The 56,189-nt window shown below is 72.2% G+C and carries 49 protein-coding genes and 5 pseudogenes (1 of these 54 running past the window's edge); 29 read left to right on the top strand and 25 right to left on the bottom strand.

The window, feature by feature from the left end:
- Window positions 1-2,692, bottom strand: partial view of a DEAD/DEAH box helicase gene (locus tag A8W25_RS00255; RefSeq protein WP_107470576.1) — the 5' portion only. Its footprint begins 197 nt before the window's first position; 2,692 of the gene's 2,889 nt are visible here — the first part of the coding sequence; the start codon lies at window positions 2,690-2,692; its stop codon lies off the left edge, out of view.
- Between the two features lie 296 nt (window positions 2,693-2,988).
- Between A8W25_RS00255 and A8W25_RS00250 the strand changes: the two genes are divergently transcribed.
- Both A8W25_RS00250 and A8W25_RS00245 read left to right on the top strand, forming a co-directional pair.
- Window positions 2,989-4,053, top strand: a complete 1,065-nt coding sequence (locus A8W25_RS00250) for a fatty acid desaturase family protein (RefSeq protein ID WP_067153836.1) — start codon at window positions 2,989-2,991, stop codon at window positions 4,051-4,053.
- Between the two features lie 142 nt (window positions 4,054-4,195).
- A complete protein-coding gene (locus A8W25_RS00245; protein ID WP_067153833.1) occupies window positions 4,196-4,375 on the top strand; it encodes a hypothetical protein in 180 nt (59 codons plus the stop codon).
- A gap of 25 nt (window positions 4,376-4,400) precedes the next feature.
- Here the strand turns inward: A8W25_RS00245 and A8W25_RS00240 are convergent, their stop codons facing one another.
- Window positions 4,401-4,928 (bottom strand): SAM-dependent methyltransferase, encoded by a 528-nt coding sequence (locus tag A8W25_RS00240; RefSeq protein WP_067153830.1) that lies wholly within the window; start codon window positions 4,926-4,928, stop codon window positions 4,401-4,403.
- A gap of 247 nt (window positions 4,929-5,175) precedes the next feature.
- Here A8W25_RS00240 and A8W25_RS00235 point away from each other — a divergent pair, with 247 nt between their 5' ends.
- Window positions 5,176-6,465, top strand: a complete 1,290-nt coding sequence (locus A8W25_RS00235; RefSeq protein ID WP_067153827.1) for a hypothetical protein — start codon at window positions 5,176-5,178, stop codon at window positions 6,463-6,465.
- A 1,355-nt stretch (window positions 6,466-7,820) separates the two neighbouring features.
- On the opposite strand, the gene A8W25_RS00230 is transcribed toward A8W25_RS00235, so the two are convergent.
- The gene (locus A8W25_RS00230; RefSeq protein ID WP_067153821.1) at window positions 7,821-8,036 is read right to left on the bottom strand and encodes an I78 family peptidase inhibitor; all 216 of its coding nucleotides are present in this window, start codon (window positions 8,034-8,036) and stop codon (window positions 7,821-7,823) included.
- Window positions 8,037-8,499: 463 nt separating this feature from the next.
- Here A8W25_RS00230 and ctaD point away from each other — a divergent pair, with 463 nt between their 5' ends.
- Window positions 8,500-10,206: a cytochrome c oxidase subunit I gene (gene ctaD / locus A8W25_RS00225; protein ID WP_067153818.1), complete on the top strand. Its 1,707-nt coding sequence runs from the start codon at window positions 8,500-8,502 to the stop codon at window positions 10,204-10,206.
- Here ctaD and A8W25_RS00220 read toward each other — a convergent pair.
- Window positions 10,194-11,465, bottom strand: coding sequence for an ABC transporter substrate-binding protein (locus tag A8W25_RS00220; RefSeq protein ID WP_067153815.1), 1,272 nt, complete (start codon window positions 11,463-11,465; stop codon window positions 10,194-10,196). The two genes, ctaD and A8W25_RS00220, sit on opposite strands and share 13 nt — an antisense overlap.
- On the bottom strand, window positions 11,443-11,961 hold the full coding sequence (locus tag A8W25_RS00215) for a hypothetical protein (protein ID WP_067156469.1): 519 nt from the start codon (window positions 11,959-11,961) through the stop codon (window positions 11,443-11,445). Before A8W25_RS00215 ends, A8W25_RS00220 begins: the two co-directional genes overlap by 23 nt.
- Window positions 11,962-12,068: 107 nt before the next feature.
- Between A8W25_RS00215 and A8W25_RS34600 the strand changes: the two are divergent.
- Window positions 12,069-12,252 (top strand): annotated as a pseudogene (locus tag A8W25_RS34600) (hypothetical protein); the annotation flags it as partial.
- Here the strand turns inward: A8W25_RS34600 and A8W25_RS00210 are convergent.
- On the bottom strand, window positions 12,185-13,180 hold the full coding sequence (locus tag A8W25_RS00210; protein WP_067153813.1) for a serine/threonine-protein kinase: 996 nt from the start codon (window positions 13,178-13,180) through the stop codon (window positions 12,185-12,187). The pseudogene A8W25_RS34600 and the gene A8W25_RS00210 overlap by 68 nt on opposite strands.
- 85 nt (window positions 13,181-13,265) lie before the next feature.
- On the bottom strand, window positions 13,266-13,565 hold the full coding sequence (locus A8W25_RS00205; protein WP_067153806.1) for a hypothetical protein: 300 nt from the start codon (window positions 13,563-13,565) through the stop codon (window positions 13,266-13,268).
- A gap of 289 nt (window positions 13,566-13,854) precedes the next feature.
- On the opposite strand from A8W25_RS00205, the gene A8W25_RS00200 reads away from it, so the two are divergent.
- The 3 genes from A8W25_RS00200 to A8W25_RS00190 are packed head-to-tail and all read left to right on the top strand — an operon-like array spanning window position 13,855 to window position 16,706.
- Window positions 13,855-15,795 carry an InlB B-repeat-containing protein gene (locus tag A8W25_RS00200; RefSeq protein WP_067153804.1) on the top strand — a complete coding sequence of 647 codons (1,941 nt, stop codon included), beginning with the start codon at window positions 13,855-13,857 and terminating at the stop codon, window positions 15,793-15,795.
- A 12-nt stretch (window positions 15,796-15,807) separates the two neighbouring features.
- On the top strand, window positions 15,808-16,440 hold the full coding sequence (locus A8W25_RS00195; RefSeq protein WP_067153802.1) for a hypothetical protein: 633 nt from the start codon (window positions 15,808-15,810) through the stop codon (window positions 16,438-16,440).
- Window positions 16,437-16,706 (top strand): DUF6225 family protein, encoded by a 270-nt coding sequence (locus A8W25_RS00190; protein WP_067153800.1) that lies wholly within the window; start codon window positions 16,437-16,439, stop codon window positions 16,704-16,706. The genes A8W25_RS00195 and A8W25_RS00190 overlap by 4 nt, the downstream gene beginning before the upstream one ends.
- 25 nt (window positions 16,707-16,731) lie before the next feature.
- Here A8W25_RS00190 and A8W25_RS00185 read toward each other — a convergent pair whose 3' ends face one another.
- Window positions 16,732-17,352: an L-threonylcarbamoyladenylate synthase gene (locus A8W25_RS00185; protein ID WP_067153797.1), complete on the bottom strand. Its 621-nt coding sequence runs from the start codon at window positions 17,350-17,352 to the stop codon at window positions 16,732-16,734.
- A 92-nt stretch (window positions 17,353-17,444) separates the two neighbouring features.
- Between A8W25_RS00185 and A8W25_RS00180 the strand changes: the two genes are divergently transcribed.
- On the top strand, window positions 17,445-18,101 hold the full coding sequence (locus A8W25_RS00180) for an HAD-IA family hydrolase (protein WP_067153794.1): 657 nt from the start codon (window positions 17,445-17,447) through the stop codon (window positions 18,099-18,101).
- 83 nt (window positions 18,102-18,184) lie between these two features.
- Here A8W25_RS00180 and A8W25_RS35655 read toward each other — a convergent pair whose 3' ends face one another.
- From A8W25_RS35655 to A8W25_RS00155, 6 genes and pseudogenes are all read right to left on the bottom strand, one after another.
- Window positions 18,185-18,307: a hypothetical protein gene (locus tag A8W25_RS35655; RefSeq protein WP_420708389.1), complete on the bottom strand. Its 123-nt coding sequence runs from the start codon at window positions 18,305-18,307 to the stop codon at window positions 18,185-18,187.
- A 97-nt stretch (window positions 18,308-18,404) separates the two neighbouring features.
- Window positions 18,405-19,259: pseudogene (locus tag A8W25_RS31755) on the bottom strand (ABC transporter ATP-binding protein); the annotation flags it as partial.
- On the bottom strand, window positions 19,256-20,314 hold the full coding sequence (locus A8W25_RS00170; protein ID WP_079125702.1) for an ABC transporter ATP-binding protein: 1,059 nt from the start codon (window positions 20,312-20,314) through the stop codon (window positions 19,256-19,258). The gene A8W25_RS00170 and the pseudogene A8W25_RS31755, both read right to left, overlap by 4 nt.
- Window positions 20,314-21,300, bottom strand: coding sequence for an ABC transporter permease (locus A8W25_RS00165; protein WP_067153789.1), 987 nt, complete (start codon window positions 21,298-21,300; stop codon window positions 20,314-20,316). Before A8W25_RS00165 ends, A8W25_RS00170 begins: the two co-directional genes overlap by 1 nt.
- Window positions 21,297-22,229 (bottom strand): ABC transporter permease, encoded by a 933-nt coding sequence (locus tag A8W25_RS00160; protein WP_067153787.1) that lies wholly within the window; start codon window positions 22,227-22,229, stop codon window positions 21,297-21,299. The genes A8W25_RS00165 and A8W25_RS00160 overlap by 4 nt, the downstream gene beginning before the upstream one ends.
- Before the next feature lie 14 nt (window positions 22,230-22,243).
- Window positions 22,244-23,989 (bottom strand): ABC transporter substrate-binding protein, encoded by a 1,746-nt coding sequence (locus A8W25_RS00155; protein ID WP_067153785.1) that lies wholly within the window; start codon window positions 23,987-23,989, stop codon window positions 22,244-22,246.
- Between the two features lie 182 nt (window positions 23,990-24,171).
- Between A8W25_RS00155 and A8W25_RS00150 the strand changes: the two genes are divergently transcribed.
- From A8W25_RS00150 to A8W25_RS00135, 4 genes are all read left to right on the top strand, one after another.
- Window positions 24,172-25,329: an NAD(P)/FAD-dependent oxidoreductase gene (locus tag A8W25_RS00150; protein ID WP_067153781.1), complete on the top strand. Its 1,158-nt coding sequence runs from the start codon at window positions 24,172-24,174 to the stop codon at window positions 25,327-25,329.
- A gap of 74 nt (window positions 25,330-25,403) precedes the next feature.
- The gene (locus A8W25_RS00145) at window positions 25,404-26,087 is read left to right on the top strand and encodes a GNAT family N-acetyltransferase (RefSeq protein ID WP_067153778.1); all 684 of its coding nucleotides are present in this window, start codon (window positions 25,404-25,406) and stop codon (window positions 26,085-26,087) included.
- A gap of 60 nt (window positions 26,088-26,147) precedes the next feature.
- Window positions 26,148-27,071, top strand: a complete 924-nt coding sequence (locus A8W25_RS00140; protein ID WP_107470574.1) for an aminoglycoside phosphotransferase family protein — start codon at window positions 26,148-26,150, stop codon at window positions 27,069-27,071.
- Window positions 27,072-27,174: 103 nt separating this feature from the next.
- The gene (locus A8W25_RS00135) at window positions 27,175-27,621 is read left to right on the top strand and encodes an NUDIX hydrolase (protein ID WP_067153775.1); all 447 of its coding nucleotides are present in this window, start codon (window positions 27,175-27,177) and stop codon (window positions 27,619-27,621) included.
- Window positions 27,622-27,676: 55 nt separating this feature from the next.
- Here the strand turns inward: A8W25_RS00135 and A8W25_RS33170 are convergent, their stop codons facing one another.
- The 4 genes from A8W25_RS33170 to A8W25_RS00115 all read right to left on the bottom strand — a co-directional run bounded on the left by A8W25_RS33170 (window position 27,677) and on the right by A8W25_RS00115 (window position 32,003).
- On the bottom strand, window positions 27,677-28,141 hold the full coding sequence (locus tag A8W25_RS33170; RefSeq protein ID WP_067153771.1) for a hypothetical protein: 465 nt from the start codon (window positions 28,139-28,141) through the stop codon (window positions 27,677-27,679).
- A gap of 53 nt (window positions 28,142-28,194) precedes the next feature.
- Window positions 28,195-29,445, bottom strand: a complete 1,251-nt coding sequence (locus A8W25_RS00125) for a hypothetical protein (RefSeq protein ID WP_234386029.1) — start codon at window positions 29,443-29,445, stop codon at window positions 28,195-28,197.
- Window positions 29,446-29,625: 180 nt separating this feature from the next.
- The gene (locus A8W25_RS00120) at window positions 29,626-31,449 is read right to left on the bottom strand and encodes a choice-of-anchor A family protein (protein WP_067153765.1); all 1,824 of its coding nucleotides are present in this window, start codon (window positions 31,447-31,449) and stop codon (window positions 29,626-29,628) included.
- A 149-nt stretch (window positions 31,450-31,598) separates the two neighbouring features.
- The gene (locus A8W25_RS00115) at window positions 31,599-32,003 is read right to left on the bottom strand and encodes a DUF4440 domain-containing protein (RefSeq protein WP_107470572.1); all 405 of its coding nucleotides are present in this window, start codon (window positions 32,001-32,003) and stop codon (window positions 31,599-31,601) included.
- A 221-nt stretch (window positions 32,004-32,224) separates the two neighbouring features.
- Between A8W25_RS00115 and A8W25_RS00110 the strand changes: the two genes are divergently transcribed.
- Window positions 32,225-33,502 (top strand): serine hydrolase domain-containing protein, encoded by a 1,278-nt coding sequence (locus A8W25_RS00110; protein WP_067153762.1) that lies wholly within the window; start codon window positions 32,225-32,227, stop codon window positions 33,500-33,502.
- 181 nt (window positions 33,503-33,683) lie between these two features.
- Here A8W25_RS00110 and A8W25_RS00105 read toward each other — a convergent pair whose 3' ends face one another.
- On the bottom strand, window positions 33,684-34,892 hold the full coding sequence (locus A8W25_RS00105) for a GDSL-type esterase/lipase family protein (protein ID WP_067153759.1): 1,209 nt from the start codon (window positions 34,890-34,892) through the stop codon (window positions 33,684-33,686).
- Window positions 34,893-34,948: 56 nt separating this feature from the next.
- Window positions 34,949-35,518: a TetR/AcrR family transcriptional regulator gene (locus tag A8W25_RS00100; RefSeq protein ID WP_067153755.1), complete on the bottom strand. Its 570-nt coding sequence runs from the start codon at window positions 35,516-35,518 to the stop codon at window positions 34,949-34,951.
- Window positions 35,519-35,589: 71 nt separating this feature from the next.
- Between A8W25_RS00100 and A8W25_RS00095 the strand changes: the two genes are divergently transcribed.
- Window positions 35,590-36,084 (top strand): FBP domain-containing protein, encoded by a 495-nt coding sequence (locus A8W25_RS00095; protein ID WP_067153752.1) that lies wholly within the window; start codon window positions 35,590-35,592, stop codon window positions 36,082-36,084.
- Window positions 36,085-36,098: 14 nt separating this feature from the next.
- Here the strand turns inward: A8W25_RS00095 and A8W25_RS31745 are convergent.
- Window positions 36,099-37,065: pseudogene (locus A8W25_RS31745) on the bottom strand (GlxA family transcriptional regulator).
- A 121-nt stretch (window positions 37,066-37,186) separates the two neighbouring features.
- On the opposite strand from A8W25_RS31745, the gene A8W25_RS00090 reads away from it, so the two are divergent.
- The 7 genes from A8W25_RS00090 (at window position 37,187) to A8W25_RS00060 (ending at window position 42,964) form a co-directional block, all read left to right on the top strand.
- Window positions 37,187-38,215 (top strand): NADP-dependent oxidoreductase, encoded by a 1,029-nt coding sequence (locus A8W25_RS00090; RefSeq protein WP_067153749.1) that lies wholly within the window; start codon window positions 37,187-37,189, stop codon window positions 38,213-38,215.
- Window positions 38,216-38,742: 527 nt separating this feature from the next.
- On the top strand, window positions 38,743-39,171 hold the full coding sequence (locus tag A8W25_RS00085) for a bacilysin biosynthesis protein BacA (protein WP_234386027.1): 429 nt from the start codon (window positions 38,743-38,745) through the stop codon (window positions 39,169-39,171).
- Window positions 39,168-40,436 (top strand): DUF6421 family protein, encoded by a 1,269-nt coding sequence (locus A8W25_RS00080; RefSeq protein WP_067153746.1) that lies wholly within the window; start codon window positions 39,168-39,170, stop codon window positions 40,434-40,436. Before A8W25_RS00085 ends, A8W25_RS00080 begins: the two co-directional genes overlap by 4 nt.
- Before the next feature lie 68 nt (window positions 40,437-40,504).
- The gene (locus A8W25_RS00075) at window positions 40,505-40,966 is read left to right on the top strand and encodes a nuclear transport factor 2 family protein (protein ID WP_079125699.1); all 462 of its coding nucleotides are present in this window, start codon (window positions 40,505-40,507) and stop codon (window positions 40,964-40,966) included.
- 23 nt (window positions 40,967-40,989) lie between these two features.
- The gene (locus A8W25_RS00070; RefSeq protein ID WP_067153743.1) at window positions 40,990-41,925 is read left to right on the top strand and encodes a branched-chain amino acid transaminase; all 936 of its coding nucleotides are present in this window, start codon (window positions 40,990-40,992) and stop codon (window positions 41,923-41,925) included.
- Window positions 41,922-42,650, top strand: coding sequence for an AzlC family ABC transporter permease (locus tag A8W25_RS00065; protein ID WP_067153740.1), 729 nt, complete (start codon window positions 41,922-41,924; stop codon window positions 42,648-42,650). Before A8W25_RS00070 ends, A8W25_RS00065 begins: the two co-directional genes overlap by 4 nt.
- Entirely contained in the window at window positions 42,647-42,964 is a 318-nt protein-coding gene (locus A8W25_RS00060; protein ID WP_067153737.1) for an AzlD domain-containing protein, read from the top strand. Before A8W25_RS00065 ends, A8W25_RS00060 begins: the two co-directional genes overlap by 4 nt.
- Here A8W25_RS00060 and A8W25_RS00055 read toward each other — a convergent pair.
- The gene (locus A8W25_RS00055; RefSeq protein ID WP_158942319.1) at window positions 42,936-45,359 is read right to left on the bottom strand and encodes an ATP-binding protein; all 2,424 of its coding nucleotides are present in this window, start codon (window positions 45,357-45,359) and stop codon (window positions 42,936-42,938) included. The two genes, A8W25_RS00060 and A8W25_RS00055, sit on opposite strands and share 29 nt — an antisense overlap.
- On the opposite strand from A8W25_RS00055, the pseudogene A8W25_RS00050 reads away from it, so the two are divergent.
- The 4 genes and pseudogenes from A8W25_RS00050 to A8W25_RS00035 all read left to right on the top strand — a co-directional run.
- Window positions 45,360-45,878: pseudogene (locus A8W25_RS00050) on the top strand (sensor histidine kinase); the annotation flags it as partial. It lies immediately after the preceding gene.
- Window positions 45,875-46,378 (top strand): GerMN domain-containing protein, encoded by a 504-nt coding sequence (locus tag A8W25_RS00045; protein ID WP_067153732.1) that lies wholly within the window; start codon window positions 45,875-45,877, stop codon window positions 46,376-46,378. The pseudogene A8W25_RS00050 and the gene A8W25_RS00045, both read left to right, overlap by 4 nt.
- Before the next feature lie 130 nt (window positions 46,379-46,508).
- Window positions 46,509-47,756 carry a serine hydrolase domain-containing protein gene (locus A8W25_RS00040; protein WP_067153729.1) on the top strand — a complete coding sequence of 416 codons (1,248 nt, stop codon included), beginning with the start codon at window positions 46,509-46,511 and terminating at the stop codon, window positions 47,754-47,756.
- Window positions 47,757-47,907: 151 nt separating this feature from the next.
- On the top strand, window positions 47,908-48,378 hold the full coding sequence (locus A8W25_RS00035) for a DUF3592 domain-containing protein (RefSeq protein ID WP_067153728.1): 471 nt from the start codon (window positions 47,908-47,910) through the stop codon (window positions 48,376-48,378).
- A 90-nt stretch (window positions 48,379-48,468) separates the two neighbouring features.
- Here the strand turns inward: A8W25_RS00035 and A8W25_RS00030 are convergent, their stop codons facing one another.
- Window positions 48,469-52,194, bottom strand: a complete 3,726-nt coding sequence (locus A8W25_RS00030) for a WD40 repeat domain-containing protein (protein ID WP_158942317.1) — start codon at window positions 52,192-52,194, stop codon at window positions 48,469-48,471.
- 299 nt (window positions 52,195-52,493) lie between these two features.
- Between A8W25_RS00030 and A8W25_RS00025 the strand changes: the two genes are divergently transcribed.
- On the top strand, window positions 52,494-53,123 hold the full coding sequence (locus A8W25_RS00025) for a GNAT family N-acetyltransferase (protein WP_067153722.1): 630 nt from the start codon (window positions 52,494-52,496) through the stop codon (window positions 53,121-53,123).
- Window positions 53,124-53,353: 230 nt separating this feature from the next.
- Here the strand turns inward: A8W25_RS00025 and A8W25_RS00020 are convergent, their stop codons facing one another.
- The gene (locus A8W25_RS00020) at window positions 53,354-53,941 is read right to left on the bottom strand and encodes a TetR/AcrR family transcriptional regulator (RefSeq protein ID WP_079125813.1); all 588 of its coding nucleotides are present in this window, start codon (window positions 53,939-53,941) and stop codon (window positions 53,354-53,356) included.
- A 48-nt stretch (window positions 53,942-53,989) separates the two neighbouring features.
- Between A8W25_RS00020 and A8W25_RS00015 the strand changes: the two genes are divergently transcribed.
- A complete protein-coding gene (locus A8W25_RS00015; RefSeq protein WP_067153716.1) occupies window positions 53,990-54,541 on the top strand; it encodes a GNAT family N-acetyltransferase in 552 nt (183 codons plus the stop codon).
- Between the two features lie 7 nt (window positions 54,542-54,548).
- On the opposite strand, the gene A8W25_RS00010 is transcribed toward A8W25_RS00015, so the two are convergent.
- The gene (locus A8W25_RS00010) at window positions 54,549-55,727 is read right to left on the bottom strand and encodes a low temperature requirement protein A (protein WP_067153713.1); all 1,179 of its coding nucleotides are present in this window, start codon (window positions 55,725-55,727) and stop codon (window positions 54,549-54,551) included.
- Window positions 55,728-55,984: 257 nt separating this feature from the next.
- Between A8W25_RS00010 and A8W25_RS00005 the strand changes: the two are divergent.
- Window positions 55,985-56,189: pseudogene (locus A8W25_RS00005) on the top strand (hypothetical protein); the annotation flags it as partial.

Here is a 56,189-nt window from a genome sequence, read left to right as displayed (position 1 = left end):
CGATGCGGTACGCACGGTCGGTGGCCTGCGCCTCGACGGCCGGGTTCCACCAGCGGTCGTAGTGCACGACATGGCCCGCCCGGGTGAGGTTGAGACCGGTGCCCGCCGCCTTCAACGACAGCAGGAACACCGGGACCTCACCGTCCTGGAAGCGCCGCACCATCTGCTCGCGCCGCTCCACGGGCGTACCGCCGTGCAGGAACTGCGTGGCGACCCCGCGCGCGGCCAGATGCCGCTCGATGAGCCGCGCCATCTGCACGTACTGGGTGAAGACCAGCACCGAACCCTCCTCGGAGAGGATGGTGTCGAGGAGTTCGTCCAGCAGTTCCAGCTTCCCGGAGCGGTCCGCGACACGCGGCTCCTCCTCCTTGAGGTACTGGGCCGGGTGGTTGCAGATCTGCTTCAGCGAGGTGAGCAGCTTCACCACGAGCCCGCGCCGCTCGAAGCCGTCGGCGCCGGAGATCTCCGCGAGGGTCTCGCGCACCACCGCCTCGTACAGCCCCGTCTGCTCCTTGGTGAGCGAGACGGCCCGGTCGGTCTCCGTCTTCGGCGGCAGCTCGGGGGCGATGCCCGGGTCGGACTTGCGGCGCCGCAGCAGGAACGGGCGGACCAGACGGGACAGCCGCTCGGCCGCCGCCGGGTCCTTGCCGCCCTCGACGGCCTGCGCGTACCTGGTACGGAACGTGCCGAGGCGGCCGAGCAGCCCCGGCGTCGTCCAGTCGAGGATCGCCCACAACTCGGAGAGGTTGTTCTCGACGGGTGTGCCGGTGAGCGCCACGCGCGCGCGGGCGTCGATGGTGCGCAGCTGCCGGGCGGTCGCCGAGTACGGGTTCTTGATGTGCTGGGCCTCGTCCGTGACGACCATGCCCCACGCCACCTCGCCGAGCCTGGCGGCGTCGAGCCGCATCGTCCCGTACGTGGTGAGGACGAACTCGCCGTCCGCGAGGTCCTCCAGACGCCGTGCGGAGCCGTGGAAGCGGCGCACGGGCGTGCCCGGCGCGAACTTCTCGATCTCCCGCTGCCAGTTGCCCATCAGGGACGTCGGGCAGACCACGAGCGTGGGGCCGGCGGTCGCCGGGGCGCTCTGGCGGTGCAGATGCAGGGCGATGAGGGTGATCGTCTTGCCGAGGCCCATGTCGTCGGCGAGACAGCCGCCCAGGCCCAGCGACGTCATGTCGGCCAGCCAGTTGAGGCCGCGCAGCTGGTAGTCGCGCAGCCGCGCGGTGAGCGCGGCGGGCTGGTCCACGGGCTGCTGACGCGCGCCCTCGGGGTCGGCGAGACGGTCGCGCAGCCCCGCGAGCCAGCCCGAGGCCTCGACGTCGACCCGGCGTCCGTCGACCTCCGTCGAGCCGGTCAGGACGGCGCCGAGCGCGTCGACGGGGGTCACCTTGCGGTCCTGCGCCGCGCGGGCGCGGCGGACCTCCTCGGGGTCGATCAGGACCCACTGGTCGCGCAGCCGCACCACCGGGCGGCTGGCCTCGGCCAGTTGGTCCAGCTCCGCGCGCGTGAGCCGGGTGTCGCCGAGCGCGAACCACCACTCGAAGGCGAGCAGGGCGTCCGCGGAGAGCGTGGAGGGCGCGGCGGACTCCGTGCTGTCCGGCAGCTTCTGCGGGCCGTGCTGTGCCGCGTCCTGTACGGGATCGTCCTGTACGGGTCCGATCACCGCGCGCGTGGTGAACTTCCGCGCGAGGTCCTTGGGCCAGTGCACCTGGACGCCGATCGCGGACAGCGTGCGCGCGGCCCCGCCGAGCAGCTCGCCCACCTCCTCGTCGGCCAGCTCGATCGTGTCCGGCACGGCCGCCGACAGCAGCGGCGCGAGCGGCGCCCACGCGCGCGTGGCGCGACGCAGCGCAAGGAGCGCGTCCATCCGCGCGTGCGCACCGAAGGCCTTGGCGGTGGGCCCGGCCTCGCCCCACACCTCGGCCGCGTCCGCCACCAGGGCGGGATCGCTCACGCTGTGCAGCTGGAGCACGGCCCGGAAGGCCGGTGCCGCCGCGTCCGGTCCCGCCGACTCCAGGCCGGGCAGTTCGACGCGGAGCGAGATGCGCACGCCCGCGTCGTGCCCGGCCGCCACCTCGGTGGCCCAGGGACGCTGTGCGGGCAGCCGCTGCGGCGGGTCGGCCGCGAAGGCGGGGGAGCCGGTCGCCAGGGCGGCGGCGGGCGTGCGCGGCAGGCCGTCCGCGACCGCGTCGAGGAACTGCCGTACCAGCACCTCGGGTTCGGGCAGCAGCAACGGTTCGCCACCGGCGTCCAGCGGCACCGCATGCGCCTCGGGCGGCATCGAGGCCGCCAGCTCACGGACGCTCCCCAGCTCCTCGGCGCCCAGCGGCCCGATCCGCCACGCGTCGTGGTCGGTGGCGGTGAGCCCGGGCAACAGCAGCCCGCGCGCGGCGAGTTGCAGCGCGCGCAGCGCGGCCGTACCCCAGAAGGCGGCGGCCCGCGAGGCGTCGGCGCGCGGCCGCGCCCTGGTCAGCACGGGCAGCGCCGCGCGTACGGGCAGGAGAACCGCACGCACCGCGTACGGCTCGACGTCCGCCCCCACCACGGTCAGCTCCTCGGCGTGGCCCGAGAAGGCGTGCGGGGCGGAGCCGTCGGTGTGCCAGAAGGCGATACGGCCGAGTCGGGCGGGGTCGGCGGGCAGGAAGGTCACGTGGCAGCGGGCGAGTTCGTCGATCTCGGAGGGTGTGGGCACGGGAAGCCTGTGTACGGCGATGACACATTCCTCAAACTTGACTACTGAGGTTCCGGAATCGCCGAGGGTACACCGGCCGGGCTCTCGACGGACGGATACGCGCCGTGATCTGGATCACTCCTATGCGGGTGCTGATGCCACCCCGCCGACCGGGGTGGCATCAGCACCACCATGGCCCCGGGACAGGCCCCCGCCCGGTCCGGGTGGTGGCGCCATGGTGGCGAAGGCCCCCGAATTCCTACGTTCTATGAGGTCAGCGCAGGTGACTGCGGGGAACCAGCGACCGGAGACCGACCATGTCCCAGGCCATTGCGAACGCCGAGACCACCAGCGTGCTCGCGCCACCGCGCCCCACCGGACGGGGCAGCGAATTCGCGCCCCTCCTCAAGGCGGTGAAGGGGCAGGGCCTGCTGGAGCGGCGCACCGGCTGGTACGCGAGGGGCATCGCCGTCAACCTGCTCGCGCTCACCGCGACCCTGACCGCGATGGTCCTCACCGGCGACACCTGGTGGACCCTCCTGTACGCCGTGCCGCTCGGGGTGTTCTGGGCCCGGACCGCGTTCTTCGGCCACGACGCGGGCCATGCCCAGATAACCCGCGGCCGCCGCGCGGGCCGGACCATCGGCCTGCTCCACAGCAATCTGCTGCTCGGCATGAGCTACGCCTGGTGGAACGACAAGCACAACCGCCACCACGCCAACCCCAACCACGTCGACAAGGACCCGGACGTCGGCGTCGGCGCGCTCGTGTGGACCGAGAAGCAGGCCGAGCGGCGCGAGGGCTTCGCGCGCTGGCTCACCCGCAACCAGGCCCGGCTGTTCTTCCCGATGCTGCTCCTCGAAGGCATCGCCCTGAAGGTGTACGGATTCCAGGACCTGCGCAGGCAGCCCCGGCGGGAACGGGCCGTGGAGGGCACGCTTCTCCTGGTGCACCTCGCCGCCTACACGGGGCTCCTGCTGAGCGTGCTCTCGCCGGGCAGGGCACTGGTCTTCGCGCTGCTGCACCACGCCCTCTTCGGGCTCCACCTGGGCATGACCTTCGCCCCCAACCACAAGGGCATGGAGATGCCCGACGCCGACGACGACTGGGGCCATCTGCGCCGCCAGGTCCTGACCTCGCGCAACGTACGCGGCGGACCGCTCACCGACTGGTTCCTGGGCGGACTGAACTACCAGATCGAGCACCATCTCTTCCCGAACCTGCCCCGGCCCCATCTGCGGCTCGTCCAGCCGCTGGTCCGCGCCCACTGCCGGACCGTCGGCATCCCGTACGCCGAGACCTCCCTGATCGACTCCTACCGGCAGGCTCTGGGGCACATGCACGCGGTCGGAGCGCCGCTGCGGCGGGGCGCCGCCGCATAGGAGCCGCTCGGTTGCCGCATAGTGGAAGCAGACGGTCGGGTGCCGCGCGGAATCGGACACCGGGCCGGGAACCGGAGGGCGCGGCCACGCGTTCCCTGGACAGAGAGCGGCGGCAGCAGCGGCCGCGAAGGAGGCGACGGACATGTCGAAGCGCGCGATGATCGCCGCCGGTGGAGTGGTGGTGGGACTCATCCTGATCCCGCTGATCGGATTCCTGCCGGCGCTGCTGGTGCTGATAGGGCTGCCCGTCGTCGCCTATCTGATGCTGGACCGCAGCCAGCGCCGCCGGCTGCGCCACATCACCCGCAAGGAACTGCGCTGACCGCGGCCCCCGGCCCGGCCGCCCCTCAGCCGTCGAGGCCGCGCCCGGGCCCCGGCTCGCCCGCGTAGTAGTCCCGCATCAGCTCCGTGGACCACTCCGGCTGAACCGTCTCGCCCCGTGGGCCGAACTCCGCCATGTACGGCTTGATGTCCAGCACCGGAGTGCCGTCCACCGCGTCCAGGCCGGTGACGTGCACATCCAGCCCGTCCACCCTCACCACACGGCAGCGCGAGACACCGAGCCGGTTCGGGCGGTTCTTGCCGCGCTGGGCGAAGATCCCGACCAGCGGCCAGTCGGGGTTTCCGCGCGGACGGCGTGCGCCCGACTCGATCTTCTCGGGCGCCACCCGGTCGAAGTGGTACACGACCTCCAGATGAGAGAAGTCCGTCAGACCGAACAGCGCCTCGGGGCCGAACTGTTCGGCGTCGAGCCGGATCACCGCCGACTCACCGCCCCAGTGGTCGTCGGCCACCTCGGCCCGCCCGCCGACCACACGCCCCACCGCCCGGCACACCACATCCGCGCCGCGCCTGTCGGCTCCACCGTCCGCCATGTGCGTTCCTCCCGTACCTGAGTCTTGTTGATCCGCTAATTCCGGTAGTTCCGGTAGTTCCGCTTGATCGGCTTGATCCGCGTCCGTAGCGACGCCGTGCTCGCGGAAGCCCGGAACGGTGGCGTCGCCGCCGCACCCGGGCTCTCGGCCCGCCGCCCGAAACCGCATTGCCCAGGGAGCGAAAGGCTGCCAGGATCGTACGCATGATGATCCGAAAGGAGGCCTCACGATCCCACGGTGATCGCTGATGGCCCATTCCACTCCGCCCCAGCCGCTGACCCCCGAGTGGATCAGCACCCACTTCGACTCCCTGCCGTTCCCGGCCCGGATGCCCGCCCTCGCGCGATACGCGCGCACGCTCGCCCCGGACGCATACGCCACCCTGCACCGCGCACTCGACGCCGGTGACCAGGACGAACGGCACACCGGACTCTTCCTCGCCGTCGCCCGACGCGACCTCGGCGCGGTGGCCGCAGCGCTCGAAGACCCCGCGCTGCGCCGCCGGGCGCTCGCCGCGGCCATCCGGCTGCCGGTACCGGAAGAACCCCTCGCCGCCCTCGTGTTGAGCGACATCCGTGCGGTGCGCCACTCCGCGTACCGCGTACTGCGGCTCAGTCGCCGCCACAGCCTCGCCGACCGGCTCCTCCCCGAGGTGTACGAACACCATGGCGCCCAGGATGCGGCCCGGCTGCTCATCGCCTGCTCACCCGGGACGGTCGACCACTGGCTGCCTCGGACCGAAGTCCCGCCAGGGGTGCTGTCCGCCCTCGCCCGCACCGCGCCCGCCGCCGTCGCGGCCCTGCTGACAAGGGAGTACGGCGAACGGGCCGACGGCCCCTACGCGCATCGCTATGCGCAGGGCAGGAGGTTCCTCGCCACCGTCGTCGCGGAACGCGACCCGGCGGCGGGCCTGTCGCTGCTGCGCGACGCGCCCCGGATCATCGGGGAACGCGCGGCCGTCGCTCTCCTGCGACGCCCCGCCGAACTCCTCGACGTCCTGCGAGACCTCCGCCCCATCCCGCCCTTCCTGAGAGGGGAGGAGGCCGAACCCTTCGAACTGACCGTACCGGCAGGCCCCTTGGGCCCGGCGACCGTCGCCGCGCTCCGTGCCCTGCCCGAGCCCGAGCTCGTCGAACTGGCCACCCGTTGCCGCGCCGTGGACGGCCATCTGCGGGCGCCGGGACGACAGAAGGTGGCGGCCGACCCCCTGCTCGCACTGCTGCCTCCGGCAGAACGGCGGCGGCTCGTCGTCGAACGGGCAGGCGGCGACAAGGGACGCCGAGTCCCCCTCGCCGCCCTCGCGCGCTCGAACCCGCCGACCGTGCCGAGTTCAGCGACGCACGGCTGGAGCGCTGGAAACGACGCCCGGTACATCTCATCGCCGTGGCCGTCGGTCTGCCTCTCACCGACGCCGAACCGATCCTGCGAGAACAGGCCTCCCAGCACCGGATCCACCACCGGATGTTCGCCTGGCCCGCGTTGCTGGCCTGCGCCGAACTTGAGGGAGACCCCGACGAGTTCGCCCGTATCGCGCTGAGCTGCGAACGCGCCTGGCACGACCAGGAAGAGGTGCGGCGCTACGCACTGCAGCAACTGGCGGGAACCGCGGTACCACTGCTGGCCGCCCTACCCGAACAGGTCCTCCGGGACGCCACACTCACGACCGTCCAGTCCCGGGACTCCACGGCGGAGACGCTCGCCGCGGCCGCGCTGCTGCTGCGCCGCACGGCGGAGAGCGCCGGCGCGCGCGGGAATCGGGGGCGCGCGGCGACCGCCGCCCAGCTCCTCTGCCAGGTCGTGACCGATCCACGTCACCGTGGCCCGTACCGTCCACTGCGGGTCGATCTGGCGACGGCGCGGTGCATTTGGGCGGCGGGGTGGGTGTCGTCCGGCACGGCTGATCGGGCTGATCGGTTTGGTCGGGCTGATCGGTCTGGTCGGTCTGATCGATCCGGATCGTCTGATCTGTCCGGCTGGGGTGAGCGGTTGGACTCGGCCGGTCGGGCGCTCGAAGACCCCGCTCTGCGGATCGCTCTGGCCGAGCTGCTCGCGTCGCATCTCACCGAACTGCCCGACGCCGACGCCCTGATGCGCCGGACCGCGCTCACTGACGACGACCCCCGGGCCGCCGCCCGCGCCGCCGCCGTGTGGGTCACTCCGGCCGAGGCCAGGGAGGAACGCTGTGCCCAACTGATCGCGGCGGACCCGTCGTTCGCCGCCGTCCCCGAGGTGCTGACGACGACTACCGAACGCCGTACCGATCTGCTCGCACCCGTCCTCGCGGCTGCGGGCGAGGGTGCGGATGAGGGGCGGGGGCTGCGCGGCAGGGTTCGACCCCGGGCCGGGGCATGGGTGCTCCGGCCGAGAGCCGGAGCCACCGGACGCTGGCGGCCGAAGGAGCGCGAGGAGTGGTACGAGGCGCTGGCGGCGGCCGCCACCGACGCACGGGCGCCGATGCGCGTCCGCGCCGACGCGGCGGCCCACCTCCGCTCGCCCGCCCACCTCCACCCCCTAGCCGAACACGCACCTCAACCGGTCGCGGCCGCCGCCCTCACCGCCCTCGGCGAGACCGGCCCGGCCACACCGGAGCTCCTGGCCACGTTGCTGCGGCACGCCGGAACGGGCGGCGTGCGCGGCCGCGCGGCCGTCGCCTCCCTGCGCCGCCTCCTGGCCGAGGAGCCGGACGGTGACGTGGTCGCGCTGCTCACTCCCCTTCTCAACTCCCCGACATCACCCATTGGTTCCCGCAAGGAGGCGGCCCGCACACTGGGGGTTCTGGGTGGGGAGGGCTCGAACAGCGGGGAACAGTACGCACCACCACCCCCGCAGGGCGAAGGCCCCGGCGCTCCGCTCGGAGCACCGGGGCCTTCGTCATCCGTAAGGAAGCGCGAGTCAGCCGCGCCAGCAGCGGATGACCGTGCCGTCGGCCACCTCGAAGTTCAGCCGCCCTTCCAGGTACTCCATGGTGATGATCGAGCCGGGGGCGAGCGATCTGACGGTGGTCCAGCCATGCGCGCGGGCCAGCCGCTCGGCGGCCTCGCCGGCCAGGCCCACATAGGCCTCGGGGGAGTCGTCGGGCTGTACGGAGGGGGTCGGTATGGGTGCCATACCAGCCACCGTAGGCGGCCAGGGACGGGGGCGGAAGCCGGGGCCCCTGCCCTGCCGCTGTCCGCATCACGTCCCCCGCCGGTCACACTTGTGTCACAGGATCATGGGTGGGGTTTACCTCGAACTTGGTCACTCGTACGGGGAGTTCCGGTCGGGCCGCCCGGAAATCACACAGCCCCCGACGGGCCGTTCGGACCCATTACGGAATTCCCTCGGGAGCACTCCGGAAACACCCGCACTAATTTCCGTCCCCGCCCTCCGCGTGGGAAATTGACGAGCCATAGGGAATTCACGGCATCCTTACACGATCCGCACCGAACGGGGATCCCCTTCGCCGTCGGCTGCGTCCGGCGCGTTGGCTCGTATGCGCCTATCCCGGTCAGGTACGCACCCTGTCGGACCGGGTACCAGCGCGAGCATCATGGCTACCGGCCTGATGCCTGACACCTGAGTGGGGGCGGCGATGGGTACGGAGACGGCGACCGCGGAGGCGGGACCACACGAGGCCCGGCCGTCGGGCCGGGTGATCGTGGACTGGCTGACCACCACGGACCACAAGAAGATCGGGCACCTCTACCTGGTCACGTCGTTCGGCTTCTTCCTGATCGCCGGGCTGATGGCCATGTTCATGCGGGCCGAGCTGGCCCGCCCGGGCCTGCAGATCATGTCGAACAACGACTTCAACCAGATGTTCACCATGCACGGCACGATCATGCTGCTGCTCTTCGCCACCCCCACCTTCGCGGGCTTCGCCAACGAGATCATGCCGCTCCAGATCGGCGCCCCCGACGTGGCGTTCCCCCGGCTCAACATGCTGGCGTACTGGCTGTTCCTGTTCGGCGGGCTCATCGTCCTCGGCTCGTTCCTGGTGCCCGGGGGCCCCGCCGCCTTCGGCTGGTTCGCCTACGCGCCGCTCAACTCCGCGACCCGCTCCCCCGGCATCGGCGCCGACCTGTGGATCATGGGGCTCGCGCTCTCCGGGTTCGGGACGATCCTGGGCGCGGTGAACTTCCTGACCACCATCATCGGGATGCGCGCGCCGGGGATGACGATGTTCCGGATGCCCATCTTCACCTGGAACGTCCTGTTCACCTCGATCCTGGTGCTGCTCGCCTTCCCGGTGCTCGCGGCGGCGCTGCTGGTCCTGGAGGCGGACCGCAGGTTCGGATCGGTGGTCTTCGAACCACAGTGGGGAGGCGCGCTGCTGTGGCAGCACCTCTTCTGGTTCTTCGGCCATCCCGAGGTCTACATCATCGCGCTGCCGTTCTTCGGGATCATCACCGAGATCATCCCGGTCTTCGCACGCAAGCCGATCTTCGGCTACACCACGCTGGTCGGCGCCACCATGTGCATCACCGGACTGTCGATCGTGGTGTGGGCGCACCACATGTTCGCCACCGGCGCGGTGCTGCTGCCGTTCTTCTCCTTCATGTCGTTCCTGATCGCGGTGCCGACCGGGGTGAAGTTCTTCAACTGGACGGGCACGATGCTGCGCGGCTCGCTCAGCTTCGAGACACCGATGCTCTGGGCCGTGGGCTTCCTCATCAGCTTTCTGTTCGGCGGACTCACCGGGGTCATCCTGGCCTCGCCGCCGCTCGACTTCCACGTCACCGACTCGTACTTCGTGGTGGCCCACTTCCACTACGTCGTCTTCGGCACGGTCGTCTTCGCCACGTTCGGCGGCTTCTACTTCTGGTGGCCCAAGTTCACCGGAAAGATGCTCGACGAACGGCTGGGGAAGATCCACTTCTGGACGCTCTTCGTCGGCTTCCACACCACCTTCCTGGTCCAGCACTGGCTGGGCGCCGAGGGCATGCCCCGCCGCTACGCCGACTATCTGGCCGCCGACGGCTTCACCGCGCTCAACACGGTGTCCTCCATCGGCGCCTTCCTCCTCGGCATGTCGACGCTCCCGTTCCTCTACAACGTCTGGAAGACGGCGAAGTACGGGACGAAGGTGGACGTCGACGACCCCTGGGGGTTCGGGCGCTCCCTCGAATGGGCGACCTCCTGCCCGCCGCCGCGCCACAACTTCGTGACCATCCCCCGCATCCGCACCGAGTCGCCCGCCTTCGACCTGCACCACCCCGAGTTCGCGCCGTTCCGCGACGACCTGGTGCCGGACCGGCCCAAGGAGACGGAGCAGGCGCAGGACGCTCAGGGCCGGTAGGCGAGCTGGGGCACGGTGAAGCAGGTGGCGTTCATGTCGCCCTGGGTCACCCACCCCCTGCCGTCCTGCCAGCGCGCCACCGACAGACAGGTGCGGCGCTCCTTCGGCGGCCGGGCCGACTGCTCGTACGAGACCGGGAGCAGCAGCCCGTGCGCGGTGTACGGCTCGGTCCGGTTCACGAAGCCCTCCACGCACGCGCGCGTGAGCTTCGCCGCCGGGCAGGAGCGGGCGGCGTCGGTGAACCACATCGCCGCCGCCCACCCCTCCAGCTGCCACTGCGAGAGCGGCTCGCCCTTCATCGCCGCCCGGAACGCCCGTACCTCCGGCCGGTCCTTCTCCTCGTAGTTGCGCGAAGAGCCGGTCACCCACAGGGCGTTGCGGCAGCGCGGGGCGTCCCGGTAGTCCTCGGGCACCGCCGAGTTCCAGTTCTGCACATTGGTGACCTTGGCGGTGACCTTCGCCCCGAGCGCGTCCATCGCCTCGCACAGCTGCACATTGCCGTGGGTGTCCAGCGCGTCGAAGACGAGGTCGGCGCCCCGGGCCTTCAGATCGGCGGCGACCGCGCGGAAGTTCGGCAGCACGAAGTCGACCTGCTCGCCGACCACGTCGTACCCCTCGGCCTTGAGGCCTGCGGTCACCAGGCGGGCGTACGCGGCGGACGCGGCCTGGTTGTAGGAGACGACGGCGGCCGTGCGGGCGCCCTGTTCGCGCTTGAAGTAGCGGTAGACCTCGGTGCCTCCGTAGAGGCTGCCGTCCCAGCCGGGGGTGCCCCGGCGCGGGGCGGCGCTGCCGTAGATCCCGTACAGGTGCGGATAGGTGTCGTAGGCCGCGCCGATGGGCTGGCCGCCGATGTCGGGGACGCCCGCGGCGGAGACCTCGGGGGCGCCCGCGTAGTCGAGCGCGGTGGTCGCGACCAGCGCGAACACCTTCTTCTCCGCCACCAGGCGGTGGACGCACTCGGTGTTGCCCACCCCGCTGCCCCCGTCGTCGCAGGTGAGCACCTCCACCTTGCGCCCGTCGAGTCCGCCGCGGGCGTTGAGCGCGTCGAAGTAGGCGCGGGCGCCGTCGCGCGGCCCGGTGAACGCGGCGCCGCCGACCGGGCTGGTCTCGCTGGTGATGACGCCGACCCGGACCGGCTCGGCCGCCTCAGCGGTCGGCCCGCCCTCGAAGTCCCGCTCGGGCAGCCGGCTGCCGCAGCCGGCGCCCAGCAGGAGCAGCGCCGTCAGCAGCAGGCCTTCAGCAGCCCGGCGCGGCCGCATCGCCGCTCAGCCGGACGAGGGCGCAGAGGGTCTTCACCGAGACCTTCCACGTCTGGTCCTGGAGCACCGCGGTGCCCTTGGCGCCGGGCAGCGCCGGGTTGCCGCCGACCAGCAGGTCATAGGTGACGGCGGCCTGGGTGGGCGAGTTGAAGGTGACGTCGGTGACCTTGGCGGAGGACTGCGCGGCGTTCTTGTCGCCGCCGAACGCGGCGAGCAGCGGCCGCAGCGCCTCGCCGTTCTCCAGCACCTTCACCTTGGCGTCGGTGGACGCCTTGGGGTCGAAGAACGTCGTCCAGCTCTTCTCGATCCGCGCCCTGGCCGCGGCCGGATCGGCCGGCTGGTCGGCCGCCGGGGAGTTGGCCGGCGCGGTCGCGGTGGGCGAGGGGGACTTCTCCGGGCCGCCGTCGCTGTCCGAGCACGCCGTGGCGGCCGGGAACAGCACGAGCACCGCTGCGGCCGCCCAGGCCGCGGGCCGAACACGTGTGCCGGAACTCATCTGGCTCACCACCAAGACTGGATGCTTCCAGGGTCTGCCGCTTCAGGGCATAGTGCAAGGAATCGCCTTCCACCACCAGACGGGCGGACACCGGACATGGGCACCTGATGCGGACTTCCCGGCTGCTGTGGGCGGGTCTGGCTGCCGCCGTCTGCGGCGCGGTCCTCTGTGTCGCGGGCTGGTACGGCGTCTCCGGCGAGCGCTTCACCGCCCGTCAGATCCCCTATCTCGCCTCCTGTACGGTCCCGGGCGCGGCCCTGATCGTGGCGGGCGCGGTGCTGCTCGCACGGACCGCCGGGGATACGGCCGTACGGGTGAACGCGCCCGGCCGCGAGGCCCCCTCCCCCGACGAGCCCGGACCACCCTCCTCCTCCTCGCCCTGCCAGGGCTCCGGCAGCCAGCCCGGGGCGAGCAGCTCCACCGGCGACCGCCCGCCGGTCAGGGCGTGCATCAGCGCGGGCAGCTCCGGGCGGTCGGCGGCCTTCTTCGCCAGACACCAGCCGATCAGATCGCGCAGCCCCGTGGGCACCGCCTGGAGATCGGGCTGCTCGTTCACCACCCGGTACAGCAGCGCCGGCACCGACGCCTCCCCGAACGGGCTGGTCCCCGTCGCCGCGTAGGCCAGCACCGAGCCGAGCGAGAACACATCGGACGACGGTTCGATCCGCAGCCCCTGGATCTGCTCGGGCGACATATAGCCAGGAGAGCCGATGGTCGTGCCGGTCAGGGTGAGCCCGCTGTGCTCGGAGAGCCGGGAGATCCCGAAGTCGATCACGCGCGGCCCGTCCTGGGCGAGCAGCACATTGGCGGGCTTGAGGTCCCGGTGGATGAGGTTCGCGGCGTGGATCGCGGTGAGCGCCTCCACCAGCGCCGCCCCGAGCGCCCGCACCGACCGCTCGGGGAACGGGCCGCTCTTCTGCACCGCCCGCTGGAGGGAGGGGCCCGGGATGTACGCCGTCGCCAGCCACGGCCGGAGCCCCTCGGGGTCGGCGTCGACCACCCCGGCCGTGAAGAAGCCGCTCACGGCGCGGGAGGCGATGACCTCGCGGGCGAACCGCTGCCGAAAGGCCGGGTCCTGGACGTACTCCGGCCGGATCACCTTGATCGCGACCTTGCGGCCGCTGGGGGAGTACCCGAGGTAGACCCGGCCCATGCCGCCGCTGCCCAGCTGGGCGACCAGCCGGTACGGCCCCACGGTGGCCGGGTCGTCAGGCTCCAACGGCTCCAAGGCGCCCCCCGGGTCGCTTCCTGGACGTCACCACGTCACCACGTCGCACGCCGCTCGCCGGAAAGCGTAGCGCCGGTCAGGCCGCGCCGCTCACCCCCGGCGACACGAACCGCCGGTGCAGCGGCAGCAGTTGGGTGTCCGGCTGGCCGACGATGCCGGCCTTCTCGACGGCGGGCGCCAGCCGTTCGCCGAAGAACCGCTCGAAGTCCTCCTGGGACTCCCAGACATCGGTGACGTGCAGCGCGCCGGAGTCGAACCACGCCACGTGCAGACAGCCCCCGTCGGGCGCCTGCTCCTCCCAGCCCACGGCGTCACGCACCGCGTCGTACTGCTCGGGGGTGACCCCGGACCAGCTCAGCGACAGGACAACAGCCATCGACTACCCCTCTCCCGGTCTCGCCCGCCCCCATATGGCGAGCGGGGCAATTCTCGCCTCGGGGGTCCGGTTCGAGCCATGGCGCCGGAGGGCGTGCGGCAGCGTACGGGAGCACGAGCGGCGATCGTCACGCCCCCGGGGGCCGACGGCCCGGCCATCACCCGGACGGCCGCATCGGGCGCGCGCCCCGGCGCGGCCGCCACCCGTCCAGCGGCTGTCGGCGCGCCAGGGCGTCGGCCGGGCGCGAGCCTGGGGCTGTTGCCCGTCGACGCCATCCCAGGAGAACGCCTTGCCTCGTCCCCGACGCCTGTTCCACGGTGCACTCGCAGCCGCCGCCCTGGCCCCGGCCCTGCCCGCCGCGACGGCCGCCGCCGAGGGGACCGAGCCCCCGGCGGCGCGGACGAGCCGGGTGGAGTGGGCCGAGGGAGCCTTCCGTTCGGTGTGCGGCACCCGCCAGGGCGCCGCCCCGGACCGCCGCACCTTCACGTTCTTCGACCACGCGCGGATGGAGGCGGTGGCCTCGCACATCGCACGGGACCGCCAGGGGACGGTGCTGTGGACCGGGCACCTGGTGGGCCGCCCCGACCGGCCCGTCACCTTCGCCGTCGACGGGGCGTGCGGGCAGGGCGCGCCGAGGGTGGCCGGGGAGGTGCACCTGGGCAGCAAGCGGTATGTGATCGACGCCGACCAGCGGGGCGCCTCCACCGTGCGCGAACTGTCGTACGCCCGGCCCGCCTCCGCGCACAGCGACGTCGTACGCGTCGAACCCCCTCAGGGCCCGAGGCCCGCCCGGTTGCCGAAACCACCGGCGACCCGGCCGACCGCGCTCCAACTGTCCGGCCCCGAGCCGCGCGCCGCCATCACCGCCCCGGTGATCGACCTGCTCATCGGGTACACGCCCGCCACCGTCCGCAACACCAAGGGCGGGGTGGAGGCACTGGACCTGAAGGTGAAGGCCGCGGTCGCCGGAACGAACGCCGCCTACGCGGACAGCACCGTCACCGCCCGGCTGAACCTCCTGGGCACGTTCACCACCAAGGAGTGGACCGGGGACGACGGGGACACCGAAGGCATCACCGAGGCCCTGTCGGATCCCGACCGTGTGAAGTACACCGGCGCCTTCGCCGTCGACGCCCGCAAACACCGCGACGACAAGGGCGCGGACCTGCTGCACGTCCTCACCCAGTTCACCCCCGAACCCGGCACCGTCTACACCGCCGGTACGGCCAACACCCCCTCGCTGCCCCGGATCGTCCCCGGCGCGGCAGCGGCGGTGAGCAGCGACGGCGCGGCCTTCGGCGCCCAGCAGTCCGACACCCTCGGCACCTACCACCTGGCGCACGAGATCGGGCACAACTTCGGCCTCAACCACGACTACCTCACCGACCCGATCGACCCGGCCGAGGCGGACTACCAGCGCGGCAACCTCAACCCGTACTACCCCGACAACCACGGCTTCCTGCCGGCCGACCGCACCTGGACCGACATCATGGGATACACCATGGCCTGTGCGGACGAGGCCAAGTGCGAGACGAAGCTGTGGTTCTCCAACCCCAAGCAGAAGTACCAGGACGTGCCCCGTGGTGTGCCGCTCGGCAAGGACAAGCCCGCCGACTGCGTACGGGTCATGAACCTCACCGGTCCGGTGCTCGCCAACTACCGCACCCCGCCCGCCGCCACACCTCCGGTGCCCCCGGCCACGCGGTACGCGCTCGCCGCCGCGCCCGACAGCCCCGAGGGCGGCTCGGTCACCCCGGCCGCGACAGGCCTGTTCGACAAGGGCGACCAGGTCACCCTCACCGCCGTCCCGAAGAGCGGCTACAAGCTGGACTACTGGGCGGTGGACGGCGCCATCCAGTCGACCCGGGCCGCCGACTTCACCGTCACGATGAACAGCGACCACTTCGTCACCGCCAAGTTCATCAGGAGCACCGCCACCCCGACCCGCCTCCCGGCCACCATCACCAAGGTGTCTCCGAACTCGGGCCCGAAGGCGGGCGGATTCACCGTGACGCTCACGGGCGCGGGCTTCACCGGCACGAGTGCCGTGCTGGTCGGTTCGCGCACCGCGACGGGCTTCAGCGGCCGCCCGGCCAGTGCCGTGAAGGTGGTGGACGACTCCACCCTCACGTTCACCGCGCCCGCGTGGCCCACCGCCGCGACCGTGCAGATCGCCACGGCGGCGGGCCGCACGCTCACCGCCTCCGCCGACTTCACCTACACCGACTGAACGGACCTCCCCATGCACCTCGGACGCGCTCTCGGCGCCGCCTCGGCGGCCACCGCGCTCTCCCTCTCCTTCGTCGCCCAGCCCGCGGCCGCCGACAGCTTCGCGGTGGGGTTGGTCGCCCGTTTCGCGGCGCCCACGGGCTCCGGCCCGTACCGGGCGGTGACCTACGACCCGGCCGGGATGCCGGTGGGCGCCCGGGTCGCCGTCAACGAGCTGTCCGCGCCCGACGGCGGCACCCGCTTCGACCTGAGCATCGAGGGCGCCCTTGCCCAGCACACCTACGGCGTACATGTGCACCGTGAGCCGTGCGGCGCGCACCCCGAGGACTCGGGTGCCCACTACCAGGACCGGCTCGACCCCCAGCAGCCGTCCACCGACCCCGTGTACGCCAACCCCCGTAATGAGGTCTGGCTCGACGTGACCACCGACGGCCGGGGCGACGGGAAGTCCGCCACCCAGGTCGCCTGGCGGTTCCGGCCGGGCGAGGCGGGCTCGCTGGTCTTCCACCAGGAGGCCACGGCCACCGGCCCCGGGCACGCGGGCACCGCGGGCGCGCGGCTCGCGTGTGTCAGCGTGCGCTTCGCGCCCGTCCTCGGCGCGGTGACGCGGCCGGGACCTCCGGCGCCGCTAGCCTCGGCCCCATGACTGACACCTTTGAGCACAACCCCCGGGTGTGGACCGCGGCGCGCCTGCGCGAAGCCCTCCAGGGGCTGCCGGACGACACCCCGATCCACGTCGGTGTCGCGGACGGGCCGGGCGACTTCGACGGGTACACCGAGTACGCGCTGGTCAACCTGGAGCCCGTCGAGAAGGACACCGCGGCCGCCGGACCGGCCGCCGTGCCGGGCGACGTGGAGTACACGCTCTTCGCGGACTTCAAGGCCGGCCAGTACCACTTCGACCTGGACTGACCCGGGCCGGCCGGACCTGCGCGGGCTACTCGAAGCGCGAGGTGTCGCCCGCCCCGCGGCGGACGATCTCGATCTCGCCGCCGGAGAAGTCGATGACGGTGGTCGGCTCGGTGCCGCAGTCGCCCGAGTCGATCACGGCGTCCACCACGTGGTCGAGGCGCTCCTTGATCTCCCAGCCCTGCGTCATCGGCTCGGCCTCGTCGGGCAGCAGGAGCGTGCTGGAGAGCAGCGGCTCACCCAGGTCGGCGAGCAGGGCCTGTGCGACGGTGTGGTCCGGGATGCGCACCCCGACGGTCTTCTTCTTGGGGTGCAGCAGTTGGCGCGGCACCTCCCTGGTCGCGGGGAGGATGAAGGTGTAACTGCCGGGCGTGGTCGACTTGATGGTGCGGAACACGTCGTTGTCGATCTGGACGAACTGGCCGAGCTGCGCGAAGTTCTCGCACACCAGGGTGAAGTGGTGACGGTCGTCGAGCTGCCGGATCGACCGGATCCGGTCGATGCCGTCACGGTTGCCGAGCTGGCACCCCAGGGCGTAGCAGGAGTCCGTCGGGTACGCCACGAGCGCGCCGGAGCGGATGCTTTCCGTCACGCTGCTGATGGTGCGCCGCTGAGGGTTGTCGGGGTGCACGTCGAAGTACTTCGCCATCCGCCGAGTCTACGGGCCGCGCGGCGATACTTCCCCGGCCGCCCGTTCACTCGTCGGGGTGGTGCGAGGATCGCCGTGTGACCAGCACTCTTATGCATACTGCCGATACCGATGGTGCCCGCGCCGGAAGGCGCGTTCTGTTCGACGTCGACGGTACGTTGATCGACGCCCTCGACAACCAGCGCCGGGTGTGGCGGACCTGGGCGGAGCGCCACGGCCTCGACGGCGACGAGGTGTACCGGGTGGCGCTGAGGACCCGGCCCCTGGAGACCTTCGCGCACGTGGCCCCGGAACGCGATCCGCACGCGTGCCTGGCCGCGCTCCACGAGTTGGAGGACGAGGACGTCCGCTCCGGGGTGTATACCGCCTTCGCGGGGGCGGCGGGGCTGCTGTCCGCCCTGCCGCCGGGCTCCTGGGGGCTGGTGACGTCGAACTACGAGCACCGGGTGCGCGGGCGGTTCGCCCGGACCGGGCTGCCGGTGCCGGAGGTCCTGGTGGACGCCGCCGCGGTGGCGCAGGGCAAGCCGTCGCCGGTGCCCTATCTGCTCGCGGCCGAGCGGTTCGGCGTCCTGCCGGAGAACTGCCTGGTGGTGGAGGACGCGCCGTCCGGGGTGCTGTCCGGGCTGCGGGCCGGCATGACGGTCTGGGGAGTGAACACGCCGGTCGCGGTGGACGGGACGCACCGCCACTTCACCAGTCTGGAGGAGGCGGCGCCGGAGATCCTCACGTTCGTGACCGGAGCGGGGTGAAGCGGTCGGCGCGGGCACGGGCTGCCCGCGCCGCCGCTCAGGTACGGGGAGCGAGCGCGTCGACCAGGACGGTGCCGGAGGCGTCAGGGCGCCAGGCGCAGGGCCTGGGCCACGTCGGCCGTGCGGGCCGAGGAGGTGGTGGACTCGTAGCCGCCGCGCATCGAGGCGTCGGGGTCCTTGAGGCCGTTGCCGGTGACGGTGACCACCACGCGCTGCCCGGCGTCGAGGCGGCCCGCGCGGTGCTCGGCGAGCAGGCCCGCGATGCCGGCCGCCGAGGCGGGCTCGACGAAGACGCCCCCGGGGGGGCGGGGGCGCGGCCGGGCTGGGCGGGTCGCCCAGGAGCGTGATGCGCTCGCGGGCCCGCTCGGCCGCCGGGTCGGGCACCGGGACGGCGGAGAGCAGCGCCCGCGTGTAGGGGTGGGCCGGGGCCGTGTACACCCGCTCCTTCGCGCCGATCTCGACGATCCGGCCCAGATACATGACGGCGACCCGGTCGCAGACCCGCTTCACCACCGACAGGTCGTGCGCGATGAAGAGGTAGGCGAGCCCGAGTTCGCGCTGCAGACGCTCCATCAGGTTGACGATCTGGGCCTGGACGGAGACGTCGAGGGCCGAGACGGGCTCGTCCGCGATGACCAGGCGCGGCCCGGTGGCCAGGGCGCGGGCGATACCGATGCGCTGGGCCTGGCCGCCGGAGAACTCGTGCGGGAAGCGGTCGATCTGCTCGGGGATGAGCCCCACCAGCTCCATCAGCTCGGCGGCCCGCCGACGCGCGTCCGCCGCCGAACTCCCCTGCACCAGAAGGGGGTCGGAGATGATGCGCGCGACGGTCTGGCGCGGGTTGAGGGAGGAGTGCGGGTCCTGGAAGACCATCTGGATCTCGCGGCGCAGCGGCTTGAGGTCGCGCTGCGAGAGATGGGAGATGTCGTGGCCGTCGTAGGCGATCGAGCCGCTGGAGGGTTCGAGCAGGCGCACGATCGTGCGGCCGGTGGTGGACTTGCCGCAACCGGACTCGCCGACCAGGCCGAGCGTCTCGCCGGGCGCCACGTCGAAGCTGACGCCGTCGACCGCCCTTACGGGAGCCGAGCCGCGCCGCCGGGCCGGGTAGACCTTCGTCATGTCCCGTACGGACAGCAGGGGTTGGGTCGCTGTGGTCATGAAGGAGCGCCTTCGTACGTGGGGAGGTGGCAGGCGGACGCGTGGCCGGCGGGCCCGGACAACAGGGGCAATTCGGTCTCGCAGCGCAGCCGCTCACTCGCGGCGGCCGAGGCGGCCCGGGCACAGCGGGGCGCGAACGCGCAGCCGGGAGCCGGGGTGAGCAGGGACGGCGGACTGCCGGGGATGGCCCGCAGCGGCGCGTCGTCGGGGTCGTCGAGCCGGGGCAGCGAGTCGAGCAGGCCCCGGGTGTAGGGGTGGGCCGGGGCCGCGAACAGGGTGTCCACCGGCGCGTGTTCGACGGCCCGGCCGCCGTACATCACCAGGACCTCGTGGGCGACGCGCGCCACCACCCCCAGATCGTGGGTGATCATGACGACGGCGAGTCCCCGTTCCTGCTGGAGGCGGGTGATGAGGTCCAGGATCTGGGCCTGCACGGTGACGTCGAGCGCGGTGGTCGGCTCGTCCGCGATCAGCAGCTCGGGCTCGCAGGCCAGCGCCATGGCGATCATCACGCGCTGGCGCATACCGCCGGAGAACTGGTGCGGGTACTCGCCCGCCCGGCGCTTGGGCTCCGGGATGCCGACCTCGGCCAGCATCTCCACCGCACGCCGGCGGGCCACCGCGCGGCCGGAGCGGAAGTGGACGCGGTGGTGTTCGGCTATCTGCTCGCCGACCGTGTAGTAGGGGTGGAGGCTGGAGAGCGGGTCCTGGAAGATCATCGCCATCCGGCGGCCGCGCAGCCGGTTCAGCTCACGTTCCGTCAGGCCCACCAGCTCCTGCCCGTCGAGCGCGATGGAGCCGCTGACCCGGGCGCCGGTGTGCAGGCCGAGGACGGCCATGGAGGTGACGGACTTCCCGGAGCCGGACTCGCCCACGATGCCGAGGGTGCGGCCCCGGTGGACGTCGAAGTCGAGGGAGTCGACGGCCCGTACGGGACCGCGGGGCGTCGGGAACGTGACGCTGAGATCCCGTACGGACAGCAGGGGCTCGCGCGCCTCCCGCAGGGGTGTGGCCTGCGGTGAGGGTGCGGGCGCGGTGGGGCGGGGCGCGTCCATCAGTACCTCACTCGCGGGTCGACGACGGCGTAGAGCAGGTCGACGGCCAGGTTGGCGACGACGATGAAGGCGGCGGCGAGCAGGGTCACGCCGAGGATGACGGGCTGGTCCCCGCTGGACAGGGCGCCGTAGAAGAGCCGTCCGATCCCCGGCAGCCCGAAGATGGACTCGGTGATCACCGCACCCGCGAGCAGACCGCCCAGGTCCATCCCGAAGATGGTCAGGATCGGTGTCATGCCCGCCCGCAGCCCGTGCTTGACGACGACCGTGCGGCGGGGCAGACCCTTGGCGCGGGCGGTGCGGATATACGGCTCCGCCATGGTCTCGATCATCGAACTGCGGCTCTGGCGGGCGTACATGGCCGCGTACAGCACCGCGAGCGCCAGCCAGGGAAGGAGCAGGTTGGACGCCCAGTGCAGCGGGTCCGAGCCGAACGGCACGTACTGCGGATAGGGCAGCAGCCCCGCCGTTCTGATCAGGCCGTAGATCAGCATCATGGAGGTGAAGTAGACGGGCAGCGAGGCGGCGGCGACCGCGCCGACCATCAGGACCTTGTCGGTGAGGGTGTCCTTGCGCAGCGCCGCGGTGACCCCGGCGGACAGCCCGAGCACCAGCCACAGGACCGCCGCGCCGAGCGCCAGCGAGGCGGAGACGGGAAGCCGGTCCATCAGCAGCTCCCACACGGACTCGCTGTTCTCGTACGAGTAGCCCAGGCACGGGAAGTCGCAGTGCAGCGCGTACTGGCCGCTGCCCATGGTGCGGCCGGTGAAGATCCCGGAGGAGAAGTCCCAGAACTGCTTCCACAGCGGCTGGTCGAGGCCCATATGGGTGCGGATCGCCGCCAGGCGTTCGACGCTGCACGACTTGCCGCACGCGGCGGCGGCCGGATCGGAGGGCAGGACGTAGAAGATGGTGAAGGTGACGGCGGCGATCGCGATCAGGACGCCGGTCACCCCGAGCAGCCGGCGGCCGAGGTAGAGGATCATGAGCGGCTTCCCCTCGGGTCGAGGATGTCGCGCAGCGCGTCGCCGAGCAGGGTGAAGGCGAGCACCGTGAGGAAGAGGCAGCTGCTCGGGATGACGAAGTACATGGGGTCCGTGTCGTAGAAGGCGACGCTCTCGGCGATCATCTGGCCCCAGGAGGGCGTCGGCGGGCGGACGCCGACGCCGAGATAGCTCAGGGCCGCCTCGGTGGCGATCATGCCGGGGATGATCAGGGTGGTGTACGCGATGACGGGCCCCGCGACGCCCGGCAGGATGTCGCGGGTGAGGATCCGCCAGGGGCCGGAGCCGTTGACCCGGGCCGCGTCGACGTACTCGCGGTGCTTGAGCGAGAGCGTCTGGCCGCGCACGACCCGGGCGATGCCGGGCCAGCCGAACAGGCCGATCACCGCGGTCATCAGGGCGATCCGGTTGACGTCCTTGGCCACCGACATCATCGCGATCATGAAGATGAGGGAGGGGAAGGACATGGTCAGGTCCATGAGCCTGCTGAGGACCGCGTCGGTGCGGCCGCCGAAGTAGCCGGCCGCGATCCCGGCGGCGGTTCCCGCGACCACGACGATCGCGGTCGCGATGAAGGCGATCAGCAGGGAGACCTGGGCACCGTGCACGACGCGGGCGAACAGGTCGCGCCCGGAGACGGGCTCCACGCCCAGCCAGTGGTCGGCGGAGATCCCGCCGAGGGTCCCCTGCGGCTGGCCGCCCAGGTAGGGGTCGACGGCGGTCTTGTCGAACTCCTCGGGTGACCAGCCGCCGAGCCTGCTCAGCAGGGGGGCGGCGGCCGCCATGACGACGAAGAGCGCCACGACGGCGAGGGAGATCTTGACGGAGGTACGGCGGCGCAGTTCCGCGCGGGCCAGCTGCCAGGGGCCTTGGCCCGCCGGTGCGGCCGTGGTGACGAGGGTGGTGGTCATGATCCGGGGGACCCTCAGCCCTGGCTCTTCGAGGGGTCCTTGAGACCGATGCCGGCGTAGTCGAGCTGACCGCCGAAGGAGGTCTGGCCGTAGGCGCCCGCGATGTTGGTGCCCAGGACCAGCGGCCAGCGGCGCACCAGGACCGGCACGGCCGGGGCCTTGGCGAGGATCTCGCCGTCCAGCTGCTGCCAGGCGGTGTTGGCCTGCTTGGCGTCCGTCAGGGCGGCGATCTCGTCCATCTTCTTCATCGTCGCGTCGTCGCGGAAGAGCGAGTGGTTGCCGGAGTTGCCCTTCTCCTTGATGTAGCGGCCGTCGAAGACGAACGGGAGGAAGGTGGACCCCGACGGGTAGTCGGGACACCAGCCCGTGTAGACCATGTCGGTCCGGTTCTTGGTGTCACCGATCGTCGCGTAGAACGCGGACGGGTCGACGGTCTCGATGGTGACCTTGATCCCGGCCTTGGCGAGCGCCTGCTGGATCGCCTCGCCGCGTCCCTTGTCGCCGGTGGAGACGGTCATCTTGGTGCTGAACCCGCCCGCTTTGCCCGCCTCCTTCAGGAGCTGCTTCGCCTTGTCCACGTCGCCGGCCACGGGCACCTTCGCGGTGTCCGGCTGCTTGCCGCCGAAGAGGGAGGCGGGCATGTACGCGGTGGAGGGGTCGTTGAAGGCGGGGCCGCCGGACGCGGTGAGGACGGCGTCCTTGTCGAGGGCGTACTGCACGGCCTGACGGACCTTCACATCGTCGAACGGGGCGTGCCCGGTGTGCATCTGGACCATGTCCGTGCAGTTGGTGGACTCGGCGATCAGCCGCTTGCGCACCTCGGCGCTGGGCAGCACCTTGGCCGCGCTCTCCGGGCGCAGGGCGCCCCAGGAGACTGCGGAGGCGTCCGCGCCCTGGGAGGCGATGAGCCGGTCGTCGATCTGGTTGGCCTTGAGCCCCATGACCATGACGAGTCTGTCCGGGTAGGCCTTGCGCACCTGGTCGGTGGCGGCGTCCCAGTTCGTGTTGCGCACAAGCACCAGCTTCTTGCCCCGCTCGTACGACTCGATCTTGTACGGCCCCGAGGAGAACGGCCGGTTGTCGTACTGGGGCCCCTTGTCCTTGGCCCGGGGGACCGGTGCGAAGGTCGGCATCACGGTGGCGTTGGGGAACTCCGCGAAGGGCTTGCGCAGTTCGAAGACGATCGTGTGGTCGTCCGGCGTCCTGACGGAGTCCAGGTGCTTGCCCTGGGCCGGGCCCTGGTAGCCGTCGGCGCCGGCGAGGTAGCGGGCCGCGTAGTCGGCGCCGCCGGGCAGGTCGGGCGAGAAGGACCGCTCCACGTTGTACTTGACGTCCTGGGCGGTGACGGGGCTGCCGTCCTCGTACTTGACCCCCGGCTTGAGGTGGAAGGTCCAGGTCTTCGCGCCGTTGGAGGAGGTGCCCAGATCGGTGGCCAGGTCGGGCACCAGCTCACCGCCGCCGGTGCCGGGGGCCGCCTTGTAGGTGACCAGGGTGCGGTAGAGCATCCGGGTCCCGAAGTCCATGTCGTTCATGACCCAGTTGCGGGCGGGGTCGAGGTGGGTGAAGTCCTGGTTGGACAGGACGGTCAGGGTGCCGCCCTTCTGGGGTGTGCCGCCCACGACGGTGCCCGCGTTGGCGGTCGCCGGGTTCTTGCCGCCGGGGTCCGGGGCCGCGTGCTTGGTCTTCGAGCAGCCGGTCGCCCCGAGGGCGAGGGACGCCGTCAGGGCGGTGGCGAGGGCGGTGAGGGTGCGCTTGTTCATCAGTGGTCACTCCGAGAGCGCGAGAGCAGTCAGACAGCCAGAGCGGCTGGAATGTGACCTGTAACATAGTAATGTGAAATTGTACTGACAACCCATCGGCCGCTCCTTTACCTACTCGTGTCCCAACGAGAGGTCGGGCGGCACCTCTTGGCTCCGGCAGTGCAATGTGAAATATTACTGCTGTGCCCACGAGAACATCCTCGGACGTCATCGTCATCGGTGCGGGCGTGGTCGGCGCCGCCTGCGCCTACTACACCGCACGAGCCGGCCTCACCGTCACCGTCGTCGACCGCGGCCCCGTCGCGGGCGGCACCACCGGTGCCGGTGAGGGCAACCTCCTCGTCTCCGACAAGGAGCCCGGCCCCGAACTCTCCCTCGCCCTCGCCTCCGCCGAGCTGTGGCGCGAGCTGGCCCGACTGCTGCCGCCGCAGATCGAGTACGAACCCAAGGGCGGCCTGGTCGTCGCCTCCGGCGAGGACGGAATGGCGGCGCTGCGCGGCTTCGCGAGCGGGCAGCGGAGCGCCGGTGTACGGGTGGAGGAGGTTCCGGCGGACCGCCTGAACGACCTGGAACCCCATCTGGCCCCGGGCCTGGCGGGCGGCTACCACTATCCGCAGGACGCCCAGGTCATGCCCGCCCTCGCCGCGGCCCATCTGCTGCGCGCGGGCGGCGACCGCGTCCGTCTGCGCCTCGGCGAAGAAGTCACGGCCCTGCTCACCGGGGAGGGCGGCGAGGTGAAAGGAGTGCGCACCGCGAACGGCACACGGATCCACGCCCCGTATGTGGTGAACGCGGCGGGCACCTGGGGCGGCCAGGTCGCCGGGTTCGCGGGGGCGGAGCTGCCCGTCCTGCCGCGCCGGGGCTTCGTCCTGGTCACCGAGCCGCTGCCCCGGGTGGTGCGGCACAAGGTGTACGCGGCGGACTATGTCGCCGATGTCGCCAGCGACTCCGCGGCGCTCCAGACCTCGGGGGTGGTCGAGGGCACCGCCGCCGGTCCGGTCCTGATCGGCGCCAGCCGGGAGCGGGTGGGCTTCGACCGCGGTCTGTCCACCGAGGCGCTGCGGCGTCTCGCCGCCCAGGCCGTGGCCCTCTTCCCGGTCCTGGGCGGAGTGCGGGCACTGCGTACGTACGCGGGCTTCCGCCCCTATCTGCCCGACCATCTGCCCGCGATCGGTCCCGACCCCCGGGTACCCGGTCTCCTGCACGCCTGCGGCCACGAAGGGGCGGGGGTCGGACTGGCCCCGGTCACCGGGCTGATCGTGGCGGCGTGCGTGACGGGCGGCGAACTCCCGCTGGACATCGCCCCGTTCGCGCCCGGCCGATTCACGGCGAAGGGCTGAGCCCGGACCGGGCGCCTCCCTGTCGGCGCCCCTCGCATCACGACTCGCACCCGCTCAAGGACGCAAGGAGGCCCGTGCCCGAACCCGTCACCCTCCGCGGCCGCACCCTCCGGTTGGAGCCGCTCGCCGAACACCACGTCGAGGCGCTGGCCCGGGCCGCCGCCGAGGACCGCAGCAGTTATGCCTTCACGCCCGTGCCCTGCGGGGTGGAGGCGGCGGAGCGGTATGTCGCCGACGCGCTGGCCGCCCGGGCTGCGGGGCGGGCGCTGCCGTTCGTCACGGTGCGGGTCGCGGACGGTCGCGTCGTGGGGTCGACGCGCTTCTGCGAGCTGGACTACTGGCAGGGCCCGGTGCCCTGGCCGCCGGTCCCGCGCGGTCCGCTCGGCCCGGTGGCCACCGCGATCCCCGACGCGGCGGAGATCGGCGGCACCTGGCTCTCCGCGTGCGCCCAGGGCACCGGCATCAACACCGAGGCCAAGCTGCTGATGCTGCGGCACGCCTTCGAGACCTGGGGGGTGCGGCGGGTGTCCCTGCGCGCCGACGCCCGCAACCTGCGCTCCCGCGCCGCGATCGAACGGCTCGGCGCGGCCCTCGACGGCGTACACCGCGCTCACTCCCGAGGTCTGGACGGCATGGTGCGCGGTACGGCCTTCTACTCGATCCTCGACGAGGAGTGGCCCCGGGTGCGGGAGCAGCTCGAACAGCGCGTCGGGGTGCGCCCGGGGACGACGGACCTGCGCTCGCTCATCCCGGCGTGAGGGAGGCGTCGGGGAAAAGGGTTTGACGCCGATCGCCGTCCGGCGATCGGATGGTGGCCCATGAGCACAGCGCCGACCCACTCCGAACTGCATCCCGACCTGCACCCCGGCTCGCACCCCACTGACGACGCGCTCGTCCGGCGGCTGGTCGCCGGGCAGTTCCCGCAGTGGGCGGGGCTGCCGGTGGCGCGGTTCGCCTCCGGCGGGACGGTCAACGCGATGTACCGGCTGGGCGGGGACATGGTCGTACGGCTGCCGCTGGTGCGCGGCGGGGCCGAGGACCTGTCGCTGGAGCGGGAGTGGCTGCCCCGCCTCGCGTCGCTGCTGCCCACGCCCGTCCCCGAGGTGCTCGGGGCCGGGGAGCCGGCCGAGGGGTTTCCGTGGGAGTGGTCGGTGTACCGGTGGCTGGCGGGGGAGAACCCCGAGGCCGGGGCGCTGAGCGAACCCCGGCTGCTGGCCGGGGATCTGGCCGCGTTCGTGGGCGAGATGCGCGGCCTCACCCTGGCGGACGCCCCGTCGGCCTACCGCGGCGGGCCGGTTGCCTCGCTGGACAGGTCGACCCGGGCCGCCATCGAGGAGCTGCGCGGGATCCCGGAGGAAGGGGTCGACTGCGACGCCGCGCTCGCCGCCTGGGAGGAAGCGCTGCGGGCCCCCGTCTGGGGCGGGCCGCCGGTGTGGCTGCACGCCGATCTGATGCCGGGCAATCTGCTCGTGGACGGCGGCCGACTGAGTTCGGTGATCGACTTCGGCTGTATGGGAGTCGGCGATCCGGCCTGCGACCTCTTCCCCGCCTGGAACCTGCTGCCCGCCGACGCCCGGGAGGTCTTCCGCGACGCGCTCGGCGTGGACGACGCGACGTGGATCCGCGGCCGGGGAAGGACGCTCTCGCAGGCGGTGATCGCGCTGCCTCACTACCGGAAGACCAACCCGGCGATGGCGGGCAACGCCCGGCATGTGATCCGGGCGGTGCTGGGCGAGAGCTGAGAGCACCCCCCCCGCGGTCTGTCTCCCGACCACCGTGGGCTGGTGGTTAGAGTTCCCGAGGTGTCGATCCGTACGTCTGAGTCCGTACGTCTGAGGGGGAATCATGGCTGAGGTGCGACTGCGTGTCTCCGCGTACGCGCTCGTGCGGGAGGAGCAGCGGATGCTGCTGGCCCGGCTGTCGCAGGCGTCCCCGGTCTTCGCCCCGGGGCTGTGGCATCTGCCGGGCGGCGGGATCGACCCGGGCGAGCAGCCCGTGGAGGCCCTGGCGCGCGAACTCCGCGAGGAGACCGGCCGCGAGCTCGCCGCCGCACGGCTGGTCGACGCGCGGACGTACGCCGTCAGCCGGGGCGGCGTGGACTGGCATCTGACCGGGCTGTTCTACGCGGTCGAGCTGGCCGGCGCCGATCCCGGGCGGGGCGCGCCGGAGGTCGTCGAGGTCGACGGCTCCACCGACGCGGTGAGCTGGCTCGCGCTGTCGGAGCTGCGGGAGGCGATGCTCTCGCCGGCCGCCGTCGACGGGCTGCGCATGCTGGACGACCGGGGCGTCTGAACAACCCGGTGCGCGTTCGGCGGGGTGGGGCGGCCGCCGCCCCACCCCGTTCGTGTCAGCGCTGTACCGACGAGAAGTTGTCGAGCTGGATCCAGGTGACCGTGTCCGAGGCCTGCGGACCGTAGACCATCACGCGGCCCGCCGTGTCGGCCTCGATACGGGTGGCGTTGACGCCGAGGTGGTTGTTGCGCGGGCAGACGCCGCGGGTCGTCTTCGGCGGACGGATGGTCGCCGGGAGGGTGCCCAGCTGCGCGTCGGCCGAGAAGTTGCAGGTGATCACGCCGCGCAGCTGGAGGAACTCGGTGCCCGCGATGCTCACCACTCGGGCCTGCGCGGGTGTGTCCGCGCTCGCGGAGACGCCCGCGGCCAGCGTGATGGCCGTCCAGTCGACGAGGACCTGGACCCCGGTCGGAGCGGCGGCGGCGGGCGTGGCGGCGAGCAGCGGCACACCGACGGCCGCGGTGGGGACCGCGAGGGCCGTGGCGAGCAGGGAGCGGCGGCTGGTGGTGCGCGAGGGCATGGTCGATCCTCCGGATCGCGAGAGGCGGGAAGGGCGTGAGGGGTGCGGCGCCGTCATCGCCAGGCGGTCGACACGCAGTCGAGGTCGATCCACGAGATGGCGTTGTCGGCGGTGGCGCCGAAGGCCCACAGCTCGCCGAGCTTGTTCGCTTCCACCCGGCACACACCCACCCCGTAGTACATGTTGCGCGGGGTGTTCTGCCGCACGGTGCGGGTGGGCATGAGCCGCTGCGGCAGCGTCGCGATCTGGGTGTCGGCGGTGAGGTGGCAGGTGAGCGTGCCGCGCAGTTGGAGATACGTGGTGTCGGCGAGGGCGACCAGTCGCCCGCGCGGCGCCTCGGCGCCCGCGGTGACCCCGGCGGCGAGAGTGAGGTTCTCCCAGTCGGAGAGCACCTTCACGCCGTCGACCGCCGGCTGCGTCGGGTACCAGCCGATGGTGACGTTGCGCCGCCCGGTGGTTCCGGGGACGGTGTCGCTGAAGCCGAACAGGAGCCGGGTCTCACCCGTCTTGGGGTCGACCTCGACGGCCAGGCCCTCGGGCTCGCGCCGCTCCAGACCGTCGGCGCCGGTGACCACCTGCGAGTCGAGCTTGGTCTTCGAGTCCAGGGAGTACGAGGTGATGTACGAGGTGCCCGGGTAGGTCGTGACCGGGTCCTTCTTCCACTGGTATACGTACAGGACGCCGTTGAGGGCGGTGTAGCCCTGGAAGGTGAGTCCGGACTCCGCGCCCGCCGGCAGCTCGAAGGTGCTGCCCACCTCCACCCACTCGCCCTGCGCCGCCCTGGCCAGGTCGTAGCGGGTGAAGCAGCGCACACTTCCCTTGAAGTAGACGATGGTCAGGGTGTTGTTGGCGAGGTCCACCGACGGGCCGGTGTTCCGTCCGCCCGGAGGGCAGAACTTCTTCGCGTCGGGCACGCCGGCCTGGTCGAGGGTGGCCCCGTCCTCGAAGCGGAAGCGGGTGACGGCCTGGCCGAAGGCGTTGCTGACACCGTCGTTGGGGGAGACGGGACCGACCTCGGTCCACAGGTAGGTGTCCGTCCCGACCGGCTCGGCCCCCATCGAGATCCCGTGCCCGAAGCCCGTGAGGTACATGCTGCCCGTCAGCCGGCCGGTGTTCCGGTCGATGCGGTTGAGATACATGTTCCCGAGCGGCGTCTTGGCGGCGCTCTCCATCTGGAGCACGAAGACGTGCCCGTTCACCGCGTCGGTGGCGATCGCCTGCGGAGCGGGATTCTTCGTCAGCGCGACGGTCTGGATGAGCTTGCCCGTCACCCCGGACAGGTTGATGCCGTTTATGTCGGTCATGGCCATGGATTCCCCTTCTGCGGGGCGTGATCCGGCCCCACCGACCGAGATCGTACGCATGTGCCACACCAGGTCTTCACCGGAGCGGCCGCGCTGCCGTAGGGCGTACGGCAGCGCGGCCGCTGCGGGAGGTGTCCGGGCCGGGGTCCGGCCGATCACCCGGTCATCGGGTCTCAGGCGTCAGCGAGGTCCGCCCTTCCCGCCCTTGCCGCCCTTGTCGGGCTCCCCGCGGTGGTTGGCCAGCCTGACGGTGACGCCCTGGGCCGCGTTGGCGGCGGTCACCTCGTGCGGGCCGCTGACCCGGTTCTCCGGCAGGACATACCCCTCGGGCACGGCCGTCTCCTGGACGTAGTACGAGCCGAGGGGCAGGTCCGCGAAGTGGCACCGGCCCGAGGTCCCGGTCGCACAGCCGGGACCCACCGGGGTGTCGGGTCCGGCGCCCGCCGTCTGCAGCCCGGGCACCCCGTTGGTCTCGTGCCACAGCCGGAACACCGCCCCCGCCAGTGGCCTGCCGGTCTCGGCGTCCCTCTTGTCGACGGTGAGAGACCCCGTCGGCACGACGTGCCGGTGGTTGGCCGCCGTCACCGAGACACCCTGTGAGGCGTTCGCCCGGGTGAGGACGAGGGGCCCGAAGTGCGCGGGGGAGGGCAGGTCGTAGCCCTGCGGGGCCCTGGTCTCCAGCCAGTAGTACGTGCCCGGCGGCACGGTCCGCGTACAGGCGCCGGACCCGCCGGTCGTACACGTGCCGCCCCGGCGGGTGTCCGGCGTGGTGCCCGTCGTCTGCAGCCCGGTGGTCCCGTTGGTCTCCTCCCACAGCTCGAAGACGGCCCCCGCCAGCGGTCTGCCGGTGGCCTCGTCCGTCTTGAGGACCCGCACCTCGCCCTCGGTGGGCGCGGTGCCGCAGTCGGGCAGGTTGCCGTCGAAGGGGTAGTTGTGGAACTCCTGGCCACCGCCGCCCGACGGCGGGCTGGTGTGCGTGAGTGAACCGGTCGTGAAGAAACGCCCGTTGATGCCGGGCAGACTCACCGTCGCCAGGGACGACTGGTTGCCGATCAGCACACTGCCCTGGAACTGGCCAGTGCCCTTGAAGCCGACGGCGGTCGCGTCGGGGAAGTTCCACAGCAGCCGGCCGCGCAGGTGGTTGAACGGGCTGGAGTCGTCGATCGTGCCGCTGTAGGTGTTGAGGGTCCGGTTGGTCCCGAGCACGTTGACCAGCACGGTCGCCCCGGCCGGGATGCGGGCGAAGCGGATGCCCTCCTGGCCGCCGCTCGCGCTCTGCATGTCGAAGTCGACGGTGAACACCTGGAGCATGGAGGTGCCGTCACCGGTGAACAGCGTCTCCCCGCCCGAGTGGACGGCCGTCCCGGTGGGGGTACGGGTGACGCCTCCCGGGTGCGCGTAACACGTGCTGGCGTCGGTGAGCTGTCCGCGCAGCGCGGTGTACGGCTTGGCCGCGTCCGGGTCGTGGATGGTGCGCTGGGACTGGATGGTCCCGGTGGCGGAGCCCGCGTGGCGTACGACGCCCTGCTCGGCGAGCAGCCGCTGCCCGGTCGCGACGGTGACGTTGCCGCCGGTGGTCAGCCAGTCCGCGCCGACGGGCGGCGCGACCCGTGAGCCGACCCCGGCCTCGCCGACGTTGTAGACGCCGCTGACGCCCGCGGCCTTGCGCTGGTCGAAGGTGCCGAGCACGACGACCCGGCCCTCGGCCTCGGCGGCCTTCTCCCGTACGTGGAAGTCACCGCCGACGTATACGTTGATGCCGTTGTCGCGGTAGCGGACGGGGCCGTTGTGGACGGGCGGATAGCCGTCGGGGGGACAGTGGCCCGGCACACACGGGCCGAGCCCGCCGGGCAGCGGTTGGGCGGCGAGGGTGGCCTCGGGGCGCAGTTGCCCGCCGGGCGGGGCCATCGCCGTCATGGGGAGCGCGGCCGCGCTCAGCACGGCCGCGGTCAGCAGGGGTCTGAGGGATCTCGCGCCGGGACGGGCCAGGGAGAGACGGAACACCGGAACAACCAGCTCCTCGTCAGTGGGTTGATCCCCCCTCGGCGGCCAGGCTCACACACCTCCTGCCGCCGCCGGGGGTGACCCGGCGGTATCGCAGGTGAAGACCACCGCAAAGGACCATCGCCACCACGATCGGCCGGTCGCGTGTCCTACACGTCGTCCCAGGCCATCGAGCTCATCCGCCAGCCGTCGGCGGTGCGGACGAACTGGGTGGTCTTGCGGCCGGAGCCCTCGAACCGCTCACCCTTGAGGCACCCGGACTTGCGGTACTCGCTGAACCGGTGCGCGATCGAGCCGAATATCTCGGTCCGCTCGGCCACCTCCCACTCGGAGAACTCCGTCAGCGTCCCGTCGGTGAGCATCTTCTCCCGGGGCTCGATGAAGGTGTCGAGGTCGTAGACCACGAGCTTGCCCGCGACGTTGCTGATGATCATCCCCTGCGGGATGAACAACTCGCGGATCACCTCGACGCCGGGCCGGGTGCCACCGAGGTTGGTGAAGGCGCCGAGGAAGGTGCACATCAACTGGTTGAGCTCGGCTTTGACCTCGGACACGACTGTCCCTCCCCTGGGCGAACACCTGGCGCTCGATCGTCGCCTACGGCCGGTGCGTCGGCAAGCTTCCGGTGGGAAACCCCCGAGAGATCGCATCGGGTGGGGCTGATTCCTCCAACGAGTCGGCCCGGTGCCATCCCGACATATACGATCTTGGGCGTACGAGTGCTGCGCAGGCCGGGGCACTGACCAAGTCGCCGGGGAACAGGGGTACTTCTCATATGGCTGGAATCACGATCGCGCGTTCGGTGACCACACTCGCGGCCACCGCCGCGCTCATGGCCGGGAGCGCCGTGGGCGCCTCCGCCGCGCCGGACGCGGCCGAGCCGGATGTGGCGGGGGTGCGCGCCGCTCTGCAGCGCGTGGTGGACGCGGGGGCGCCGGGCGCGTTCGCGGTGATCCGCGACCACGGCGACTCCGAGCGCGGCCGGACGGTGACCCTGGGCAAGGCGAACCTGGATGGGACGCCCATGAACGCGGGCCGGCGCTTCCGTGTGGGCAGCAACTCCAAGATGTTCACCTCGGTCCTGGTGATGCGCCTCGCCGAACAGGGGCGCATCGACCTGGACAAGCCGCTGCGCGAGTATCTGCCCGCCGGGACGCTCCCCGAGAGCTGGGCGATCACCGCACGCCAGGTCATGGAGCACCGCGCCGGTGTGTACGACCACACCAACGACCTCTTGGAGCAGAGCGGCGAGGAGACCACCGCGGCCTTCGAGAAGCGCATCCGCAACAACGTCTACGAGCCCAAGGACCTCGTGGCGATGTCGGTGAAGCACGGTCTGCAGTACACCCCGGGGACGGCGTACTCGTATTCGAACACCGACTTCGTGCTGATGGGTCTGGCAGCCGAGCACCTCACCGGGCGCCCCTACGCCGAGCTGCTGCGCGAGCAGATCTTCGAGCCGCTGAAGCTGCGTCAGACGACCTTCACCGTGCCCGAGAAGACCATCACGGGCCCGCACATCACCGGCTATCTGACCAACGACGACCGCACCAAGCCGCTGCTGGACTCGACCGAGCAGACCGCGTCCTGGGTCTGGGCCGCGGGAGGCGTCGTCTCCTCCGCCCGCGACCTCGACCGGTTCATGACCACACTGCTGGCCGGGACCTCCGGCGGGCTGGTCTCCGACGAGTCGCTGAAGCAGATGACCAGCGTGCTCCCCACGCCCACGGCGAAGATCAGCTACGGCCTGGGAATCAGGGAGATCGCGCTCTCCTGCGGCAAGGTGCTCGGCCACGGCGGCATCGTCCAGGGCTACCAGACGCAGACGTTCTCCACCAAGGACGGGAAGCGCACGGTCGTCCTGTTCGCGAACGCCTCCAACAACGGCACGGTGACCAGCGGTCTGACCAACACGCTGGAGCCCGCGTTCTGCGGCAAGGCACCGGCCAAGGCCACCCCCGCGCCGCGCAGCTCGATCACCGGGAACGGGAACGCCACCCCGGACCCGGACGGCGGTCGCTGGATCCCCACCGTCGAGGACACCCGCATCTGATGTGACGCGTGTACGGAAGGGCGCCCGCCACCGCTGACGGTGGCGGGCGCCCGCACACGCCCCGGAACGAGGTGTGTGCAAAGACCGGCTCTCAGGCTGCCGGGCCCCTGAGCAGTCGTCAGGGGCTCTCTCCGCCGGACGCCGGGGCCACGTGTCGTGCGGCCCGGCGCAGGCCCTGGTCTCAGACGAGCGAGGCGTGGTCCGAGGCGTGTGCGCCGTGCCCGAACGCCCCGTCGGCGGCGAAGGCCAGCCCGGCGAAGCGTTCCCCGATGTGGCGGTGGGTGGCCGCGTCCGGGTGGAGCCGGTCGGGCAGCGGCAGGCGGACGGCGTCGGCCTCGCCGTAGAGCGCGCGGCCGTCGAGGTAGTACAGGTGCGGGTCCTCGGGCGCACGCTGCTCCACGATCCGGGCCAGCTCGTCCCTGATGACGCCCAACGTCAGCTTTCCGCCCGCCCGTTCGGCCGGGTCGCCCATGGCCGTGAACCGCAGGCGCCCGGTGCTGAGCGCGCTGACGTCCATGGCGCTGGGACCCGGTGTGTCCTCGTGGATGGGGCACAGGAGGGGCGAGACGACCAGCAGGGGTGCGTCGGGGTGGCCTTCACGGATGGTGTCCAGGAAGCCGTGGACGGCCGGGGTGAAGGCGCGCAGGCGCATCAGGTCGGTGTTGACCACATTGAGGCCGAGCTTGACGCTGATCAAGTCGGCCGGGGTGTCCCGCAGGGCGCGGGCGGTGAACGGGTCGAGCAGGGCGCTGCCGCCCAGGCCCACGTTGATGAGCTCGACACCGCCGAGGGAGGCGGCCAGGGCGGGCCAGGTGGTCGAGGGACTGGCGGCGTCGGAGCCGTGGCTGATCGAACTGCCGTGGTGCAGCCACACCTTGCGGCCCCGGTCCGGCGCGGGGGCCAGGGGCGCGTCGGTGCGCAGAGCGACGAGCTCGGTGGTCTCGTTGTGCGGCAGCCAGATCTCGACGTCCTTGGGGGTGGCGGGCAGGCCGGTGAAGCGGAGGGTGACGGGCTGTCCGGGCCGCTGCCGCACGGATCCGGTGGCCATGTCGATCGTCAGGGTGTTGCCGCCCGCCGCGCCGGCCTGCCCCGCCAGGACGCCGTCGACGACCAGGTCGTACACGCCGTCCGGCCGGGGCGGCGCGCCCACGTAGACCCGCTTGGTGGGCAGGGTGTCCAGCTCGATGGCCGTGGCGGACGTGCGGAGGACCAGCCGTATGCCGGAGGGCTGGGACTCGGCCATGGCCAGTTGGGCGTCCGTGTTCTGGGCGCGGGCCCGGGCGGGCAGCCGGTGCGGCAGTACGCCGTGCTGGGTGCGCTCCACGTCGAGGGCGCCGCGCAGGAGGTCGGCGGTGACAGGTGTGGTGATCCAGTCGTCCTGGGTGTCCATGGCCCCTACTCGGTCTTCGGATGCGTGGTCTTGCGAGGTGCGGTGCGGGGGTGGGGTCACTGCGCCGGCCAGTTCCGCAGCAGCGCGTCCATGGCGTCCAGGATCCGCGTCCACGTCTCCTGTGTGTCGGGGGCGCTGTGGCTGAAGCCCCCGCCGAGTTCGAGCGTGATGTAGCCGTGGAAGACGCTGCCGAGCAGTCGGACGGCGTGTGTCTGGTCGGGTTCGCTCAGGTCGTAGCCGCGCAGGATGGCCCGGGTCATCAGGGCGTGCCTGCCGCCCGCGCCGGCGGCCGCCGCCTCCGGGCTGAGCCTGAACTGGGCGGCGGTGTAGCGGCCGGGGTGTTCGCGTGCGTAGTCGCGGTAGACGTTGGCCAGGGCGGCCAGCGCGTCCTTGCCCGCCCGTCCGGCCAGCGCGGCGGCGCCCCGGTCGGCGAGCTCCTCCAGGGCCAGCAGGGCGATGCGGGTCTTGAGGTCCTGGGAGTTCTTGACGTGCGAGTAGAGGCTGGCGACCTTGACGTCGAACTGCCGGGCGAGTGCCGAGACGGTCACCTGCTCGAAGCCGACCTCGTCGGCGAGCTCCGCCCCGGCCCGGGTCAGGCGTTCCGTACTCAGCCCTACGCGCCCCATGGTCTCCCTCTCGCTCGACTGAACTGATTATGCATTTGCCTAACACTTTTAGGCAAACTAGCCTCACCCTTATGAAGCAGCTGACCGAAAAAGAGATCCGTGCCGCCTTCGTGAACTGCAGCAAGGGTGAGGCGAAGCGTCTGTCCGTGCCGCGTGACCTGGCCGAACATCCCTGGGACGACCTGGACTACTTCGGCTGGCGAGATCCCCAGGCCCCCGGCCGGGCCTATCTGGTCGCCGAGCTGGAGGGCACCCTCAAGGGACTCGTGCTGCGCAGCCCCGGCCACACCTCCGGACAGGGCCGCCGCAGCATGTGCTCGATATGCCTGACGACCCACGACGGCGGAGTCTCCCTGATGGTCGCGCCGAAGGCGGGCAAGGCCGGGCAGCAGGGGAACTCGGTGGGCGTCTACCTGTGCAGCGACCTCGCGTGCTCACTGTACGTACGAGGCAAGAAGGAGGCCGGCGCCGGCGCACGGCTGCACGAGACGATCACTCTGGAGGAGAAGATCCAGCGGACCGTGACGAACCTCGCCGCGTTCACCGCGAACGTGACGGCGGTCTGACCGGCCGACGCGGGTCAGGCCGTGCGGTGCGGCCGGAAGGTACGGCGGTAGGCCTGGGGGCTGACGCCGATGGCGCTGTGCAGGTGCTGTCGCAGAGAGGCGCCGGTGCCGAATCCGGCCCGGTGCGCGACGACGTCGACGGGCCAGTCGGTGGTCTCCAGGTAGTGGCGGGCGAGGTCCGCGCTGCGGGGCGAGCCACTGGCCCGGCGTGGTGCCGGCCTCGTCGCGGAAGCGGCGGGTGAAGGTGCGCACGCTCATCCCGGCGTGGGCGGCGAGGCCGGACAGGGTGAGCGGCTCGGCCAGGCGCTCGACCGCCCAGGCCCGGGTGGCCGCGGTGCTTCCGGTGGAGGGGTCGGGGACGGGGCGCTGGATGTACTGGGCCTGGCCGCCGTCGCGCCAGGGCGGCACCACACAGGAGCGGGCGACCTCGTTGGCGACGCGGCTGCCGTGGTCGCGGCGCACGATGTGCAGACACAGGTCGATGCCCGCGGCGACTCCGGCGGAGGTGAGGACGTCACCGTCGTCGACGTACAGCACATCGGGGTCGACGCGGGTGCTGGTGAACATCCGCTGCAGCCGGTCGGCCTCCCGCCAGTGGGTGGTGGCCCGGCGGCCCTCCAGGAGGCCCGCCGCGGCCAGTACATACGTGCCGGTGCAGATCGCCACGACGCGCGTGCCCGGCCGCACGGCCGCCAGGGCATCCCGCAGCGGGCCGGGCAGACGGCCCTCCTCCCGGATCGGACCCAGCCGGTGGGAGGGCGGGATCACCACGGTGTCCACGGCGGCCAGCAGCGAGGCGTCGTGGGAGACGGCGAGGTCGTAGTCGGCCTCCGCGCGGACGGGGCCGCCGTCGAGGCTGCACGTGGTGACCGTATAGAGCGGATCGCCCTCGCTGTCGCGGGCGGCGTGGAAGATACGGGCGGGGATGCCCAGTTCGAAGGGGACGACGCCGTCCAGGGCCAGGACGCCAACGGAGTGCATGGCCAGATCCTTTCAGGACGTGTCCATCACGCCAGCACCAGGGGCCCGGCGGAGCGGACAGCCTTGAGCCGTGCCGGGGCCCCGGCACCCACGCACCGCCCCGAAACGGATGAGGAACTCCATGAGCCGTCCCACCACCCCCACCCCGACCATGCGTGCCGTGTCCCAGGACCGGGCCGGAGGCCCCGACGTCCTGAAGGTCGTCGAGACGGCCCGACCGGAACCGGGCCGGGGCGAGATCCTGGTCCGGGTGCACGCGGCGGGTGTGAATCCCGCCGACTGGAAGACCCGCGAGCGCGGCATGTTCGCCACCGGAGCGACGCCTCCCTTCACCCTCGGCTTCGACGTGGCCGGGGTCGTGGCGGCGGTCGGCGCGGGCGTGACGCTCTTCGGGCCCGGTGACGAGGTGTTCGGCATGCCCCGCTTCCCGTACCCGGCGGGCGCGTACGCCGAGTACGTCACCGCACCGGCCCGCCACTTCGCCCCGCGCCCGCGCGGCCTCGACCACATCCGGGCCGCCGCGCTGCCGCTGGCCGCCCTCACCGCCTGGCAGGCTCTGGTCGACACCGCGCGCGTCCAGCCGGGACAGCGCGTTCTCATCCACGCCGCGGCCGGTGGCGTCGGGCACCTCGCCGTCCAGATCGCCAAGGCCCGCGGCGCGTACGTCATCGCCACCGCCAGCGCCGCCAAGCACGAACTGCTGCGCACGCTCGGCGCCGACGAGGTCGTCGACTACCGCACCCAGGACGTCGCCGCGACCGTCCACGACGTCGATGTGGTCCTCGACGGCATCGGCGGAGCCAACTGGTCGCGCTCGCTGCGCACCCTGCGCCCCGGAGGCACCCTGGTCTCGATCCTGCCGCTCGACGACACCTTCCCGGCCGCGCGGGCCGAAGCGGCCGGAGTGCGTGCGGTGTTCATGCTCGTCGAGCCCGACCAGCAGGGGCTGCGCGAGATCGGCGCGCTGGTCGACGACGGCCGTCTGCGGGTGATCGTCGATGCCGTGTTCCCCCTCGAACGGGCCGCCGAGGCACATGAGTCGGGCGAGACCGGCCGTACCACCGGGAAGATCGTCCTGAGCGTCACCCCGGCGCCCGGCGGCCGTGAGGTCCCTCCTTCGGGTGATGTCCGGGACGCGCCCGAACGGTGAGGGCGGGACGGGGCGCCCCGGCGGGTTCAGGCCGCCCGGAAGGGGGCTGACGGCGCTCGGGGCGCGTGTGTTGCGCCGGTGTGCGCCGTCGAGCGGCCCACGGAATGACGCGATGCATACGGCAGCCGACCGGAGTAGTGGAGAAAAGGGGCACGAATGTCACCCGCCCCGACGGCATTTGTCGCCGGATTTCCGGAACGTTGAACGGGTGGAAGTGGCCACAGTGTGGGAAATCATTCGGTGCGGGTCAGGCACGGTGGCCGCTGCGGGGCGGAGCCGCTTAGGATCACCGACGCGGACCGAGCACCGACGCACGGCCCGCGTGTCGCCCGAGGGCGACAGCAGAACCGCGGGGCAAACGTGGGGGAGTGGGAATGGTGACGCGGGAGCACGTATGCGTCAATTCGTTATCGCCTTCGCCCATCGGCGAGATACGGCAACTGCACACTCTGGGCCCGACCGGCACCAACCTGGAAGCCGCGGCCCATGAGTGGTTCCGTCGGCAGGGTCGGGAAAGCGAAGGGCGGGTGACCCTGCACGCGACCCTCGAATACGCGATGGAGACCGTGCCCAGAAACGGCGAACACGCCCTCGTCGCCTGCGCCGTGTACCCGGATTTGCACACCCTCGTCTTCGGTAACTTACAGGTTTGCCGCATGGTGGACTCCTTCGTGTGGCCCACCCACGAGATGGTGCTGGCCGTCGCGCCGGGCACGGACGCCGAGCCGCGCACCGTGGCCACCCACCCGGCGCCGGCCGGTCTCGTACCGCCGATGAGCGAACGGCAGTTGGTGACCAGCAACGCACAGGCCGCCATCGACTGCGCCGACGGCAAGGCCGAGGGCTGTGTCACCACCGTCGTCGCGGCGAAGGCCCACGGCTTGCGGGTGCTGCGCAGCTTCGGCGAGGTGCCGATGGTCTACACCGTGCACCACGTACGGGAGGCCGCTCGGTGACCGGGACGCCCGGCCCCCACCGTCTCCACGACGAGATGCTCGGCGAGGCGGAGCGGCTCGGCCAGGGGCTCCTGCCGAGGATCGACGCCTTCCGTGCCCGCCAGCGCGACGACGGCACGGTCCCCGACCCGGGCGACGAGGACCGGCGGGGCCTCCTGGCCATCAAGGACGAGGCCGTCCGCTGGTTCACCGGCCATGGCAGGGCGGGGCAGGCCGACGCGCTGGCCGCCGACATCGACGGCTGGCTGGCCGCCGGACTCGGCACGCCCCCGCACTTCGCTCGCAGCCGCGACGCCCTGACCGCCCCGGCCGACGGCGACTGGGCGGCGTTCCTCGCCCCCGTGCAGAGCACCAACAGCGTCCCGCCGGTCGGCAAGAGGCTGGAGTTCTTCCTGGTCCGCCGCAAGGAGCCCGACGCGCTGTCCGACCTGGCCGCACGCTATCCGCACCCCAAGAACAACTGCCAGGCCACCGTGCTGCTCGCGGGCAGCGAAGGGCTGGTCAAGGGCAACTGCATCGTCTTCTTCCCGGAGAATGTCGCGGCCCACGACAAGGTGGCCGAACAGGCATACGCGATCTTCTTCTTCAGTAAATTCCGCAGGATTCACGAGACCTACTCGGTGCCGTCCGCGCGTTCCGTACTCACCCCGGAATCCGTTCCGCACGCCTCGACCGGAATGGACCCCGAGGCGTGTTACCAGGCGCGTTCCCTCTGGGGATATCTGCACGACTACTTCCACCACCAGGGGCGGTGGCCGCTCGACCAGCACATCAAACTCAAGATGAACTGGTTCATCGGGCTGCTGGAAGAGCTGAAGGTCGACGCCAAGACCGTGCTCGCCTGCCACGGTGACACCGTTCCGTACGCCGACGAACAGATCGCGATGATCCTTCTGGAGCGGATGTTCCGCTATCCGCTCGACGCCCGCGCGGTCCGCAACTTCGACGCGGGCACCGGGGTGTTCCTCTACTCGTGGCTGCGCGAACGCCGCGCCCTCGCCGACCACGGCGGCCGGCTGTCGCTCTCGTACGACCGCGTCCTGGACGGACTGCGGGAACTGGTGGACACGATAGAGGCCATGGAAGCCTCGGTCGGCACACCCGAGGAGTACCGCGCGGCGGCCAGGGAACTGGTACGCACGCAACTGCGCCGCGGCGCCGAGGGCGACCGCTACGCGTTCACCCAGGACCAGTCGAGGCTCGTGCGCGCACAGGGCCGTCTGGCGTCCCTGCCACCCCTGCACTTCGCGCCTGCCGAGGTGTGAGCGAACCGTCGAGAGCCGCACCGGAAGACGAATCCGGAGCCGCACCGAGAACCGAGGAGACGAGCGACATGGACACCGACGCCACGGGGGACGAGGGCCGGGCGCTGGACCGGGCCGCCATGGAAGCCGCGGTGCGGCTGTACTTCGAGGCGTGCAACAAGGTCGACCGCGACCTGTTCGCCCAGTGCCTCTCCGCACACGTCGTGCACTATCTGGCCGCCGGTATGTCCGGCCCGATCGCGGGCATCGACCCGGTCGTGGAGCGCTGGGGCGCCGATGTGCGCGCCAACGACTCCCACTGGGTGGTGGACGCCGTCTACGCGGACGAGCACAGCCGTACCGCCGTCTGCGAGTGGACCGCCTTCAAGCCGCGCCTGGGCAAGGTGCTGCGCGGCGCGGAGGTCTACCGCTTCGACGACGCGGGCCTGATCGACGAGGTCCGCATCTACTACGCCTCCCGGCGCGACGACACCGTTCCCGTCAACGAACTGGAGGGCTTCCCCTATACGGAACGGGGGTTCGCCACGTGAGTGACGTGAGGCCTGTAAGTCCCGTGAGCGGTGCCCAGTCGCCCGTCGTCCCGCCGCTCGACGACCGGGACGGCGTCATCTGGCTCGACGGCGGGCTGGTGCCCTGGCGCGAGGCGCGGCTGCACGTCCTCAGCCACGGGCTGCACTACGGCGGCAGCGTCTTCGAGGGCGAGCGCGTCTACGGCGGCCGGGTCTTCAAGCTCCACGAGCACAGCCTCCGACTGGTCGCCTCGGCCCGGGAGATGGGCTTCACCCTGCCCTGGGACGCCGGAGAACTGGACGCCGCCACCCGGGAGGCCGTGGCGGTCGCCGGCCTGACCGAGGGCTATGTCCGCCCGGTCGCCTGGCGCGGCAGCGACACCCTGCGCCTGGTCGCACGGGACAGCTCGGTCCACGTGGCGATCGCGGCCTGGCCCTGGCCGCAGGTCTTCGCCTCCGGGCCGCGCGGAATCCGCCTCGCCACCTCGCGCTGGCGGCGCCCCGCACCCGACACCGCCCCGGTCCGCGCCAAGACGGCGGCCCTGTACGCGCTGGGCTCCCTCGCCGGACAGGAGGCCGAGGAGGCGGGCCGCGACGACGCGCTGCTCCTGGACCACCGGGGCCGGCTGGCCGAGGCCACCGGCGCCAATCTGTTCCTGGTGATCGACGGCGCCCTGCACACCCCGCCGCCGGAGTGCGTACTGGACGGCATCACCCGGCGCACCGTCATCGCGCTCGCCCGCGAGCTCGGCCTGGAGGTCGTCCAGCGGCATATGGAACCGGCCGAACTGACCCGCGCCGACGAGGTGTTCCTGACCGGCACGGCGTACGAGGTGCAGCCGGTCACCGCCGTCGACGCCCTGGACTACCCGATCGGCGCGGTGACGACCGCGCTGGTACGGGCGTACGCACGTACGGTGCGGGGCGAGGAGGACCGCCCGGCTCCGCCGAGCGGGGCCGCGATGGGCGAGGGCGGATGACCGGTACCGAATCCGAACCCACCCGTCCGGCCCCGCCCGCCGGACGGCGCGAGGCCTGGATCGCGGGCGCCAGGGCCGCGGTGCCGTTCACCGTGGCGATCTTCGCGTTCGGCATCTCCTTCGGCGTCCTCGCCAAGGGCGCGGGCTTCGGCGCGCTCGGCGCGACCTCGATGTCCGGCCTGGTCTTCGTGGGCTCCTCGCAGTTCGCCGCCGTCTCCGTGATCGTCAACGGCGGCGGCTGGGCGGCCGCGGCCGTGGCGGGCACCCTGCTGAACCTGCGCTATCTGGTGATGGGATTCGCCATCCTGCCCGCGCTGCGCGGCGGCCGGGCCCGCCGGGCGGTCGAGTCCCAGCTGGTCATCGAGGAGTCCTGGGCCATCGCGAGCGACGCGGACGGGCGCTTCGACCGGACCCGGCTGCTCTCCTCGGGCGTGGTGCTCTGGCTCGGCTGGGTCCTGGGCACGCTGCTCGGCGCGATCGGCCCGTTCAAGGCGGTGGACGTCCTCAACTACGGTCTGGACGCCGTCTCGCCGGTCCTGTTCTTCCTCCTGCTCGCACCCCACCTGGGCACCCCCCGCAAGCGGACGGCCGCCGCGACCGCGGCCGTGTGCGCGGCGGCCCTCACCGCCGCCGGGCTCCCCGACACCGCCATCGCCGTGGCCTGTCTGATCGCCGTCGTCTGGACGGCGAGGCCGACGACCCGACCGGCGAAGGAGGCCCGTTGAACAGCGACCCGTGGATCGTCGTCGGCGCCCTGGTGGCGACCACGTTCCTCATCAAGGGCGCCGGATCACTGGTGATGGGCGACCGCGAACTGCCGGGCTGGTTCCCCCGGTTCGTGGAGTATCTGACGCCCGCGCTGCTCGCCGTGCTGGTCGTCACCCAGCTCGTGGGGTCGGCGGGCGCACACGGGATGACCTTCGACGCCCGGCTCGCCGGGTTCGCGGGGGCCCTGGTCGCCTGGCGGCTCAAGGCGCCCGTACCGCTCGTCGTCCTGGTGGCCGCGGTGATCACCGCGGTGGTACGGGCGGTGGGCTGACGGCGTCGCGTACGGCGGCGGCCGCCTCCAGAGCCCGGGCCAGACCGGGCTCGTGCCCGGCGGCCCGGTGCAGGCGCAGGGCCCGCTCGACGGCCTGGGCCGCCTTGGTGTGGTGGCCGAGCGCCAGGTGCACCCGGGCGAGTTCGGTCCGCGCCTCGCCCTCGACGAGCCGGAGCCCGGCCTGCCCGGCGGTGCTCAGCGCCCGCCGGGTGTACGCGAGCGCCTCACGGTTCTCGCCCAGGTGCCGGTGTGCGGCGGCCAGACCCACGCAGGCCGCGGCGTCCGCCCGCAGACAGCCCGTCGCCCGGGCCGCGTCCAGCGCGCGGCGGTGGTGGTCCAGGGCGCCGGGCGCGTCGTCCAGATGCAGCAGTACGGTGCCGATGGTGTTGAGGGCGTCCGGCTCGACCAGCCGGCGGTGCGTGCGGTGGGTGACGCTGAGCGCGTCCATCCCGTACTTGAGCGCGAGCCTCGGGTCGCCGCTGTCGCGGCACACCGCGGCGAGGGCGTTGAGGGCGCCCTCCGCCGCGTAAGTGGACAGCAGCCTGCCGTGCGCGGCCAGGGCCCGGGTGAGCAGGCGCTGTGCCTCCTCCAGGTCGCCCAGCGCGTGGTGGACGGCGCCGAGCCCCCACAGGGACAGCATCACGGTGTGCTCGTCGCCCGACGCCTCGGCGCGCTCGCGTGCCTGGGTGAAGTACGGCCGCGCGGCGGCCAGTTGGCCCCGGTCCAGGCGGATGGAGCCGAGCAGGAACAGCGCCCACGCCTCACCGGCGGGCTCCCCGCCGTCGCGGTAGAGGGCCAGGGTGTGCTCGGCGTGGCGCAGGGCCTGGTCGAGGGCGCCCAGTTCGCGGTGCGAGGCGGCGAGCCCGAGCACGGCACCGGCCTGCTCCACGGGCAGCCCGGCCCGCGCGAACAGGGAGTCGGCGCGGGCGCTGTGCCGTAGCGCCTCGTCGTGCCGGGCCAGCTCCCACAGGACGTAGCACAGGCTCCAGTGCATCACCGCGCGCGCGTGGTCGTCGTGCTCGGCCTCGGCGGCGCGCAGCCCCGTCTCCGCGGCGCGCAGCCAGTCGGTGCGCTGGCCGTGTTCCATCAGGTGGCCGTGGGTGGCCAGCGCGGACTTCCAGGCGAAGGGGCGCGGCCCGTGGCCCAGGGCGTGCCGGGCGCAGGCCAGCAGGGCGGCCCGCTCGTCCTCCAGCCAGGACAGCGCGGCGGCGGGACCGGTGAACGTCAGGGGCGCGGTGGGGGAGCCGTCAGGCTCGGGCGGGGCGGCGGCGTACCAGGAGTAGAAGGTGCCGTACAGCAGATGGCCGGCCTGCTCGGCGGTCGCCAGGTACCAGGTGAGCAGCCGGTCGAGGGCCTCCTCGCGTACGGCCGTGTCGTCCTCGGCCCGGGCCCGCTCGCGGGCGAACAGGCGGACCAGGGCGTGCAGATGGAAGCGGCCGGGCCGGTGCGTCTCCAGCAGGCTGCGGGAGACCAGCTGGTCCAGCAGCCGGGCTGTGGCGTTGAGCGGGCCCCCGGCCAGCGCGGCGACGGCCGGGGTGGAGACCTCGGCGCCGGGGGTGAGGGCGAGCAGCCGCAGGAGCCGGCGCTCCGGGGCGGGCAGGGAGCGGTAGGACAGGGCGAGGGCGCTGCGCACCCCGGTGTGCTGCTCCTGGTCGAGCGCGAGGTCGTCCAGGCGGTCCTCGCCCCGCAGCGTCCGCACCACCTCCGCGAGGGGCAGGTGCTGGTCGCCGATGAGATGCGCCGCGACGATCCGTACGGCCAGCGGCAGGCCGCCGCACAGCCGGACGGCCTCGGCGGCGGCCTCGGGCTCGCCGCGCACCCGGTCCGCGCCGATCACGCGGGCGAGCAGCGCGAGCGCCTCCTCGTCGTGGAAGACGGCCACGCTCACCCGGTGGGCGTCGTGGAACGCGGTCAGGCCGCGCAGGTCGTTGCGGCTGGTGACGACGACGAAGCAGGTCGGCGAGCCGGGCAGCAGCGGGCGCACCTGTTCGAGACCGGCCGCGTCGTCCAGGAGGATCAGCATCCGCTTGCCCGCCAGCAGCGAGCGGTACAGGGCGGCCTTCTCGTCGGTGTTCTCCGGCAGGTGCCCGGCGTCGACGCCCAGGGCCCGCAGGAGCTGGCCCAGCGCGCCGTCGGCCGTGGTGGGGGGCTCGTCGGCGTGGCCGCGCAGGTTCGCGTACAGCTGTCCGTCGGGGAAGCGGTCGGCGGCCCGGTGCATCCAGTGCACGGCGAGCGCCGTCTTGCCGACACCCGCCATACCGGACAGCGAGGAGATCACCAGCGTCTGCCCCGGGCCCGAGGCGTACTGGGAGAGCAGGGCGTCCAGCTCGCGCAGATAGCCGGCCCGGCCGGTGAAGCTGCCGACGTCGGGCGGCAGTTGGCGGGGGACCGGCACAGCGCCGTCGGCGCCAAGGCGGTACGGCTGAACGCGGCCGAGACCGACCTCGCCGACACCGTGCGGGCCTCGCTCGCCCTGCGCGGCTGGACGGACCTGGTGCGCACACAGCTGCCCGACGGTGTACGGGCGGTTGTCGACCGGCGCCGCATCGACGTGATCGTGGCCAACCTGGTGGGCAACGCACTGCGGCACGGAGCGCCGCCGGTCACCGTGACCCTGGGGGCGGCCGGGGGCGCGGACGGCCAGTGGCTGACACTGGAGGTCGCCGACCACGGCCCCGGGCTGCCACCGGGCTCCCACGAGCGGGTCTTCGACCGGTTCTACAAGGCGGACGCGGCCCGCACCCGGGGCGCGGCCGACGACAGCGGACAGGGCAGTGGCCTCGGCATGGCGATCGCGCTGGAGAACGCGCGACTGCACGGCGGCACGATCGAGGTGGCCGACGGGCCGCGGGGCGGCGCGGTGTTCACCCTGCGCCTGCCCGCGCGACGCGGCACCGAAGGAGGCACCGGGTGAAGGTGCGCCGAAAAGCCCCGGCCGCCGTCCTGGCGACCCTGGGGATCGCCCTCGTGGGCTGCGGCGTGCAGCCGAGCGGTGTGGTGGGCGCGGGCGAGCCCGCGTCCGGGCTGACCCGCGGGATGCGGCTGTACTTCGCGTCCGACAGCGGACTGCGCGGGGTGCCCCTGCTCGACCGGGAGGTCAAGGACCTCAACTCGGTGGTGAAGCTGCTGGCCTTGGGTCCGCCGCCCGCCGAGCAGCGCGACGGGCTCACCTCGCTCGTCCAGCTCGGCGGCTACACCGTGACCGGCACGGGCAACCGCGTCACGATGCGCCTCGACGGCCCCTACACGATGCCGGGGCGCGACCAGGGCACGGGCCAGCTGGTGTGCACGCTGGCACGCGCCCAGTCCGTACTGGACCCCGAGGCCAGGGCCGACGACGTCCGGGTGACACTGCGGCCGAAGGAGGGCGCCGCGTTGGGCCCCTACCGGTGCGCGGAGTTCCTCGACCGGTGAGGCGGGTGGGCGAGGTCCGGTGAGGCGGGTGGGCGAGGTCCGCCAACCGGTGTACCACATGGTCATATTTGTCATGGTCTGCGGAGTGTTCGGGGGATTTTCCGTGGCTGCCATCGCCATAGTGCGGGGCATGACACCAACCCGCCTGTCGGCGCGTCTGCGCACCCGTGCCCGCGCCCGCACGGCCCTGCTGTGCGCCGCGCTGCTCGCCGCCACGGTCCAGAGCACCGCCGTCGCCCCCGCCTTCGCGCGCGGGCCCGGCCACGAGGAACGCGGCTGTGTGAAGACCCAGGGCCACCTCGACAACCGGGCCCGCGAAGTCCTGGACATCACCCGCAAGGCCAAGGACGAACTCCACCTCAAGGCCGTGGAACTGCGGGTCACCCTCGACGGCAAGGACGTCCTCACCGACGCTCTCGGCGAGTCCATGACCAACGTCCCGGCCGAGCCGGACATGCACTTCCGCGCCGGCTCGGTGGTCTTCTCCTACATCGGCACGGCCCTGCTCCAGCTGGTCGAGGAGGGGAAGGTCCGTCTCGACGACACCGTCGAGCGCTGGCTGCCCCGGCTGCCCAACGCCCGCAAGATCACCCTGCGGATGCTGGCGACCAACACCACCGGTCTGCACGACTACGTCACCGACCCGGCCTTCCTCGCCGAGCTCGCGGCGCACCCGTTCCGCCAGTGGACCCCGAAGGAGCTGGTCGGCTACCCGCTGCGCCACCCGTTCTGGTATGCGCCGGGCACCAGCTGGAGCTACTCCCACGCCAACTACGTCCTGCTGTCGGCCGCGCTGGAGAAGATCACCGGCAGCCGGATCGACAAACTGCTGGAGCAGCGGATCACGGGCCCGCTGGGCCTGCACGACACACAGAACAACTTCACCCCCGACATCCCGCGTCCGGTCCTGCACGCCTTCACCTCCGAGCGCGGCACGTACGAGGAATCCACCTTCTGGAACCCCTCGTGGACCACGGCGCCCGGCGCGGTCATCACCACCCACATCTGCGACCTGGCCCGTTCGGCGCAGGCCATCGGCAGCGGTGAGCTCCTCTCGCACCGCGCCTACCGCACCCTCCTCAACCCCCGCACGGTCGGCCTCGGCGGCGCGACCAGGACGTGTCCGGCCACGGTCTGCTTGAAGCAGACCCCGGTCTTCCACTTCGGTCTGGGCGTCATCATCGTCAATGGGTGGGTGGTCCAGAACCCGTCGTTCTCGGGCTACGCGGCGATCCAGGCGTATCTCCCCTCCGACCGGCTGGCCATCGCGGTCTCCGCCACCAAGACCGCGACCACACCGGACGGAAACATGGCCGAGCAGATCGCCAAGCGCATCGCGGACGCCCTCGCCCCCGAGACCCCGCTGACGGCCGCCTGACCGACCTCTCCTCCATCTGGCCTGCCCGAACGGAACCACCCGCACCGGCGGCACATCTTCACGGACGACGGCGGTCCGTGGTGTGCCGCCGGTTCCGGGTGGGCCGGGTCGGATCGAGTCGGGTCGGATCGCATCAGCAGGGGGATGAAGGATGTTCGCTGTCGGCGGGGTGTTCGGGGTGGTGTTCGGCTCGGTCGGACTCCTCTTCGCGGCCTTCGGGATCACCATGCTCGTCCTGGGCGCCCGAAAGAGCGCCGAGTACCGGCGGGTCCTTCGTGAGGGGCAGTTCGCCGAGGCGCGGTGCCTGGAGACGTACGTGGTGCACCGACACTCCACCGACGGGCCGAGCTCCAGTCAGCGCCGCCTGATCGTCGCGTTCCGGACCGGGGACGGCCGCGAGGCGCGGGCCGAGGTCGTCTCACGGCACCCGTACGTGGCCGGGGACGTCGTGCCGGTGCGCTATCCGCCCGAGCGTCCGGAGCGGGCGATGGCGGCGGAGCCCACCCCGGGCGTGGGAGCCGTCACCTGCCTCCTCGGCGGCGTGATGGTGCTCTTCACCTGCGTGGGGCTGCTGTTCGCCGCCATCGGCTTCGGGGTGGCCGCGTTCATGGGCGTGAGTTAGAGCCTGTCTTTGAACCCCCGTCGTCCGCCCGGAGGGCGCACGCACCGGCCGCCGCTGCGCAGGCGGGGGTTCAAAGACAGGCTCTCAGCGTCAGCAGAGCTTGCGCCGGCCGACCTCGGGGATCAGGTCGTGCCACTCCTTTCCGGTGAGGTCGCGGTGCACGCGGCGGCAGAGGTCGGCGGAGAGGGCCTGGGAGGCGAGCGGGTAGGAGCGCCACGGTGTGAGCCGGCCCGCGGCGTACAGGGCGTGGCCGTCCGGGCTGAAGGCGAGGGAGACGATCGTGTCTCCGCCGGTGGGGAGGACCGTCCCGAGAGGGCGCTCGGTCTGGGTGTCCCACAGTCGCAGCGTCCCGTCGGTGCCCGCCGCCGCCACCATGCGCCCGTCGTGGGAGAGGGCGAGGGCGGAGACCTGTGGGAAGTCGTCGTTCGCGGGCTGGGCGTCGTCGGCCCGGAGCGAGAACGGCTTCATGGTCTGCCGTCCCCTCTCGTCCCACACGACCATCTGGGCTTCTACGTTCTGCGCGACCACGAGGCCGCCGCCGCGGGAAGCGAGGGACTGCAAGTCCGCGGAGCGCGGGTGCATGGTGGTGTGTCCGGTCGTCAGGTCGGTGACGTATCCGCCCGACGTGATGGCTTCGTCCTTGGTGGGCGGGAGCACGAAGCGGTACCCCAGATTGTCGACCGCCTTGGTCAGCTTTCCCTTCTGGACGTTCCAGAGTTCGAGGGATCGGCGCTCCTCGGTCTCACGGATGGCCAGCAGGGTCTTTCCCGAGGGGGCCAGGGCGATGTCCAGTGTCCTCTGGCGGGGCTTCCCGGGCGACGTGACGTTGACGGTGGCCTTCGTACGGTGCGTCGTCACGTCGTACAGCGTGATCTCCTGGCGGGGGCGCGGCTGGTACGGGGTCAGCACTCCGTAGGCGAGCGTCCGGCCGTCGGCGCTGAACACCATGCTGCCGTGACAGATCTCGGTGCCCGCGGGGCAGGGCTGGGACGGGAGTTCGGCGATGACCTTCCCGCTCGCCCCGTCACGTACCTGGAACGCCATACGGGAGCCACGGCGCACCGAGGTCGCCAGTACGCGCGCGTCCTGGCTGAACACCGATGAGTCCAGCGGGTCGTTGACCGCCGCCGCCCGTACGACGCCGCGCACGTCGAGCGACCGGACCGCCGTCATACGGCGGCCGCCCAGGAAGCGCAGAAGGCCGCGTTCCACGTCCAGTCGCAGGCTCTTGGCCCTCTCGTCCCCCAGCCGGTAGCGGAAGACGGGCACCGCCGGGGCGGCCGTTCGCCACATCAGGATCTCACTGCCGACGACTGCCACCAGGAGCCGTCCGTCGCCACTGAACTCGACCTCTTTCAGGCCATGTTGTTCGATGGCGAATTCCCGACGGCCCGTGGTGAGGTTCCAGGTGCGGACACCCGTGCTGTTCACGAGGGTGAGGCTCTGTCCGTCGGCGGTGAACCGCATACGGTGGAAGTCGCCGTTGCCGGGGCAGCGGGCGGACGCGTCGAGGGAGCGCGGCAGTGCCAGCCGCCGCTTCGCCGCCATGTCCCAGACCTCCAGCGAAGCGCCCGCCGCGCACGTGGCGAGGAGGCGCTCGTCCGAACTGACCGCTGCGCGGTGGGCGTCCAGCGGGTGGTCGGCCGTGTTCTTGAACAGCAGGCGCCGGTCGGCGACGTTCCACACCTGGATGGACGGGGTGTCATAGGAGTCGGTGAGCACCAGGGCCCGCCCGTCGACCTGGAAGGCGCCGACGGTCAGGACGGATCCCGGCAGGGCGGGCTGGTCGAGCTCCCACTGACCGGGCTGCCACAGGCGGGGGCCGGAGCCGCCCGTCAGGATCACGGTCCGGCCGTCCGGACTCCCGTCCGATGCCGTGCCCTTCGGGGAATCGGACGACAGTGTGCGATGGCTGTCCACGTCACGGCGCTCGACGTCGCGGGCCCCTGCGGTGGTGACCGTACGCCCGTAACGGTCGAGGAAGCGCGGAGTGTCGGGATCGGCGTCCGGGTCCGGGTCCGGGTCGGTGTCCTGGTCCGGACGGATGGCCGCGGCCACGAGGGCGGCGCGCGCCTCCGGTATGTGCGCGATCTTCCAGGCGGCCAGGCTCAGGCGCATCGCGGTCTGCGGGTCGGACGGGAAGTAGGTCTGTGCGAGCGCGGCGGTGCTGCGGGCCGCCGATTCGCCGCGCTGCCGGTCGCGGGCCCGGCCCTGCTGCCAGGCGACGCTGGTCGCCACCACGGCCAGCACCACCAGGACCAAGAGGGCGGAGACGACCCCGCGCCGTACGCGGCGGGTGCGGCGGTACGCGCTGCGGCTCGCGGTGAGGAAGGACTCTTCGAGTGCGGTGAGTTCGATCCGCCGGTCCCCGGCGTCGAAGGCGGTCCGTGCCTGGGCCAGGCGGGTGCCGCGCAGCAGGGCGTCGGAGTCCCGGCCCAGGTCGTGCCAGTCCTGGGCGGCCTCGGCGAGTTGGCGATGGCCGCGCAGACGGTCGCGGTCCCGCTCGATCCACTGGCGCAGCCTCGGCCAGGCGGTGATCAGCGCCTCGTGGGTCAGGTCGACGCTCCGCTGGTCCAGCGCGACCATGCGGGCCCGGGCCAGATGCTCCAGGACGGGGCCGGCGTGCACCGGGTCGACCGCGTCCAACTCCTCGCGGGCGGCGGGGCGCCGGGTGTCGGGCGTTCCGTCGCCGGGCGTGATCAGCCGCAGCAGGACCTGGCGGGCCACCTGGGCCTGGCCGTCCGGCAGTTGGGCGTAGGCGTGCTCGGCGCTCTGGGCGATCGCCCCGCGCAGTCCTCCGGCCAGCTCGTACGCCTGGAGGGACAGGGTCCGCCCCCGGCGGCGGCGCCAGGTCTCCAGCAGGGCGTGGGACAGCAGGGGCAGGCTGCCGGGCTCGGCGGCCGCCTCCTCAAGCACCCTCGCGGTCAGGGCCCGTTCGACGATCAGCCCTTCGGCCGCCGTGGACTTGAGGACGACCTCGCGCAGCTCGGCGGGCGTGAGCGGCCTGACCGGCAGGCTCGCCTCGTGGACGACGGCGGCGAGGTCGGGGTGTTCCAGGCAGTGGCTGTAGAAGTCCGCCCGGACCCCCAGCACCACGCGCAGCCGGCTCCCGGGATCTCGTGCGCCCATCAGGAGGCCGATGAACCGGTCGCGCTCCTCGACGTCGTGGCAGAGAGTGAAGATCTCCTCGAACTGGTCCACGATCAGCCAGGTGTCTCCGTCGTCCGTATCCGGGACGAAGAGCCTCGCGTGATCGCGGACGGGGCGCGGGCCCGGCGTCAGGATCCGGACGGCGGCGGGCCGCACGCCGGGTTCGTGGAGGGCGCGTAGTCGAGGGATCAGCCCGGCGCGCAGCAGCGACGACTTGCCGCTGCCCGAGGGGCCCAGCACCGCCGTGACGCGATGGCGCAGGGCCAGCCGTGCCAGCTCGTCCGTCAGACGGTCCCGCCCGAAGAACCGGTCGGCGTCGCCGGGCTCGTACCGCGCCAGCCCCCGGAAGGGCGGTACGGCCTCCTCGTCCTCGGCCCAGACCTGACCGGCCTCCTGCCGGGACGCCTCCTGCCAGCGCTCCTCCCAGCCCGCCGGATCGGCGCCGCAGGCCGTCACATAGGCCAGCGCCACCGCCAGCGAGGGCAGGGTGTCGCCGGACGCCGCCCGGGAGAGGGCGGCAGCGGAGTACTCCACCTCACGGGCCATGTCCCGGTACGTCGGGCCGCCCGCTTCCTGGCGCATCCGCCGCAGTTCCAGGGCGAATCGCCGTACCGGACCGCTTTCCGGATCGAGCGGCTTCTCGTGACGTCCCACTGTCTCCCCCATCAGTGATCACGTAGCTGTCAGGCTACGAACGGTCGCCGGGACCGGCAAGGAAGGCCCCGGCCACACGTGCGCGGGTGGGAAGCCCGGCCGCGTTCCGCCGCGGCCGGGCCGGCCGAGGAGACCGGTGCCGCGCGCCACCCCCGTGGGCAGCGGTACCGGGCTCGACTCATCAATCCCAGCGGCCGGTCGATTGATGCGCAGCCCCTGCCCGGGCGACTAATCAATGGCGCGCCGGGTCGGCTCCGTCGATCCGGACAGGGCCGGCCCCCACCCCGCGTCCAAGATCATCGGGGTGCAGAATGACCCGTATGTCGATAACGAACACGCCCAAAACAGCTACGATCGACGACACTTCGTCGATCAGTCGCACCTTGGCCCGCGCCTTCGGCGACGACCCGATGATGCGGTGGTTCTTCCCCGGCGACACCTCGGACGCCCCGCGCGAGGCCGGGCTGACCCGCTACTTCACCACGCTCTTCACCCGGCAGTACCTCCACCACGGTGTGTGCGAGCACACCGGGGCGGCGGCCGCGTTCTGGGTGCCGCCGGAGGCCGGGGACAAGGCCGTTCCCGACGCGGAGACCGTCCAGGAACTGGCGGACATCCTCGGCGACCGGGCCGCGCTGTTCAGGGAGACCGTCGAGGCGGCGGCCGAGCACGGGCCCCAGGAGCCGCACTGGTACCTGGCGGTGATCGGCGCCGACCCGGCCGGCCAGGGGCAGGGGCACGGGTCCGCCCTGCTGCGCTCGGGCCTCGCCAAGGCCGACGCCGCGGGTCTGCCCGTCTACCTGGAGTCCTCCAAGCCGTCCAACCTTCCCGTCTACGAGCACTTCGGCTTCACCGTGCTGGAAGAGACGCAGCTGCCGGGGGACGGGCCGACGCTGTGGGCGATGCGCCGCGCACCGCAGCGCCCGGCAACCGCCGGATAGGCTCCGGTCCGTCTCTGCCAGCACCTTCGTCCCGCGCGACTTCGTTGTGCGGGACGGGCCGGTCCACGACGCGGTGGCGGCGTGGCTGTCGTCGACGTGGCCGTTCGAGCGGCTCGACTACACGCCGAGGGCGTGACCGGATCGGCAGCGCGGTCATGAAGTCCCGAAAGGGCCCGCCTCCCGCGGGAGGCGGGCCCTTTCGGGTACCGCACACCCTCAATGGCCGGCGACTACGTGTGAGCCAGTGCCGCCAAGTAGTCGTCGAGGAGCTCGGTCTGGCGCGGCGGAGAAAACTCCTCGGGGGCGAAGAGGGCCTGTACCACCAGCCCGAGGACGAACGACTGGGCGGCCGCGGCGATACGCGCCGGGTCCCCGTCCGGCAGTTCGCCGAGCTCCTGGGCCGCGGCGACCAGATCGCGCAGCCTGTCCCGGCTGCGCCCGTATTTCAGGGCGTACTCGCCGCTCAGGGCGGGGTCGGCGAGCGCGGCGTCCCAGGAGGACACCCAGATCCGGTTGGTGGCGGTGGCATCGGCCGTCAGCGGCAGGATGTCGAGCAGAGCGGCCCGCACGGCGGACAGGCCCGTACCGGCGGCGCGCCGGGGCCGGGCGGCGGTCCGCCGGTCGAGCAGTTCGAGGGCGTGCGCCACCAGGTCGCGCTTGGTGGGGAAGTAGTGGGTGAGCAGGCCGGTGGTCGCGCCGAGCTCGGTGGCGACGGCGCGCAGGGTCAGCCCGCCGAAACCCTGCGCGGCGAGCACCCGCCAGACCGCCTCGGAGACGTCGCGTCGACGGGCTTCGTGGTCGCCCTTGGTACGTGGCATGCTGCTACCGTACATAACCGTAACGCTTGTTATGTGAATGGGGTCATCATGTTCTCCCTCCCCCTGCGGGACGACGTCCGCCTCCGGCCGTTGGAGGTGTGGCACGCCGAGGAGTTCGCCGCGCATCTGGACCGGGCCCGCGAGCACATCCGTCCCTGGGTCGGGGCCGCGTTCGTCACCGATGACGTCGACGGAGCCCGCGCCACGCTGCGCCGCTACGCCGAGCGCCAGGCCGCCGACGGCGCCCGCCTCTACGGCATATGGCTCGACGGCACACTGGTCGGCGGCGTGATGTTCACGGACTTCAGCGCCGCCTCGGGCTCCTGCGAAGTCGGCTGCTGGCTGGAGCCGGGCGCCGAGGGCAGCGGTGTGATCACCCTGGCCTGCCACGCCCTGCTCGACTGGGCGTTCACCACCCGCGGGCTGCACCGCGCCGAGTGGATCTGCCGCGCCGACAACGAGCGGAGCGCCGCGGTGGCCAAGCGGCTGGGGATGACCCTGGAGGGGGTGTGGCGCGAGTCCTGGCCCTACGGCGGCATCCGCCACGACAAGCAGACCTGGGCAATCCTGGCCACGGAATGGCGAACCCAGCGCCAGTGAGACCGCGTCACCCCGCCGTGAGCCGGCCCCGGGTGCGCCAACGGGACAGTTTGGCGAGCAGGAACACCAGGGCGGCCGCGCAGGCCACCGCGCCCCAGGCGGGCAGCAGCAGGGCGGCGGGCAGGAGCATGCCCGGGGTGAGGACCAGACAGGGCACATACCAGCGCAGCACATTCCGCAGCCCGTCCCCGTAGCGCGTCGAGATGGCCGCGTTCGCGCTGTAGAAGGCGAGGACGCCGCCGCACAGTGCCCATCCGGCGCCCGTGGGCAGTACGTGGTGGGGTTCGGCGACGGCGGTGCCGAGCGCCGCCGCGATCACGGTGATGCCGCAGACGAGGACGAACGGCAGATACATCACGGTGTCCCGCATCACCCGCGTCGCCCGGCCCGACTGGGCCCGGCTCAGACCGCGCTCGGCGTTGCCCGTCCCCCAGACGAAGAAGATCAGGGCGAGTTCGGCGGCGACCACGAAGGAGAACAGCGCGGTCACCCCGGAGGCGGCAGTGAAGTGCTCCTCGAAGGTGGCGACCACCGTGAAGACGCTCTCACCGAGCACGATCACCACGAACAGGCCGATCCGCTCGACCAGGTGCTCCACCGACATCCGCTCGTACGGCGAGGTGCCGAGACCCGCCCGGATGGCGAGCAGCGCCACCTCCAGGGCGATCGCCACCCCCCACACCACGAACCGCGCGCCCCCGGGCAGCGCGGCCGACACCGCCCACAGGGCGGCGGGCACCAGGCAGTACAGCAGCGGCCGCCACAGCGGCAGCGGGCTGCCGGGACTGCGGGCGTGGCCGAACCAGATCAGGAACAGCACCAGCCGCACCCAGGCGGCTCCCAGCGCATACGCCCAGGCCCGCTCCTCAAGGCCCGCCGGGGACGCGGCGGCCATCAGCCCGAGCGCGGGCATCGCGGCGAGCAGCATCCCCTGGACCCGGGCCGAGGCCGAGCCGAAGAGGTTGACGGTCACGGTCAGGTTCACCCACGCCCACCAGGCAGGGAAGAACAGCACCAGGAACGTCCCGAAGTCGGCCGCGCCGGGGTTCCCGTGCAGCCCGTGCGCGAGCACGCTGACCGTCACCACGAAGACCAGGTCGAAGAACAGCTCGAACCAGCCCGCGCGGTGTTCCTCGGACCCACCGCCCGTACCGTCGGCCGTCCCGCCGTCTGTCGTCTCGCTCACCCGCCCACTGTGCGAGGCCCACCCGGCGGCGCGGACCGGGCGCGCCGGGGACGGGTGGGTGAGACGCCCGGGCGGGCCAGTGGCCGGGGACGGCACCACCGGACACCTCACCACGTGCACGACGTGCCTCACCACGTGCACGACGTGCCTCACCGCGTGCACGACAGGCGACTCCCGGTCACGATCAGGTGCCCGCCGACCGAGATATGACGGCCCCTTATGGCTCTCACACAGCGATGTTCGCCATACTTCGCGCCGTGGACCAGCAAACAGACGACCAGCACACCGCCCTCAACGCCGCCGCCCTGAACCCGGCGCACATCCCCGGGCTCGGGCTCATGCCCGCCCCGGCAGCCGCGCCCCAAGCGCCGACGGATCGGCCGACCGCGGCCGAGCCGGAGCCCGAAACGGCACAGGCGGCGGACGACACCGCGGACGGCTCGGCGGCCAAGACCGCCCGTC

Source organism: Streptomyces sp. ERV7, assembly GCF_001653515.1.
Taxonomy (GTDB): Bacteria; Actinomycetota; Actinomycetes; order Streptomycetales; family Streptomycetaceae; genus Streptomyces.
Note: the sequence above shows the minus strand (reverse complement) of the source record. Positions and strands in the feature narration are given on the sequence as shown.

Excerpts from the sequence above, each read along its gene's own strand:
- A8W25_RS00230 (WP_067153821.1), bottom strand. The coding sequence starts at position 8,036 with ATGGCACCCATACCGACCCCCTCCGTACAGCCCGACGACTCCCCCGAG.
- A8W25_RS00220 (WP_067153815.1), bottom strand. The coding sequence starts at position 11,465 with ATGCGGCCGCGCCGGGCTGCTGAAGGCCTGCTGCTGACGGCGCTGCTC.
- A8W25_RS00170 (WP_079125702.1), bottom strand. The coding sequence starts at position 20,314 with ATGGACGCGCCCCGCCCCACCGCGCCCGCACCCTCACCGCAGGCCACA.
- A8W25_RS00025 (WP_067153722.1), top strand. The coding sequence starts at position 52,494 with ATGACCCGTATGTCGATAACGAACACGCCCAAAACAGCTACGATCGAC.
- A8W25_RS00110 (WP_067153762.1), top strand. The coding sequence starts at position 32,225 with ATGGCTGGAATCACGATCGCGCGTTCGGTGACCACACTCGCGGCCACC.
- A8W25_RS00240 (WP_067153830.1), bottom strand. The coding sequence starts at position 4,928 with ATGGCGGACGGTGGAGCCGACAGGCGCGGCGCGGATGTGGTGTGCCGG.
- A8W25_RS00250 (WP_067153836.1), top strand. The coding sequence starts at position 2,989 with ATGTCCCAGGCCATTGCGAACGCCGAGACCACCAGCGTGCTCGCGCCA.
- A8W25_RS00140 (WP_107470574.1), top strand. The coding sequence starts at position 26,148 with ATGAGCACAGCGCCGACCCACTCCGAACTGCATCCCGACCTGCACCCC.
- A8W25_RS00160 (WP_067153787.1), bottom strand. The coding sequence starts at position 22,229 with ATGACCACCACCCTCGTCACCACGGCCGCACCGGCGGGCCAAGGCCCC.
- A8W25_RS00015 (WP_067153716.1), top strand. The coding sequence starts at position 53,990 with ATGTTCTCCCTCCCCCTGCGGGACGACGTCCGCCTCCGGCCGTTGGAG.
- A8W25_RS00090 (WP_067153749.1), top strand. The coding sequence starts at position 37,187 with ATGAGCCGTCCCACCACCCCCACCCCGACCATGCGTGCCGTGTCCCAG.
- A8W25_RS00195 (WP_067153802.1), top strand. The coding sequence starts at position 15,808 with ATGCACCTCGGACGCGCTCTCGGCGCCGCCTCGGCGGCCACCGCGCTC.
- A8W25_RS00030 (WP_158942317.1), bottom strand. The coding sequence starts at position 52,194 with ATGGGGGAGACAGTGGGACGTCACGAGAAGCCGCTCGATCCGGAAAGC.
- A8W25_RS00215 (WP_067156469.1), bottom strand. The coding sequence starts at position 11,961 with ATGAGTTCCGGCACACGTGTTCGGCCCGCGGCCTGGGCGGCCGCAGCG.
- A8W25_RS00125 (WP_234386029.1), bottom strand. The coding sequence starts at position 29,445 with ATGACCGACATAAACGGCATCAACCTGTCCGGGGTGACGGGCAAGCTC.
- ctaD (WP_067153818.1), top strand. The coding sequence starts at position 8,500 with ATGGGTACGGAGACGGCGACCGCGGAGGCGGGACCACACGAGGCCCGG.
- A8W25_RS00165 (WP_067153789.1), bottom strand. The coding sequence starts at position 21,300 with ATGATCCTCTACCTCGGCCGCCGGCTGCTCGGGGTGACCGGCGTCCTG.
- A8W25_RS00190 (WP_067153800.1), top strand. The coding sequence starts at position 16,437 with ATGACTGACACCTTTGAGCACAACCCCCGGGTGTGGACCGCGGCGCGC.
- A8W25_RS00235 (WP_067153827.1), top strand. The coding sequence starts at position 5,176 with ATGGCCCATTCCACTCCGCCCCAGCCGCTGACCCCCGAGTGGATCAGC.
- A8W25_RS00185 (WP_067153797.1), bottom strand. The coding sequence starts at position 17,352 with ATGGCGAAGTACTTCGACGTGCACCCCGACAACCCTCAGCGGCGCACC.
- A8W25_RS00245 (WP_067153833.1), top strand. The coding sequence starts at position 4,196 with ATGTCGAAGCGCGCGATGATCGCCGCCGGTGGAGTGGTGGTGGGACTC.
- A8W25_RS00155 (WP_067153785.1), bottom strand. The coding sequence starts at position 23,989 with ATGAACAAGCGCACCCTCACCGCCCTCGCCACCGCCCTGACGGCGTCC.
- A8W25_RS00180 (WP_067153794.1), top strand. The coding sequence starts at position 17,445 with ATGCATACTGCCGATACCGATGGTGCCCGCGCCGGAAGGCGCGTTCTG.
- A8W25_RS00040 (WP_067153729.1), top strand. The coding sequence starts at position 46,509 with ATGACACCAACCCGCCTGTCGGCGCGTCTGCGCACCCGTGCCCGCGCC.
- A8W25_RS00095 (WP_067153752.1), top strand. The coding sequence starts at position 35,590 with ATGAAGCAGCTGACCGAAAAAGAGATCCGTGCCGCCTTCGTGAACTGC.
- A8W25_RS00100 (WP_067153755.1), bottom strand. The coding sequence starts at position 35,518 with ATGGGGCGCGTAGGGCTGAGTACGGAACGCCTGACCCGGGCCGGGGCG.
- A8W25_RS00135 (WP_067153775.1), top strand. The coding sequence starts at position 27,175 with ATGGCTGAGGTGCGACTGCGTGTCTCCGCGTACGCGCTCGTGCGGGAG.
- A8W25_RS00075 (WP_079125699.1), top strand. The coding sequence starts at position 40,505 with ATGGACACCGACGCCACGGGGGACGAGGGCCGGGCGCTGGACCGGGCC.
- A8W25_RS00105 (WP_067153759.1), bottom strand. The coding sequence starts at position 34,892 with ATGGACACCCAGGACGACTGGATCACCACACCTGTCACCGCCGACCTC.
- A8W25_RS00020 (WP_079125813.1), bottom strand. The coding sequence starts at position 53,941 with ATGCCACGTACCAAGGGCGACCACGAAGCCCGTCGACGCGACGTCTCC.
- A8W25_RS00065 (WP_067153740.1), top strand. The coding sequence starts at position 41,922 with ATGACCGGTACCGAATCCGAACCCACCCGTCCGGCCCCGCCCGCCGGA.
- A8W25_RS33170 (WP_067153771.1), bottom strand. The coding sequence starts at position 28,141 with ATGCCCTCGCGCACCACCAGCCGCCGCTCCCTGCTCGCCACGGCCCTC.
- A8W25_RS00205 (WP_067153806.1), bottom strand. The coding sequence starts at position 13,565 with ATGGCTGTTGTCCTGTCGCTGAGCTGGTCCGGGGTCACCCCCGAGCAG.
- A8W25_RS00035 (WP_067153728.1), top strand. The coding sequence starts at position 47,908 with ATGTTCGCTGTCGGCGGGGTGTTCGGGGTGGTGTTCGGCTCGGTCGGA.